The sequence below is a fragment of the Pseudocoprococcus catus genome (genome assembly GCF_019734885.1).
GTDB lineage: Bacteria > Bacillota > Clostridia > Lachnospirales > Lachnospiraceae > Coprococcus_A > Coprococcus_A catus.
On the sequence record NZ_JAAXCM010000061.1, the window covers coordinates 1 to 57,671 of the forward strand.

The window sequence follows — 57,671 nt, forward strand, 5'->3', positions numbered from 1 at the left end:
GTTTTCATTAAAACTTACTGTCTAATGGTAAGGGTTTTAAAAACTCAAACTGTCCAATCTATAGGGTACATTTTATAATAACTGTTATATTTTGTTATTAAATTCTCTGTAAACCCTTGAAAACACTGGATTTGTCGCAGGTGAGCTTTCCCTTATTGTTTCCCTTGTGTTATATCGTCCCACCAGTGTTTACGAACTCTGATAAGGGCAAATACAAGGGCAAGAAAATCCTATAAAACAGTATAACACAAAATAAAAGTGACATGGTGAACTGATTGAAATGCTTCTGATTTTTGCAACAAATGATTGATTTAACGATAAGGAGATTTGATACGATGAAAACAATATTTGCAGAATACAATCCACAATGCAACAGTATTGATGTTTATACCAGTGCCGGCTATATGCTTCGCATTGACTGCTGGGAAGCTGAAAAGAAATTAAAGACTACTATTATAAAAAAGCAAAAAGAGCTCCTTCGAGCTCTTTTGGGTCAGTTCTGCAAACTTGAATTTACTTTAATAAATATTTTTCAAACGCTTTATGATTATCAAAGTGGACTTCTCTAAAAAACAGAACTAACCAAATAATATAGGTTGGTATAGCTATATATGGGGTTAAAAAGCAGGATAATAATGCTCCTGCCAACATTATAATAGCCCACATAAAGCACTGATTTCTTATATCACGAGAGATATGAGCTTTATCATACAATGCCTGTTCTTCTTTAGAAAATGAATTAAATCCTGAAACAAATTTTGCTGCTTTTTCCTTAAAAATCGCAAATAACACACCTATAATCAAAAATGGTATTACCAAAATTATACACGACCAAAATCCTATATTCATAATACATACCTCCGCTTCAAACTCCGATTTTACTTTGTAACTATGACTTTTCCTTCTGAATCCAGAAGAGGTGTAATAGCCGCTCCATATCCAGATTTCCAACAAAGATAGTTAACCCCAGTCTCCTTATCTACAAGGATTTGGCGAACTCCTTCATCCTTAAGCTGACTTCCGTCTCTAAATGTAACTTCAAATCTTTCTTCTTTCTTTGCCATGTTTATTTCTCCTTTTTTCAAGCGTTAAATTCAGATTTTTCGTTCTCTGCGACTTCCCAATAAACGGGAAATTGGCTATTTCGTTGCAACAATACTTATCCAATGATTTTTTGTATTTGAATACGTTTTTATCTCTGTAAAACCTGCTTCTTTCAAAGCAGCAATGAGTTGATCAGATGTGTAAATCTTCATACCATTAATCAACTTTGTCCATTTTTCATCTGCGTCATTCGTTCCGTCAGATTCGTTACAAATCAGGAATGTCCCTCCGTTTTTCAGAACTCGATTTACCTCAAAAAAACATTTTTTCAATCCCGGCCAGAAGTAAACTGTCTCAAAAGCAGAAACATAATCAAAAACCGCATCAGGAAAAGGGATAGCAGATACATCACCTTGAACCACGCAACATTTCCCTTGTTTAATGGCGGCGGCGTTCAGTTTTTGAGATTCTGCCACACTGACCTTCGAATAATCCATTCCTGTCACATGTCCATTTCCGCATTTACCCAACCAGGCTACAATATTTGCACCGCCTCCGCAACCAACATCCAGTACCGCAGCGTCCGGATTCACTGAGATATTTGAAAATCCCCATTGTGATAACTTGGCGTGACCGATGTTCATCATCTTCGTCATCAATTTTCCGCCGAAGCCTTGTGGCTTACGAGTATTTTCAAAGAAGTTCATTGCATTATTCCTCCTCTTTAAATTCCGATTTGTATTTCTGTTTGTTTTAAAAATGGGCAACTCCGATTGGAATTGCCCACTCATTGCACTAATTATGCGATTTTTTCTTGCTTGCACCGATTTCTGCATCAAATGATGTAAGTTTGATGTAAATCGCTGTTTTTTTAGTTTTTTATCAAATGAAGTACGTCCCGTCTATTTACTATGAAAGTCCTGAACGGCAGCCATGAATAAGTCATGCCTGCATGAACGAATTCATGGATATCGGGTAGGCTAAACTGTATGAGTAAGCAGGGCAATCGCCCGGATTACGAATGCAGTTGGCAGTTACGGGAGTGCCATAGGCACGGAGTAACTGACTTTCATATATTTACATCTTAATAGAGCTTTGCACCTGCTGGAATATGGTTATCCACCATCAGCAGATGAAGTTCTTCATCCTCTGAATCTTTCAGATTGTTCACTGCTGAAAGAAGCATACCACAGGATTCAATTCCCATCATCTTACGTGGTGGAAGGTTTGTGATGGCAATAAGTGTCTTGCCAACCAGTTCTTCCGGTTCATAGTAAGCATGAATACCGCTTAAGATGATTCTGTCTGTGCCTGTACCGTCATCCAGAGTGAACTGTAATAACTTCTTAGACTTCTTAACCGCTTCGCATGCTTTAACCTTAACAGCTCTGAAATCAGATTTGCTGAATGTATCGAAATCTACCATTTCTTCAAATAATGGCTCAATCTTTACATTTGAGAAATCAATTTCTTCCGGTTCGGTCGCAATCTGGTCGCAATTTTCTTTTACAGCGCTCTCAGATGCCTTATTTGCTTTCTTGTCAGCGTCCAGTGACTTCATTGTCGGGAACAATAATACATCACGGATAGCCTGGCTGTCTGTCAGCAGCATTACCAGACGGTCAATACCGTAACCGATACCACCTGTTGGCGGCATACCGATTTCCAGAGCATTCAGGAAATCTTCATCTGTATGGTTAGCTTCATCATCACCGGCTGCAAATGCTTCTTCCTGTGCAGCAAAACGTTCTCTCTGATCGATCGGATCATTCAGCTCTGAGTAAGCGTTGCACATTTCACGGCCGTAAATATACAGCTCGAAACGTTCTACCAGTTCAGGATTGGATGGTTTCTTCTTAGTCAATGGTGAAATTTCAATCGGATGATCTGTGACAAATGTAGGCTGGATCATCTTGTCTTCACAGAATTCTTCGAAGAAGAGATTGATGATGTCACCCTTCTTGTGACGTGCTTCATAAGCAACATGATGCTCGTCAGCCAGTTTCTTGGCTTCTTCATCTGTCTTCACTTCTGTAAAGTCTACACCTGAGTATTTCTTAACTGCATCCATCATTGTGATACGTTCAAATGGCTTGGACATATCAATGATCGTGCCGTTATAGCTGAGTACTGCGCTGCCGCAGACTTTCTCTGCAAGGTAACGGAACATACTCTCTGTCAGTTCCATCATGCCTTCATAGTCTGTGTAAGCCTGGTATAATTCCATCAATGTAAATTCCGGATTGTGACGGGTATCAACACCTTCGTTACGGAATACACGGCCGATTTCGTAAACTCTTTCAAGACCGCCGACAATCAGACGTTTCAGATAAAGCTCCAAAGAAATACGAAGCTTCACATCTTCATCCAGCGCGTTGTAATGTGTCTCGAAAGGTCTTGCTGCTGCACCGCCTGCATTGGATACAAGCATCGGCGTCTCTACTTCCATGAAGCCGCGGCCGTCAAGGAAGTTACGGATTTCCTTAAGAATCTGGGAACGTTTGATAAATGTATCTCTGACTTCCGGATTCATGATCAGATCCACATAACGCTGGCGATAACGAATATCTGTGTTTGTCAGGCCATGGAACTTCTCAGGAAGTGTATGCAGACTCTTGGAAAGGAGTGTGATCTCTGTTGCATGAATAGAAATCTCACCTGTCTTTGTCTTGAAAACTTTGCCCTTGATGCCAATGATATCACCGATATCAAACTTCTTGAACGCCTGATAGGCCTCTGTACCCAGTTCATCTCTTGCTACATAAGACTGAATATCTCCCTGCAGATCACGGACATTGCAGAAAGAAGCCTTACCCATGACACGCTTCTGCATCATACGGCCGGCTACAGTCACTTCCTGACCTTCAAGTTCATCAAAATTGTTCTTAATCTCCATGCTGTGATGGGTTACGTTATACTTAGTGATCAGAAACGGGTCATTGCCTGCTGCCTGAAGGTCAGCCAGCTTGCCGCGTCTGATCTTATCCTGTTCACTGACATCTGGTGTCTGATTGTTCTTTGACTCTGCCACGTTGCTCTCTCCTGTTCTATTCGATAACTGATTTCTGTGTTTCCTATACTAAATTCAAGTGCTTATCCATAAAATTAAGCCCTTGTCTATATTAAACTTTTGCAAGTACAAAAAATTGATTAATTGCGATTGCTGAAAATTAAGCTCTTGCGATCTCAAGGATCTTGAATTCCAGGTCACCGGAAATAGTCTCAACAACGATTGTCTCGCCAACCTTGGAACCGATGAGTGCTGCACCTACCGGTGATTCATTGGAAATCTTGCCGTTTAATGCATCTGCTTCTGTAGAACCGACGATTGTGTATTCTACTTCTTCGTCCATCTCTACATCATATAACTTCACACGGCTGCCGATACCAACAGTATCTGCATCCACTTCATCCTGACCAACAACTTCTACATTCTTCAGAAGTTTCTCAAGTTCTTCGATACGTGCTTCGATATCTCTCTGCTCGTCCTTTGCTGCATCGTACTCAGCATTTTCAGAAAGGTCACCCTGTTCTCTTGCTTCCTTGATCTTCTGTGCAACTTCCTTACGTTTGTATACCTTCAGATCAAATAATTCATCTTCCAGCGCTCTTAACCCCGCAAATGTCATAATATTCTTCTTTGTTTCAGCCATAATAAAATATCCTTTCTATTCTGTTATTCTATCTTATCTCTGAATTACTCAGTCATTCTCGAAATGTCATTTGTCAAAACCGGATCTGATATGTTTTGACTCACGCAAAACTTATCTATTTTATCCAGCATACATCCCTGTATTATATCTTATTGACATTTCACTGTCAACTGATTCCTTTACTTAACCCCCTGATTGATGCCATATTTTTCATCATGATCGATTGGTTTTTCATAGGCTTTTATGCCGCCTTCACTGTACGCCAGCCAATCTGCCAGAAGCTGTTTCAACGCTTCATAAGATTCTACTTCATTCACAGCCTGACGCATTCTGGCGGAGCCATGATAACCTGCTGTATACCAGGCTACATGCTTGCGCATTTCCCGAATGCCCTGATATTCACCTTTGTAACGGATATGCATCTCGGCATGACGCAGCATCATATCTGTCATCTCTTTCAGCGACGGTTTCTCATGAAGGATTCCCTTCTCCAGATAATCAATGATATCTCTGAACAGCCATGGGTTGCCTCTGGCACCTCTGGCTGCCATAATGGCATCACATCCTGTTTCCTCAATCATCCTCCTGGCATCCTGAGGAGTAAAGATATCACCATTTCCGATCACAGGGATCTTCACTGCTTCTTTTACCCTGCGGATAATCTCCCAATCGGCCTTGCCGCTATAATACTGTTCCCTGGTTCTTCCGTGAACAGCAACTGCCGAAGCGCCATTGGCCTCCGCGATCTTCGCCATCTCTACCGCATTGATATGGTCATCATCAAAACCTTTTCTGATCTTGACTGTCACCGGCTTGTCAATGGCATCGACCAGACTTCTGACAATCCTGCCCGCCAGCTCCGGCTGCTTCATCAGCGCAGATCCCTCACCATTGTTGACAACTTTCGGCACCGGACATCCCATATTGACATCCAGCACATCAAAATCTCTGTCTGCGATCATTCTGGCCGCTTCTGCCATGATATCCGGATCTGAGCCAAATAGCTGCAGGGAAACCGGACGTTCCTGAGGTACTGTTTCCATCAGAAGAAACGTATTTTTGTTCTTATAAGTAATGGCTTTGGCACTGACCATCTCTGTACATACCATACCACACCCCTGTTCGCGGCAAAGCACACGAAATGGCAGGTCCGTAACGCCTGCCATGGGTGCCAGTATAACGGGACGTTCAATGCAAAGATCTCCAATCTGTAATGGTTTCATCATCATATGCACGACATTTCCTTTTTATTCCGATATTTGAAGCTTGCTGACAAGCAGCCCGCATCTAAGCTCTCCTGCCTTTTTTGCTGCTGACCGCATTCTTATAGTAAATGATACGCAATCCCTGGAGGGTCAGCATATTGTCATAAATATCTATGGCATCTGTCTCATCCGCGATCACCTTGCCGAAGCCGCCGGTTGCCACTACTTTGATATTCTCCAGTCCTGACTCTTCCTTCATCTTGCGGACGATATATTCTGTTTCTCCGATAGTACCATAGACAATGCCCGCCTGAATGCATTCTGTTGTATCCTTCGTCAGAATCGTCTTTGGCTTTCTGATCTCCACTTCAGGAATTCTGGCCGCATCACTGGTCAGGGCCTGAACACTTGTCTGAATGCCCGGTGCTATAACAACGGAATCCAACTTACCGTCCTCTAAAACAAGCTGATAGGATGTGGCTGTTCCGTAATCAATAACAATGGCCGGCACACCATATAATTCCTTGACAGCCGCTGCATTAACAATCAGATCAGAACCTGCTTCCTTCGGATTCTCCGCACCGACTTTGACACCGGTTTTCACACCGGGACCGACAATGATCGGATGAACATGGAAATATTTGATGCAGGCATTGGTCAGTGAATACATAACATTCGGCACAACGGACGCGATAATAATACCTTCTATGTCATGATGGCTGGCATTGGACAAACGAACCAAATCACGCAGAAGGACACCATACTCATCGGATGTTCTCGGAACTTTCGTCGTCACACGATAAACCTTCAAAAGCTTTGCTCCATTAAAGGTACCCAATGTGATATTTGTATTGCTGACATCAATCGCCATTATCATCTTCCAGATCCTCCCCTAAAAAGAAAACTTTGTAATAGGTTTCCAGTGACTCAAATAATTCCTGCTTCTCCTGCTGCATCTGTTTGATCTTCAACACACTGCCGATCTCATCATAAAGAAGATCCCCTTCATCGGCAGATGTATTGAGTTCAAGATTGCCGTTCTCATCAAACTCCAGAGACAGCGCACCGCCCACATCCTCTGTAAACAGCACACACATAATTTTCAGCTCATCTTTCACATGCTGCGGCAGTCCATCAAAATTCTCATTCAGATAAAATTTCTTCTCGTATGCACTGGACGCACATAAAACCATTTTATCCTGAAACATATTTATCCTCCTTCTATCGCCTGAAGTGCATTCATCCTACTTCAGCCATACAACTTAAATTCTTCTATTCCTGTCTTATCTCCTGCAGATCATCATTGTTCTCTGCAAATTATACATAACCCAAAACGCCTCTGACAGACACCTCTCCGGATATAACAGCAGTTCTTGTTCCGTCTGTCTTCTCCACAAGCAGTGCGCCCTCACTGTCAATACCGCATGCTGTGCCTTCATACTGACTGCCCCGCTCTTCGATATACACTTTGCGTCCCATATTAACAAGACGCTGATTGTAGCTTTCCACCATCAACGACAGATTTTCTGTCTGAAGGAACTGATCGTAGTATTTCTCAAAGGATTTCCAGACATCTGCAATGATTTCTGCGCGCTTATAATATTCGCCGGTGATCACATGCATAGATGCAGCCACCGCCGCAATATCCTCCGGAAAATCATCCGTATTCACATTAATGCCGATGCCAATCACCACATAATGGATATTGTCCAGTTCCGAACTCATCTCTGTCAGGATACCGCAGACCTTCCGGCCATTGATCACAATATCATTCGGCCACTTAATGGCACATCCCTCTACCCGGCTGCTGATGGCATCATAAACTGCCATGGCTGCCACCAGTGTCAGCATAGACGCTGACATCGGATGAATCTGAGGTCTTAAAAGAATACTCATCCAGATACCGCTGCCCTTCGGTGAATGCCACGGTCTTCCCCGTCTGCCTCTGCCGGACACCTGACGCTCGGCAACCACCAGCGTACCGTGGAAAGCTCCCTGTTCAGCCAGCATCTTGGCCGTCTGATTCGTTGATTCCTGTTCCTCTTCGTACACAACAGGATGTCCGGCCCACTCCGTCTCCAGAAGGCTGTCCACTTCTTCAGCTGTCACAATATCTGGTGTCTGAATTAATTTATAGCCTTTATTCTTCACAGCATCAATGACATAGCCTTCGTCTTTCAGCTGATTCATCACCTTCCAGATGGCTGTTCTCGATACATCAAGCATCCGGCACAGCTCCTGGCCAGACACATAGTCCTCTGTCTCCCTGAGACATTTTAAAATCTTCTCTTTCATGTCCTGACCTCCACTTTTATCCTTCATCCACTCAATACGAACCCATATGATACGATATTAACCTATTTTCACCAATTTATCAAGAGCTGTAAAACATGCGCTGCGTTTTTTTATGAAATCGCAAAAAAAGAATGTGCCTCACCTCCCATCATCGGGAAATGGACACATTCTATACGATCCGTTTATAAAGCTTTGACGTTGTATTCGCTTTCTCTGGAATCGTCAAATACCGACTTGTAGGACAGCGGATACAGAACCAGTCCCAGAACACATGCCCAGAACACATCAATAACGGAATGCTGTTTCAGGAAAACGGTTGACATGCAGATGGCAAGTGCCAGAACATAAGAGCCGAAACGTACCAGTTTCTTATGCTTAAAAGCGTTGGAATGCTGAATCACCGTATTGACAGCAATACTATTGAATACATGAATGGATGGACAGACATTCGTTGCTGTATCCACTGACCAGATCATCCCCACCAGTCTTGATAAAATATTGGTATTGGTAATCTCCGGTCTCAGGCTCAATCCATTCGGGATCAATGTATAGATGACCAGACAGATGATCATTCCGGTAAACATATATCGGCATGCATGATAAAAATCTTCTCTTGATTTTATGTAAAAGTAAACGAATGTACCGGCAATCCATACAAACCAAAGTAAATACGGTACAATAAAATATTCACAAAACGGAATCTTGTCATCCAGCTTCGAGTGGATCGTTAACACAGGCTTCGCATACTTCTCCAACAGAGAAAACCAGGTGAAATATACGAGCATAAATACAACTACAAACTGCAATGGGTGCTTAATCGTCCATTGTCTCAATTTCCTCATAAAAACTCCTCCACAACACATGATTTCATTATGGTTTCAATTTAAAACATTCTCTTCCTTGATACAAACAGAAGTATACACCCATTTTTTAAAGATTGTCTATCTAAATTCTGAAAAATTTCTTAAACATTCTCGTAATAAGTTTTGTAAAAAAAAACAAACAGCTGTACAATCTGCACAGCTGCCTGTTTCATCTCTAGTATGAATTTGCAAGTTTTGCAAAGTGCTATTTCGTATCAGCTTCTTTGACAACTTCCGCGATTGATGTTGCTAACCCTGCAATCCCCTGGATATCTGATGGAATGATGATCTTCGTGGACTTGCCGTCAGCAGCCTTCGCAAAGGCTTCCAGGCTCTTCAGCTGAAGTACCGCTGAGTCCGCACCGGCTTCCCGGATAAACTTGATACCATCGGCATTGGCCTGCTGGATCTTCAGGATTGCCTGTGCTTCACCTTCTGCCTCACGGATCTTGGCTTCCTTCACAGCTTCCGCATGAAGGATAGCAGACTGCTTGTCAGCTTCAGCCTGAAGGATCACAGATTCCTTGTGGCCTTCTGCCTTCAGGATAGCAGAACGTTTCTCACCTTCTGCGATCAGAATGGATTCTCGTCGTTCACGTTCGGCCTTCATCTGTTTCTCCATGGCATCCTGGATCGCTGACGGAGGAATGATATTCTTCAGCTCGACACGGTTAACCTTGATGCCCCATGGGTCTGTCGCCTCATCCAGTGTAGAACGCATCTTGGCATTGATGATCTCACGGGATGTCAGTGTCTCATCCAGTTCCAGATCACCGATGATATTACGAAGTGTTGTTGCTGTCAGATTCTCGATGGCCATGATCGGATTCTGAACACCGTAGCAATACAGCTTCGGATCTGTAATCTGATAAAATACAACGGTATCAATACGCATGGTAACATTATCCTTGGTGATCACCGGCTGCGGTGCAAAGTCTACAACCTGTTCCTTCAGGATAACTTTCTTGGCAACCTTGTCAATGATCGGCATCTTGATATGAAAGCCGACAGACCAGGTTCCCTGATAGGCACCTAATCGTTCAATAACATAAGCATGTGCCTGCGGAACGATTTTCAGGCAGGATGCCAGAATCAACAGCAGGATAATAATTAATACAATTCCCAAAATCATATTAGTCTCCTTTCTTTTGTCCTTCGACAATTAACTTAACACCTTCAATGCCGACAATTGTCACTGCATCGCCGATCTTGAAAACAACTGTATCATCGGAACTTCTCGCTGTCCATTCCAGACCATTGATCACGACCTGTCCCTGACTCTTCAGATTGTTGATGTCAACAATCACACGGGCCGTCTTGCCCACCAGTGCCTCTGTATTGGTCTTGATCGTCTTCGTGTTCAGATACTTCACAGCCAAAGGTCTTGTAAAGAACAGCAGCACAACAGATACTACTACAAATACACCGATCTGAATGCCCTGATTCATTCCAAGCAATGCCGCAAAAAATGCAAACAGAGCGCCTGCGGCAAACCAGATCGTTGTCAACCCCAGTGTTACAATCTCTATGATCAGCAGGACTGCCGTCAAAGCCAGCCAGATAATCTCCATTTGTTCCACGCAAATTCCCTCCTTGCCTTGCCATCCTCAAGATTTCCTCGTATCAGATGTCTGTAGTTGTCTTCATCATATCATTTTTTACAGTCTCTGTCTATAACATTCCCTGTAATACATGACAACTTATTCCCTTATTTTAAATATCTCTGAATTTTCCGAAAATTATATTACCAAATCATAACGATTTACTTAATACTCTTTGCGTCTTTGACGATTTGCCTCGTACATCAGAACTGCAGCTGCAACTGAGGCATTCAATGATTCCAGCTGTCCTCCCATAGGAATGCGAATATAATCCGTGGCAGAATCCGCTGCTTCCTTTGTCAGTCCATTCCCCTCATTGCCGATCAAAAATCCTGATGGCTGTCTGTAATCTTCTCCGTCATAATTGTTCCTGCCTTTCAGGTGTGCGGCATACAAACGAATCCCCTGAGCTTTTGCCTGGCCGATCGCTTCACAAAAATCATCCGCATACACAAATGGCATTCGGTACAAGGATCCCATGGTCGCTCGGATCGTCTTCGGATTATAAATATCCACTGTGTCTCTGCTCATTATAATCCCCGTCACTCCGGCACCTTCCGCTGTCCGCATCATCGTTCCGAGATTACCCGGATCCTGAATATTCTCAAGAAAAAGCAATAGTGCATCCGGCTGCTTCAGAATATCCTCCAGACAATTCTCCTGCTGACGGACCACCGCCATAATTCCCTGGGGCGTCTGTGTATCGGAAATCTGTCTGAACACCTGATCATCCACGATCAGTGCCTTCGAAAGCTCCAGTCCCCGCAGTTCGGGCGGATTTTTATAAAAGCTCTCGGACACATAAATCTTCACCAGTCTGTCCGCAGGGGTTTCTGCCACCATGCGGATGCCTTCCGCCACAAAACACTTTTCCCTTTTTCGCTGTTTGCTCTTGTTCAGCAGTTCTTTGACGTATTTCATCTGCTGATTGGAAACACTTGTAATCATGATCTTCTCCTTATACAAAAGGGACTGCCGCTTTCTCCCGATGGTCCGAAACCACTGCGGAATCATCTCACGACAGCCCCTGAATATCTCTTCTTCAGATTCAGTTGTAATCTGTTCTTTAATTGTTCAATCGCTCTAGCGCGCCAGAATCTTCGCAACGCTGTACTGGAACGGGTCGATTTCCTTCTGCATTGCTAAAGCTTCTTCAATGTCATAATCAACATACTTGCCATCCTTATAAGCAACAACGCGATTACTCTTGCCGCCCATCAAAGCATCGACAGCATATGCTCCCATGACAGAAGCCATCACTCTGTCCTTCGCTGTCGGACTGCCGCCTCGCTGCAGATGTCCCAGGATGGTTGCACGTGTCTCAATGCCTGTAGCCGCTTCAATCCGCTTCGCCATACTGGTTGAATGTCCGACACCTTCCGCATTGATAATAATATGATGTTTCTTACCCCTTCTTCTGTTGGCAATAATATGATCAATCAATGCTTCCTCATCATAATTATATAACTCAGGAAGCAGGATATCTTCCGCACCATTGGCAATACCGCACCAGAGGGCAATATAACCGGCATTCCTGCCCATTACCTCAATGATACTGCATCGCTCATGGGAAGTCGATGTATCCCGAACCTTATCAATGGCTTCCATAGCAGTATTCACTGCTGTATCAAAGCCAATGGTGTAATCTGTACATGCGATATCAAGATCAATGGTTCCCGGTACACCGATGGTATTGATACCATTGGCAGCCAGCTGTCTGGCTCCCTGGAATGAACCGTCTCCGCCGATGACAACAACGCTGTCTATACCGTGCTTCCGACAGATATCTGCGCCTTTCTTCTGCCCTTCCGGTGTACGGAATTCCTCACATCTGGCTGTATACAAAAATGTACCGCCGCGATTGATAATATCTGATACACTGCCTGCATACAGGTCAATGATCTCTTCCTCTAGAAGTCCTGAATATCCCTTCTGGATCCCCTTCACCTGACAGCCGTAAGCAATCGCCGTTCTGACGACCGCACGAACTGCAGCATTCATTCCCGGTGCATCTCCACCGCTTGTCAGTACACCTATTGTTTTTACGCCATCATTCATGCTCGATTCCTCCACTTACGCTGTCTTTATCTTTCATTCGGGCATCTCTCTTCAGTTCTGTCCATCTGCTGTCTGCCCACATAAACCCATTGAAAATATTTTAATACAGTTTTAAAAGCTTTTCAAGACAGTTTCCCTAACTTTTACGTTTTCTTTTCCCATCTGGCTTCCAAGCTGCTCCAAAATCATTTCATCTGCCTTGACATTCCATGAAACCGGCAGCTTCTTGATGGCTTTTTCTTCTTTGCAGAAGATGATTACCCGATCATTGCCCGAATGTCCTGCCAGTGTCCTGTAAAGCTGCTCCTGCTTTTCTATAAAACTGTTTTTATTCGGATACTGCAGCCAGACCTCCTTCGGAATATTATCAAAAGGCATGATCTTTTCGGCGATCAGCTTTGCCTGCTGATCTTCTGATGCGGACACACGCCCCCGGATATAGAGCTTTGCCTCCTCCGCCAGTTCTGATTGGTGCCGTTCATAATCGTTCGGAAATACAATGACTTCCACGGTACCCATGAGATCTTCCAGCTGAAGGAAAGCCATCATTTTGTTGTTTTTGGTGGACTTTACAGTTTTTGATGTCACCATGCCGCCCACAACTACAACGGACTGATCCACCACCTTCGGCATGCCGGTCTCCTCATCCACATAGAAATCTGATGTGACGGCTGTAACATTTTTGCGCCAACTCTCTGCCACATCATCTAAAGGATGACCGCTGATATATACGCCCAGAACTTCTTTTTCAAAGGACAAAAGCGTTCCTTTATCGTACTCACCCACATCCGGATAATGGATTTCAAAAGCCTGCTTTTCTTCCTCATCCATAAAATCAAATAATGTCATCTGACCGCTGAAATTCTTCTTGCGGTCCTGTGCCACCTGATCCATGATCTGTGCATAGACCATCATCTGCTGCCGTCTGGTGGCTCCGAAGCTATCAAAGGCCCCGGCCTTGATAAAGTTTTCAATAGTCCGCTTATTCACCTCTTTACCGCTCATACGCTCGATAAAATTCTTCAGACTTGTAAAAGGTCCCGCCAGTAAACGTTCCTGTTCGATTGCAGCCACAACCGGTCTTCCGATACTCTTGACCGCAGACAGACCATAAAGAATCTTTCCGTTGTCAACAGAAAAAGCACTGACGCCATGATTGATATCCGGCGGCAGGATCCGGATTCCCATCTGACGGCAGGTCATAATGTATTCTGCCACTTTCACGGAATTGTCAATAACCGAAGTCATCAGGGCTGCCATAAATTCTACCGGATAATAATATTTCAGCCAGGCTGTCTGATAGGACACGATGGTGTAGGCTGCCGCATGGGATTTATTGAAGGCATACTTGGCAAAATCCGTCATTTCATCAAAGATTCTGTTGGCTGTTGCTTCATCAATGCCATTGGCGATACAGCCCGGTACACCAAGTTCCTCATTGCCGTAGACAAAATACTGGCGCTCCTTGGCCATAACATCGGCTTTTTTCTTGGACATGGCTCGGCGCACCAGGTCACTTCGGCCAAGATCATAGCCGGCCAGCTTCATAACAATCTGCATAACCTGTTCCTGATACACAATACAGCCATAGGTTGGCTCAAGAATCTCTTCCAGCTGCGGGCATTCATAGCTGATGGATGCGATATCATTTTTGCCCTTGATGTAGCGGGGAATGAAATCCATCGGACCCGGACGATAAAGGGAAATGCCGGCAATGATGTCTTCCAGATTATGCGGTTTTAACTCCTTCATGAAGCTCTTCATTCCTGAACTTTCAAGCTGGAAGATGCCATCTGTTTTTCCTGTTCCGATCATATCAAAAACCGCTTTATCATCGTAATCGATTTCTTTCATGCTGACCTGCTGTCCACCGCCTGCATTAATGAGTCTCACGGCATTCTGGATCACCGTCAATGTACGGAGTCCAAGGAAATCCATCTTCAGAAGACCTAACTCTTCCAGGGTTGTCATGGTATACTGTGTCGTAATAACATCATCTGCCCCCCGGGACAGCGGTACAAATTCGTCCACCGCCTTCGGACTGATCACAACACCGGCTGCATGCATAGATGTATGTCTCGGAAGTCCCTCCAGTCTTCTGGCCATATCGATGAGATTATGAATGCTGTCATCACCCTCATAGAGTTTTCTGAGCTCAGGATTCATCTTCAATGCCTTATCAATAGTAATGCCCAGTTCATTCGGAATCATCTTTGCCACGCTGTCACATACAGCATAAGGCAAATCCAGCACACGTCCCACATCGCGGATAACACCTCTTGCTGCCATGGTACCGAAAGTAACAATCTGTACGACACGCTCCTTGCCGTATTTGCGGACGACATAATCAATGACTTCCTGACGTCTCTCGAAGCAGAAGTCCACGTCAATATCCGGCATGGTGACGCGGTTCGGGTTCAGAAAGCGCTCAAAGAGCAGATTATAACGAATCGGATCCAATGTGGTAATATCCAGGCAGTAAGACACGATACTTCCTGCTGCGGAGCCTCGCCCCGGTCCCACCATAATGTCATGCTTCTTGGCGTAATGAATGAAATCCCAGACAATCAGGAAATAATCCACAAATCCCATGGTCTTAATGGTATTCAACTCATAGCTGACACGCTCTTTAAGCTTCTCATCTGCCTCTGGATATCTTTCATAAAAACCGTCCCAGACAAGCTTCTGAAGATACCCCCACGAATCGTACCCTTCCGGTACCGGAAATTCCGGCAGTTTATAATGGCCAAACTCGATATTCACATTGCATCGCATGGCAATTTTGTGCGTGTTTTCAATAGCTTCTCTGGCATAAGGGAAAAGTGCTGCCATCTCTTCCGGGGATTTGACATAATATTGACCGCCTTCATAGCGCATACGGTCTGTGTCCGATACTTTCTTGCCTGTCTGGATACACAAAAGGACATCATGGGCCTGGGCATCCTCTGCTAATGTATAATGAATATCATTAGTAGCCACCAACTCAAGTCCCGTATCTTTCGCCAAACGCAGAAGCCCCTGATTCACGGTTTTTTGCTCCGGAATACCGTGATCCTGCAGCTCCAGATAAAAATGATCTTTTCCGAAAATACCGGACATTTCTTCTGCTGCATCCAGCGCGGTCTGATACAATCCCTTTCTTAAAGCATCAGGGATCTCACCGGCCAGGCAGGCGCTAAGGGCAATAATGCCTTCGTTGTATTGTTTCAAAAGTTCCTTGTCGATACGCGGTTTATAATAAAATCCCTCTGTAAAACCCCTGGACACAATTTTCATCAGGTTGTGATATCCGGTATCATTTTCCGCCAGCAATACAAGATGATGATACCGGTTGCTGCTCATATTCCCACTCTTTTCAAAGCGTGATCCCGGTGCCACATACACTTCACAGCCAATAACCGGATGAATGCCCTGTTTTTTTGCTTCTTTATAAAAATCAATGACGCCGAACATGACACCATGATCCGTGATCGCTACACTATCCATGCCGAGCTCTTTGACTCTTGCAACCAGCTCTTTAATTTTATTCGAGCCATCCAGCAAGCTATACTCTGTATGGACATGCAAATGTGTAAAATCCATCCTCCAGCTCCTTTCCTTTCGATTCAGGTCGAATGTATGCTGCTCACCACTTTTACAAAAAGCAGGCATCTTCTCCGACCGCGATAAAAAAGGCCGCTGTAAAACGGGTACCCGCACAATCCTTCCATGCATAAGAACCGGTTTTACAACAGCCTCTCTTCTCTATCCTGATAGATATTCTATTTCGATGTTGTCAGATATTCTTCAATCTTGTCCATTGCTTCTTCTTCATCCACACCTTTGGTGATGATCGTCACTTCTTCACCCGGTACAATAGAAAGTGTCATCATACCCATAATACTCTTCGCATTGACTTTTTTATCTTCAACTTCTACGTAAATATTGCTTTCAAACTGGCTTGCTACCTGTACAAGTAAAGCCACCGGACGTGCTTCCATATCTGTAGGAATATTGATTGTAATGTTCTTTGAAATCATAAAAATATACCTCGCCTTTCGATAATACCCCTATTGTTGATGTCGTTCCCGCAATTCATCAGCAAAAAGACTAATTTTCTTCAGTCTGTGATTCACACCCGACTTGCCAACCGGCGTATCCAAAAGCTGACCAAGCTCGGCCAGCGTCGCCTCAGGATAGCGGACCCTCAATTCTGCCATCTCCTGGAGAGATTCCGGTAATTCGTCAAAAGCTGACGACATCTGAATGAATCTGATATCTTCAATCTGTTTCACTGCCGCAGAAACAGTTTTGTTAATATTCGCTGTTTCGCAGTTCACTTTACGGTTCACATTGTTGCGCATATCTTTGACAATGCGGACATTCTCCATATCCATCAGTGCATTATACGCACCCATGATGTTCAGCAGATCCACAACCTGCGAACTATCCTTGACATAGACAACAAAATACTTTCTTCGTTTGATGACTCTTGCATTGATATTGAATGTCTCCATGATCATCTGCAGCTGCTTCGCCTTAGCTTCACTGAGACAGACAATTTCAAAATGATAGGTCTTCACCGGATCACTCACTGACCCGGATGCCAGAAACGCACCTCGGATAAAAGCCCGTTTGCAGCATTCCCTTTGAATGATCAAACTGTCCGATATGGAAAAATCTTCCTCAATCACACCGAATGGTTTCATCAGTCTGCATGTCATAAGGATCTTTCTCGCCGTTTCGTCGTCATTGACCGACAAAATATAAGATCTGCTCTTATTCAGACTGGAACTATGCCGTATTGAGATATCCGTATTTATATTATATGTTTTTTTCAATAATGTAAAGTACTTTCTTGCAACGGTTACATTTTCTGTATGAATTTCTATGCGGACACGATCTTTTTCATCAAAAATCACCTTGCCGCACATACTGATAATTGCCGCTGTCTCCGCGATACAGCAGTGACGCGGATTATTACAGTCTTTCGAAAGTTCTTCTTTGACTTTGCTGGAAAATGACATCACATCACCTCATCTGACTGCCCTTACGCTGACTGTCTCTGTCCACATCTCTATGTTCAGCTTTCACACTGTATTCAAGATCTTTGAGACATTCATACAGGGCATTGGTGATGGTCACTGAGCGATGTTTGCCGCCGGTACATCCAATAGCCACCACCAGCTGATTCTTGCCCTCCGCAATATAACGCGGGATCAGGAAAACAAGCATATCATACAACTGTTTTAAAAAAATCCCTGCATCTTCCGATTTCATGACATAATCGTATACAGGCTTGTCATTCCCGGTCTGATGCTTCAATTCCTCTACATAATAGGGATTTGGCAGAAAACGCACATCAAAAACAAGATCTGCATCCGCCGGAATCCCGTATTTGAATCCAAATGAAAGTAATGTAATATAAAAATTACTGTAATCTTTGTCATCCACAAAAATATGCTGTATCTCTTTCTTCAGATCACGGATCAGCAAATTACTTGTATCTATGATATAATCGGACTGCTTTTTCAGGAAGCTCAGTCTCTGACGTTCTTCCACAATAGCCGCCTCAATTCTTCCGCCTGCAGCCAGGGGATGACTTCTTCTCGTCTCTTTATAACGCTTGATCAGCTTGTCATCCCTGCAGTCCATAAAAAGGATCTCATAGTCATATCCTTCATCTCTGACGGATTTCAGAACATCCCCCAGCATATTCAAATGGTTTCTGCTGCGGATATCAATTCCCAGTGCCACTTTGGACATCATATTTTCTTCATGCCAGCTGATTTCTGCAAATTTCAGGATCAATGGTACCGGAAGATTATCAACACAAAAATAGCCTGCATCTTCAAGCATCTTCAGTACAGAACTCTTTCCTGCTCCTGACATGCCTGTCACAATTACAAAACGCATTTTATCCCCCCTGTTAAAACTCTCCGATCATTCTGACTTCCGGTTCAATCCGAACACAGAACTGTCGATCCACCTCCTGCTGCACATGACGAATTAAAGTCATAACATCTGCTGCAGTTGCATGGCCGACATTAATGACAAAACCGCTGTGCTTCTCAGAAACCATCGCATCCCCCACACGAAAGCCTTTTAAGCCGCAGTCCTGAATTAATTTGCCGGCAAAATAGCCCTCCGGACGTTTAAATGTACTGCCTGCACTTGGATATTCCAGCGGCTGCTTTTCTTTTCTTGATCTGGATAATTCAGCCACCTTTTCTGTAATCGCCATAGCATCCCCTTTTGTAAAGGAAAAGCCCGCTCTCAGAACAACCAGGGGCTGCTCCATCATCACACTGTGCCGATAGGAAAGCTTCAATCTGTCTCTTTCCAGACGCAGAACTGCCCCGGTCTCATCCATGAGCTCTGCCCATAAAAGATTGTCACTGATCTCGCCGCCGTAAGCACCTGCATTCATCGTCACGCCGCCGCCGAGGGTTCCCGGTATACCTGTCGCATATTCAAAACCTGTATAGCCTTTGGATGACACCTGACGCGCCAGGCTCGACAACATCACACCGGCACCTGCTTCCACCAGCAATTCTGTCCCTTTTTCCTCATAGGCAACATCATCCATTGTATGACAAATATGAAAAACAACACCGCGGTAACCGCCGTCTCCAACAAGGAGATTACTGCCATTACCTGTAATAAAATAATCCACACCTTCCGCTCTGCAAAGTGCAACCCCTCTTCCAAGAGACGCCGCATCTTCAGGCACAACAAAATAATCTGCCGGTCCGCCGATCCGGAAGGTTGTATGGGCAGACATCGGCTCATCTTTTAAGATGTGGTCCACTCCTGCCGCTTCTGATAATTTATGATAAAAATCCATATAAACCTCTTGTTCTTTAATTCTTGTCCCAGTTTAAATCAGATCATTGTCCAAATACAATCTACAACGTACAGACCATGCCGGCCGCACCGATCATACCGGCATCATTGCCAAGAGATGCCAGTGCAAACTTTGTATCGGCAGATGCATGAAAAGCATAATCCTTATAATAGCGGCTGATACCTTCAATGAGATATTCACCTGCTTTTGACACACCGCCGCCGATAACAAATATATCCGGGTTGACAACACATGCGATATAAGCCGCTGCCCTTCCCAATTGCTTCATCATATTCTCTGCCGCCTGCTCTGCAAGGGCATCTCCGGCTTTAGCTGCATCCAGCACATCCTTGGCTGTCAGCGGTGAAATTTCTCTTAATACGCTATCCTGACTGCATTCTGCCAGTTTCTTTTCTGTAAGATTCACAATACCTGTGGCAGACGCCACCTGTTCAAGACAGCCTCTATGGCCGCATCCGCATGTTCCCACAACTTCATCCGAATCAACGATCACCATATGCCCTATTTCACCGGCTGCACCATTGGCACCTGAAATAATGCGGCCATTCTGGATAATGCCGCCGCCAACGCCGGTTCCTAATGTGAACATCACCAGGTTCTGAAAACCTTTGCCTCCGCCCTGCCACTGTTCACCAAGGGCCGCCACATTTGCATCATTCGCCGCTTTGACTTTCATACCGGTTAATGCTGATAATTCATCTGCCACACGGACATTCCCCCATCCAAGATTCACACAACCCTGGACGATATTTTCATTCAAAACAGGCCCCGGCACACCAATACCGATGCCTGTCACCTGCTCTTTTGACAAATGGCCGGTATCCATTCTGCTTTGTATAGATGCCGCAATATCACTGAGGATTTCAGCTCCATGATTCTCTGTTCTTGTAGGAATTTCCCACTTATCCTGCAATTGTCCTTCTATTGAAAATAATCCGATCTTAACCGTTGTGCCGCCAAGATCTACACCAAAACAATATTTATCCATTAGTCTTCCTCACGTTTCTTCTGAAGGTTGCCTGTCACACGGCGATACAGTTCATGGGCAGCATTGTAGCCCATCTGTTTCTGTCTGTGATTGATCGCTGCTGTCTCAACAATAATTGCCAGATTACGTCCCGGACGGATCGGAATGGAATGACAAACAACTTTATTGCCCAGGATTTCCTCATACTGTTCTTCCAATCCCAGACGATCATACTCACGCTCACGATCCCACTCTTCCAGTTTGATGATCAGGCTGATGCTCTGACTTTCTTCAACACTCTGAACACCATACAATGTCTTAACATCAATGATACCGATACCTCGCAGCTCAATAAAATATCTTGTGATATCCGGCGCTGTACCAATCAGCTCATCATTGTTGGTTTTTTTGATCTCAACCACATCATCGGATACAAGGCGGTGTCCTCGCTTAACCAATTCCAGAGCCGCCTCACTCTTACCGATACCGCTTTCGCCGGTGATCAGGACGCCTTCACCGAATACATCCACAAGTACACCATGGATGGAGATTCTCGGTGCCAATTCTATCTTCAGGAAACGGTTCAGTTCTGAGAAAAAGGATGATGTGCCGTCATCCGTTGCCAATACCGGAACACCGTATTTGTTGCCCAGTTCCATAAATAACGGACGCGGTTCAAGACCACGACAGAAAATCATGCATGGAATACCGGCTTTAAAAATCTTCTCTGTCATCTCACGGATATAATCATCATCATGCATCTTCAGATAAGAATATTCCACCTTACCGATAAGCTGAATGCGGCTGTAATCAAAATACTCAAAGTAGCCTGCAAACTGCAGGGCCGGACGATTGACATCTGTCTGTCTGATGATAATCTTCTTCGTATCAACTTCCGGTGTCAAATTCTTTAAGTTAAACTTTTCAATAACTTTGTTCAGTTTTACACTGTAATTGCCTTTGCTGGTGTTGTACATTCTATCGCTCCATTCCCGTTCAAATAACCATTTCTTTTCAATCTTCGTCTCATTTTAACATATCTTTATATTTTCATCAATGAAAATACGCATAAACTGCTCTGGCACTTCCTGCATTCATACTTTCTGCCTTCATCAGTTCTTCCTCATCCGCCTCCCGGATTTTCTCAATACTGCCGAAATACTTCATCAATGCTTTTCTTCTGGCCGGTCCGATACCCGGGATCTCATCCAGCACCGACTTCACCTGCGTCTTACTTCTCAGCTGTCTATGATATTCTATGGCAAAACGATGGGCTTCATCCTGCATTCTCGTAATTAATTTGAACATTTCTGAATGCGTATCAATGGGCAGTTCTGCCTGTTGATAGTAAAGGCCTCTTGTCCGATGGTGATCATCCTTCACCATGCCGCATACCGGGATATTCAGATGCATCTGATCAAGCACCTTCAACGCCACACTGACCTGCCCTTTGCCGCCATCCATCATCAGGACATCTGGGAAATCTGAAAACTTTCCATTTATATTCTGTCCGATTTCCTCAAGACCATGCTGAAAACGTCTTGTCAGCACTTCCTCCATGCAGCGATAATCATCCTGTCCTTTCACTGTCCGGATCCTGAACTTACGATAGGCATTGCGCTTCGGCTTGCCATTTTCATAGACGATCATGGAACCAACGGTTTCCACACCGCTGATATTTGAAATATCAAAGGCTTCCATTCTGCGGATTCCTTCTGGAATGCCAAGCATATCTGCAAGTTCTCTGACTGCTCCGGTTGTTCTCGCTTCTTCCAGACGGATTTTCTCCCGGTCTTTTGTTAAAACATTCCGGGCATTCTCCGCGGCCAGTTCTACAAGACGTTCTTTCTGTCCCCGCTGAGGCACAACTTCACGAACTTTGTGTCCTTTGCGGTCTGACAGCCATTCGAGAATGATCTCTCTGTCATCCAGCGGATACTGCAGCATTAACGTGGACGGAACAAAAGGTGATGATGCATAATACTGTTTGACAAATGCTGTCAGGACCTGGCTTTCCGTATCATTGGCTACACCGGATACATAGAAATGCTCGCGTCCGATCAATCTGCCGTGACGGACAAAGAAAACCTGTACCACCGCTTCATCCTTATCTCTTGCAAATGCGATCACATCCTTGTCATCCATCTCCGCACTGGTAATCTTCTGCTTCTGATCAATCTGCTTTACACTGTTCAGCAAATCTCTGTAAGATGCCGCTTTTTCAAAATCCATTTTTTCAGAAGCCGCATACATCTTCTCCGTCAGCATCTGAATCACCGGCTGGAAATTGCCGCCAAGGAAATGCAGCATCTGCCGCACATTTTCACGGTATCCTTCCTGCGAGATGTAAGCCTGGCATGGTGCCTGGCACTGTCCCATATGATAATACAGACACGGCCTGTCATTGCCGGTCTCCTTCGGCAGACTCCTGCTGCAGTTCCGAATCTTGTAGATTTTCTGTGACAGATCAATAATATCTCTCACCGACTGGGAACTTGTATACGGGCCAAAATATTTGGCTTTGTCTTTCTTCATGGAACGCACCAGCATAATTCTCGGGAATGCCTCGCCTACAGTCACCTTGATATAAGGATAAGTCTTATCATCCTTCAGCATTGTATTGTATTTTGGCCGGTGCTCCTTGATCAGATTACACTCCAGAACAAGGGCCTCCAGCTCCGAATCTGTGATAATATATTCAAAACGCGCCACATGGCTGACCATCTGACGAATCTTCGGCGTATGATTTCTGCTGTTCTGAAAATACTGTCTGACTCGATTTTTCAGGATAATAGCCTTACCGACATAAATAATATCATCGTGGTCATCATGCATAATGTAAACCCCAGGCTTAGCAGGCAGCTTCTTCAGTTCTTCCTGAATATCAAACATTGTTTTCTTCCTCCACACCGGGTGCTAAATCTCTTTAATTTTGAACAGTATCCAAGAGTCATTAAGTTTTAGCACCTGTATTATTTTTAAATAAAATGATGGTTATCAGCTTTTAGAGTATCTACAGCACAATTTTGTAAATATCATAATAAAAGGGCTGCTGCTTAATACAGACATGTTTTTTCTGTCTGTACTTTGCAGCAGCCCTTTTATAACGACTATGACTGATATTGATTGCTTAATCTTCTGATTTATTATCTAAGGAGACGTTGATATCGGATTCCGACGGCACATCATTGTCTGTTTCTGCTTCGTTTGAAACCGATTCAGCCTGCACATCTGTCTCTAAATCATTCTCAGATGAGTTTGAAACATTTTCTTCTGACTTCTCGGCTTCCGGATCCTGGATGCCTTTGACTTCACGGAAGATTTTCATGAATTCCTTGCCGGTGATTGTCTCACGCTCGATCAGGAAAGCCGCGATCTTGTCCAGGCAATCTCTGTTGTCAGCTAAAAGTGCCAGTGCCTTATCATAGGCTTCTTTCAGGATCTTCATAACTTCCTGATCAATTTCTGCTGCTGTCGCTTCACCACAATTAAGGGTGGCACGACCTCCCAGATACTGGTCTTCGACGGTTGTCAGACCAATCAGTCCAAACTTCTCAGACATACCATATTGAGTGATCATGGCACGCGCCAGTTTGGTTGCCTGCTCAATATCATTGGAAGCGCCTGTTGTCACACTGTCAAATACAATACTCTCTGCCGCACGACCGGCCAGCATTGTCACCAGTTCCTCACGGATCTGCTTCTCAGACATCAGATATTTTTCTTCCTCCGGCACCTGCATAACGTATCCCAGTGCACCCATCGTACGAGGAATAATCGTAATCTTCTGCACCGGCTCCGTGTTCTTCTGAAGGGCAGCCACAAGTGCATGACCCACTTCATGATAAGAAACGATCCTTCTCTCCTCTGCACTGAGTACACGGTCTTTCTTCGCTTTACCGGCAATAACCACTTCCACAGATTCAAAAAGATCAGACTGTGAAACTGCATTCCGGCCGTTGCGAACTGCCATAAGGGCAGCTTCGTTGATAATATTGGCCAGATCAGAACCAACCGCACCGCTTGTTGCCAGAGCAATTTCCCTGAAATCAACTGTTTCGTCCATGCAGACATTCTTCGCATGAACTTTCAGAACATCGATACGTCCTCTCAGATCAGGACGCTCTACAATAATCCGGCGGTCAAAACGTCCCGGACGAAGAAGTGCCTTATCCAAAATCTCCGGACGGTTCGTCGCTGCAAGAATAATGATGCCCTTAGACGAATCAAAACCATCCATCTCAGCCAACAGCTGGTTCAATGTCTGCTCACGCTCGTCATTGCCACCGAATCTTGAATCACGGCTCTTGCCGATGGCATCCAGTTCATCGATAAAGATAATACACGGCGCATTCTGCTGTGCCTGCTTAAAAAGGTCTCGTACTCTGGAAGCACCGACACCCACGAACATCTCTACGAAATCGGAACCTGAAAGACTGAAGAAAGGCACATTGGCTTCACCGGCAACTGCCTTGGCAAGCAATGTCTTACCTGTTCCGGGAGGCCCCACAAGAAGGGCACCCTTAGGCAGTTTCGCACCAATCTTCGTATACTTCTCCGGATTATGAAGAAAATCTACTATCTCTTTCAGAGACTCCTTCGATTCCTCCTGACCTGCCACATCCTTGAATGTGACGCCTGTCTTGTTCTGTACATAGAGCTTGGCATTGCTCTTGCCGACGCCCATAACACCACCGCCGCCTTTGAAAGCGTATCGGTAAAAAATCATCATCACTGCTACCATCAGAACCATCGGCAGCACAAAGGACAAAATACTGCTCAATACATAAGTTGTTGTGTCAACAACCTTACGTGAATATGTCACACCGGCATTGTCCAATTCTTCATACATACGTTCATCCTGAACATTGCCTGTATAATACTTGACGTACTTATCATTCTTCAATTCGAAATAAATACGGTCGGAATCCAACTCAACCTTGGTGACCTTACCCTCCTGAACATCCTGCATAAACTCAGTATAAGTCACTTCCTTCTGAGAAGCGGATGTGATTTTGCCGGATAAAATCTGCGCAATGATCATCACAGCCACCGCAATGACCACCATAACGAGAAGGCTCTTCTTGTTCATATCATCCTTCTTGTTATTGCTGCCCCCAGAATCCTGATCCGGACGATTGTTGTTCATGTTCTTATCTTCCATATATCCTCCTGCCTATAGGCTTATTCATAATCCTATGTATTTCCCGCTGCTTTTGCAGGATGCACCTTTATATTATAAGTAAATATTCAAATCAAATCAATAGCAAACCAAACTTTTCACAAATTCTTTATTTTTCAGAATCACTTTTTTATAATAAAATTTTACAGTTTTTTCCAATTAAATTTTTTTCAAAAATTTGTAGATTCTTAAGAAAAGGTGCGCTATAATATCTTAGTTATTGATTGTCTTTTTTTCAAATGTAAACTTTATATTTTATTTTTCATATACTAAGGAGGCTCATTATGGCAGTAAAATATGTATTTGTCACAGGCGGCGTCGTATCCGGTTTAGGCAAGGGTATCACAGCGGCTTCTCTGGGAAGACTTCTGAAATCCCGCGGTTATTTCGTTACAATGCAGAAATTTGATCCATACCTGAATATTGACCCGGGTACAATGAACCCTTATCAGCACGGCGAAGTTTTCGTTACAGATGATGGTACAGAGACTGACCTGGATCTCGGACATTATGAACGTTTTATCGACTGTTCCCTCAACAGCCGCTCCAACGTAACCAGCGGTAAAGTTTACTGGGATGTTCTTTCCGGTGAACGTCGCGGCGATTACGGCGGCAGCACTGTTCAGGTTATCCCTCACATCACCAATGCCATCAAGAGCCGTTTCTACAGAAATCCATCCTCAAGAGAAACTGAAATTGCGATCATTGAAGTCGGCGGTACTGTAGGCGATATTGAAAGTCAGCCATTCCTGGAATCTATCCGTCAGTTCCAGCATGAGATTGGCCGTGAAAACTGTATGCTGATCCATGTAACATTGATTCCTTATATCAAATCTTCCGGCGAAATGAAAACAAAACCGACCCAGAATACTGTTAAGGATCTGCAGGCACTTGGTCTTCAGCCGGATGTCATTGTATGCCGTTCCGAACTTCCTCTGGATGACGGCATCAAGGACAAAATTTCTCTTTTCTGCAACGTAGATACGCATAATGTTATTGAAAATCTGGATGTTGATGTACTCTACGAAGCACCTCTTGCCCTTGAGAAAGAGAAACTGGCACAGGTTGTCTGCAAGCGTCTCGGCATTGATTGTCCTGAACCCGATCTGGACGACTGGAAAGCTATGATTCATGCATGGAAGAACCCAACAAAGAAAGTACGCATCGCCCTTGTTGGCAAATATGTCCAGCTTCATGATGCCTATATCAGCGTTGTTGAATCTCTGAAACATGCTGCATGCGCCAATGGTGCAGAAGTTGAGATCCAGTGGGTGGATTCTGAACTTGTAAGCTCCTTCAATGTTGACCAGATCCTGAAAGATGCCGATGGTATCCTTGTACCTGGCGGTTTCGGCGACAGAGGTATCGAAGGCAAGATTACAGCCATTGAATATGCCCGTACACACAATGTGCCGTTCCTTGGACTCTGCCTCGGTATGCAGATGGCCATCGTTGAATTTGCCCGCCATGTACTGGGTTATGCAGATGCACACAGTTCTGAACTGAATCCAAATACAACACATCCGGTTATCCACATCATGCCGGATCAGCACAATGTCACTGACCTTGGCGGTACACTCCGTCTCGGTGCTTACAAATGTGTCCTTGATGAGAATTCCAAAGCTTATGAGCTGTATGGCGAAAAAGTGATTGAGGAACGTCACAGACACCGTTATGAAGTCAACAACGAATACCGTGATGTACTGACTGAAAATGGTATGCAGCTGTGCGGTATTTCTCCTGACGGCCGTATTGTTGAAATGATCGAATTAAAGGATCACCCTTGGTTTGTGGCTACACAGGCTCATCCTGAATTCAAATCACGTCCTAATAAGCCGCATCCTCTGTTCAAAGGCTTTGTTGCAGCCGCTCTTGAATATGAAGATGCAGCCAAGTCTGAAGCCGAAGCACCTTCAGAAGCTGAATAATCCGGAGAAGATTATTCGTGCAGCGTAACTCAAAAAGCACTTCCGACAGTTTTACCCACTGTCAGAAGTGCTTTTTCCTTGTATTTTTTATAAAAACGAATTACAGCTTCCCTTGTTATCAGTAAACTGCCCATTGTCTAAAGCCAATAGGCTTCCTGCTTCAAAATGTCTCCCGGATCTCTCCCAGCACTGTCAGTATACCGCCAAGGAAAATGGCCATATCCCCCAGATTAAAGATCATCTTCTCCAGCCGCTCAGAACCTATCGAAATTCTGAAATAATCTGTCACTTCTTTTTTGATGATCCGATCATAAGCATTGCTGGCTGCGCCTCCCAACAAAAGCGCCAGTCCCATTTGAATCAACGGCGACCGCTTCTTGTACAGCGCCCCCATCAAACCGCCTGCCAGCACACCAATCCCCAGCAGCGTTATTCCCATCAGCATCTTCGGCTTCTTCTTCATCCAGCCAAGCATCGCTCCGGGATTGTGGAAGCGTGTAATAATTATACGTCCGCCCACTGCCGGTTCATAGCAGTTTTCCTCTTTGTGAGTGTCAATATAGTGCTTAATACCAAGGTCAACTGCACAAATGGCAACAGCCAGCAATATCCACAGCATTCTGCTTCACTCCTATCATTGATTAATATGAGATAACTTCATGACCATCTTCTGTGACAAGTACCTGAATCTCCCACTGCGCAGAAGGTTTCTTATCATTGGTATAAACGGTCCAGCCATTCTTCTTATCCACACTGATCTTATGTGTGCCCATGTTCACCATTGGTTCAATGGTAAACATCATACCCGGTGCCATCACCATCTGTGTGCCCTTCTTATAAATATAACCTACCCATGGATCTTCATGGAACTCAAGGCCAACACCATGGCCGCCGATATTTCTTACTACCTGATAGCCATTCTCAGTGGCATGATCATAAACAGCCTGGCTCATATCACCGAGAAATCCCCATGGCTTAACCTGTTCAAGGCCCAATTCAACACACTCTTTAACGACCCGCACCAGTTTTCTCTTTTCTTCTGAAACATTGCCGATACAGAACATTCTGGATGAATCAGAATAATAGCCCTTATAAATAGTAGAGACATCCACATTAATGATGTCGCCGTCCTTAAGTACAACTTTCGGAGACGGAATACCATGGCAGACTTCCTCATTCACAGAAGTACATACACTCTTCGGAAAACCTTCATAGTTTAAAGGTGCAGGAATGCCTCCCATCTTCGTTGTTGTATCATAAACAATCTTATCAATCTCTTCTGTCGTCATCCCCTCTTTAATCTTTGAAGCGACTTCATCTAAAACAGCAATGTTGATCTTCGCACTCTCCCTGATACCTGCAATCTGTTCAGGCGTCTTGATCAGTGAATGATCCGGAACGATATGGCCCTGAGATCTCAATTCTTCAATCTTCTCATCAAAACTCTGATGGCAATTCTTGTACTTCTTCATACTTCCGCACCAACACGGATCATTTCTTCCAATTTTCACATGCATAGTCGTATCTTCTTTCATTTTATAAAATTCTTGTCATACTTCTGACCGGCACATCTGCCAAATCCCCATGTACCAGCCTACAAAACATATCCTATTATAACACACTTTATACATAAACGTATACTGCTTTTCTTTTTATGAGAAATTAGCTATAATAAAAGAAAAACATCAGGAGGATTCACATGAACGAAATAGATTTTATCTTAGAGCAATTAAAAGATCTGACGGCCATTGACAGTCCCACAGGTTTTACTGAATATGCCGCTGAACATGTCATGAATGTTTACAAAAAAATGGGCTACGCTCCTGTCCGCACTGCTAAAGGCGGAATCTTTATTGATCTCGGCGGCAAGAATGAAGATGATGCCATTCTGCTGACAGCTCATATGGATACACTTGGCGCCATGGTCCACACTGTCAAAAATGACGGTCGTTTGAAACTAACTCCGCTGGGCGGTCTCAATCCCAATAATACTGAAGGCGAAAACTGCCGAATCTATACCCGGGGCGGAAGAATTTATGATGGTACTTTTCAGTTAATTGATGCTTCCATCCATGTCAACGGCGATTATAACGAGAAGAAAAGGACTTTCGATACCATGGAAGTCGTTCTGGATGAAGATGTCTACAACAAAGAAGGCGTTGCCGCCCTTGGCATCCGCACCGGCGATATTGTCTGCTTTGATCCGCGAACACGTATTACTGAATCCGGTTATATCAAGAGCCGTTTTCTTGATGATAAACTGAGTGTTGCCATCCTTATGGGCTATGCCAATTATCTTCAGGAACAGGATATCGTTCCTGAGCGCCGCATTTATCAGCACATTTCCGTCTTCGAAGAAGTCGGTCACGGCTGTTCTTATCTTCCTGCACCTGTCAGTGAAGTACTGGCTGTTGATATGGGATGTGTCGGTGAAGGCCTCAACTGTACAGAACGCCAGGTATCCATCTGTGCCAAGGACAGCCATGGGCCTTATCACTATGCCACTGTTTCATCACTGGTTGCTGCTGCAGAAGAACAGGGTATTGATTTTGCCATTGATATCTACCCTCATTATGGTTCAGATGCAGATGCCGCTCTTGATGCCGGTTATGATATCCGCCATGCTCTCATCGGTGCCGGTGTCTATGCTTCACACGGCTACGAACGTTCTCATATTGAAGGCGTGAAAAATACTTTGGAATTATTAAAAGCCTACTTGGATTAAGCTTTATTTTCCTTCTGGGCATAGGCAAATGCTTTCCTTTAGATAATACATAATGCGAAGTAAATACCGCAAAACCGGACAGATAGCTTTTGATCCATTCTGTCCGGTTTCTTTTTATAATTATACGATTAGCTGTTCGCCTCTATAAAATTAGCTTTTCTGCTTCTATAAAATTGGCTTTTCTGCTTCCATAATCTTAACTAAACGGCTTGTTCCGAGTCTTGAAGCCCCAAGCTCCAGAAATCTCTGAGCATCCTCAAAGCTTCCGATACCGCCTGCTGCCTTAATTTTGACATGATCACCGATATGTGCCGCAAAAAGTGCCACATCCTCAAATGTTGCACCGCCGGTGCCAAATCCTGTGGATGTCTTAATAAAGTCAGCACCGGCCTCTGTCACGACTTCACACATTTTTATTTTTTCTTCTTCTGTCAGATAGCAGGCTTCCACAATGACCTTCAGAATTTTATCATCACAGATATCCTTCATGGTATGGATTTCTGTCTGAATATCATGAAATCTCTTTTCCTTAACCCACCCAAGATTAATCACCATATCTACTTCATCTGCGCCGCGATCTAAAACTTCTTCCGTCTCCAACGCTTTCACTGCTGTCGTATGGTAACCGTTTGGAAAGCCTACAACTGTACATACCGGCATCCGTCCGCAAAGATAATCTTTGACCTGTTTGACTCTGTTTGGCGGTACACAGACTGAAGCCGTTTCGTATTGAAGGGCTTCATCACAAAGTACCTGTAGTTCCTCCCAGGTTGCTGTTGGTGCTAAAAGTGTATGATCTACCTGCCGTAAAATTTCTCTTCTGTCAATATTCTGCAAAACTTTGCCCCCTCTTTCTTGTATGCTGCTTGCATTTTCCTGCAATTGAAGGATTACTCCGTCTCCAGAATATACAATGCATCTTTGATATGTACAGCCGCACTGTTATCTCCAAGCTGATACAACGGCCATTCCGTGTGATACCCCAGACATGGGCAGATATGAGTGATGCCATCTCTTTGAACATGACTGCGATAGTGAACATGACCGCATACCGCATATCGTACAGGGTATTTTTTATAAAGTGCTTCTATGGCTGTACTGCCCAAAAATGCATTAAAAAATCCCCATTTCAAACCTCCCGGTGTCTCCGGCACGCAAAAATCCTCAACCGGCAGCATATGCGTCACAGCAAGAATCGGCAAATCACCGCATGCTTCCAGCTGTTCTTCTAACTGTCTCAGGCATCGCTTCGTCTGACTACGATTATCTGTTGTCCACTGATTAAATAATTTGTCCTGCCATGTTCTGCCATCCATTGTCATGGCGTCCAGCTGTTCCTCTGTATATTCCGGCGATGCCATCGTATAGTCATACCATCCCAGGTCGCCAATCAACGCCAATTTCCTGCCATCTTTTTCCAATATGATATGCCTGCCTGACAAACAATGCGGATCTTCTCTGTAAATTCGGTCAATTTCCTCTGTCCTGCGCTCCGGACAATTCTTATTCCACATATCATGATTTCCAGGTACATAATATACCGGAAACGGACACAGTGACTGCAGTCTTTCCACTGCTTTGATTGTCTGATCCTGTGTCTCACTGATATCACCGGCAATGACCAGAGCATCCACTGACTGCATTCCTGCCGTCTCTGCCGTCAGCTCCAGAATAGGGAATGCCTCATTGATGTCAACATGTAAATCTGAAATCAATCCGATTCTCATCTTTATCCATCCTCTCATCCTTGTTGATCTATACTGTTGATTCCACCGGAATCATTCTGCTGTTTTTAATCCGTCAATCCGCAAAATGCCCTGATCTCACCCATTCGCCGCATGGCTTGTTGATAACCCATATCATAGCCATCCTGCAATTTATCAATATCCTTTTCCATGCTGGCCAAAGGATATTCCGGCCGAAACAGCAATGCCTGTCCTTTTGCCTCCAGTTCATTGCAGTAAGCGACTTCTGCATTATAGTAATCATGTCGTTCAAGCAGGGGCTTCACCATATTCGGGAATCGTCTTTTCAATATCTTTGCTGCCAATTCATTGGATTTATCTTTTTCTTTGATGTAAGTTTTCTCTCTGGTTAAAATAATGATATGTTTGTGATATCCATCTGCTTCCGCCTTGTGAATCGTAATCGGCTCGCATACACCGCCATCATAATAATACTGTCCATCTATCTCTATTGCCGGAAAAAGCATCGGAATGGCACAAGTTGCCTGGAGCATCCTGCAGCTCTTGTCCATCTTCATACCATCCATATAATTGATCTGTCCTGCCCGGGCATTCGTCACACCGACAGCCATTGTCCCTTTATACGCTCTGAATGTCTCCCAATCCATAGGTTCCAGCTCATTCACCAGCGTGTCATAGGCAAATTTCAGCCCAAATATACTCCTGTCTGTTAAGAAATTTCTCATGCCCATATATCGTTTATCATGGCGGTACTTTTTCAAAATCTGAATATTTCTTCCTTTCTGCTGAGAAATGTACGAACCGGCATAGGTAATACCTGCAGACACCCCACTGATATGAGGCATCATAATTCCTGCATCCAGAAATGCATCTAAAATCCCCATTGTAAACACCGTTCTGAATGTTCCTCCTTCAAGGACCAGACTTACATCCTTCACATTAATGTCAAGCATTGCATCACTCTTTTCTATAATATTCATGTAACAGTATAATACAAACCTGACAAAATATCGACAAAAAATAGAATTTATTCTTTAATTCATTAGAACAATGGTGTAGAATAAGCTCATATAATATATATATAATGTAATATTTATGCAACGATATAAATAATTATTAAGATTCAAGGATAGATTACACTATGTCTCACCAACACACACCCGCTCATTTGATCAATTCCGCACAATTCCACCGATGGCTGCATCGCCTCCATCGTCAAAAAGCATTGCTGCGTGTACTGTTCTTCGTCATTACCTTTGCCTATTGGGAATTGATGCTTCATCTCATTCTCTTCAAAGACTGGCACGGTCTGCTGTACCCACTGCTGATGGCTGTCTTTATGGGGGCTGTTGCAGGACTCATCACAACAGGATGCCGCCCAAAAATGAATATGATTCTATCATGGGTTATCCTTAGTGTCCGTTTTCTGCTACTTATGGTTTATCTGATCTTCTGGCAGGTTTTTAAAACTGCTTTTTCATTTTCATTAATCATCGGCGGTTCTGAAGGGGCCAACGCCTTGACACAGTTCAATGATCTGGTCTTTAGTGCTATACATAAAAATATCTGGGCTATTATTTTATTTGCAATACCCCTGATCATTTTTCTGATATTCTGTATTCGCAATCCGAAGTTTCGTTATCTTCGTCCGGCAATGACTATGAAATGGGCAACAGCAATAATTCTCCTGATGCTTCTCTTTACAGTAAGTGTCAATAAAGCCAACGATGACAGCTATTCGCCTCAGAGTCTTTACAGCAATCAATGGGTAAAAGATTTGTCTTTAAGAAAACTTGGCTTTGATCTGACTGCTTTTTCAGATTTCAAATATGCCCTTTTTCCATCCCTTGTGCCGCAATCAGACTTTGTTGCGTATACAATGCCTGAAATCAGTACCCCATCAGATAAAATGGTGAATGTCGTGATACTGTCACCGGCGAGACAAAAGCACTGACCAATGCTTCTCTCCCGGCCAATTATTTGAGTACAATGCAGAATGTTGTTGATGCCAAATGGACTGCCGCCGGCAAAATCCTTACCTCCGACTATTATCGTTATCTCAAAGAGAAGCTTGGAACAGACGCCCTTGTGACCAAATAATATCACAGGCAATGTCAGCATAGAATGCACAGGCAAATTTGTAATTTGCTGCAACAGTTTCAAACTGCAGCCGTTCCAATATGAAAATTAAAAGACTATTCACAATATGCCCGGTATCCTCATATGTTTCGATACCGTCTGCGTCTCTTCTGTGAATAGTCTTTTGTATGTTAAATCTTAAATATCTGTGCCGGCTTATCCCAGCCATTAATCACTTCGTATTTGATGTACAGATTCACTGGTTCAATTGACAACGTCTTCCGGTACAGTTCATGCATTGCCTGATCAAACTTCTCAAATACTTCGTAACCGCCGCCTCCGAAAAACTTGCATTCCACAAAGGCCGTGGGTACATGATGAATCTCACCTGTTCCCCTGCTAAGATGAACACCGCCCTCATAAGCCGTCATCATTCTTATCGGGTCTTTGCCAAGAATATCTTTTATAAGTTCTGCAGTTCCTTCTCTGAGTCTTTTCTCCTGTGCTTCATCCAGGTTCACATTCGTCGTTGTCCGTATAAAAGGCATATGCATCCTTCCCTTCTACTGCCATGTTGCCTGCACAAAATCAATAAATTCATCCTTCTGCTCTTCTGTATCCAGTCTTGCTGTCCACATATGGTCTCCCATCGCACCTGAAATAATCTCCGGAATATCCTCATCCATCACAATCTGATCACGATATCGTTCACGAATTTCTTCCGGTGTATGGATATAATTCTTGCCATTTCTTCGGCCTGCATAAACTGCAAAATATTTTCTCTGATTCAGATCAACATAAGTCTTATCATAAACAACCATATCTGCCCAGATGCTGTACACATCCACGCTGTTGGCATAATTGTACATATCCGGTGTCCATCCGCCTGCCGGACGCATATTCACTTCAAGTGCAACAATATCTCCCTTTTTGCCCAGTCCTTCTTTATCATCAAGAAGTCTGAAAAATTCTAAATGGAAGAAACGGCTTCTAACATCAAAAGCCTTCACGGTCGCCCTTCCGGCTCTTCTCAGATCTTCAGGCAGTATATTGGCCGTGTAATAAGATAAATGATCCTTATTATTCACGATATCTGCCACACTTCTTGGCCAGGATACCGTTGTCTCAAATATAATATCACCATGACTGTCTGAGATGCCGTCATAAGACCAGATATCTCCTGTGATGAATTCTTCCATGATATAGTCAACATCCGATTTTGTCTCATAGAAATAACGCATTTCATCAGGATTTGACAGCTTATAACTCTCTTCTGCACCCATACCTCCATCCGGTTTCACAAATACCGGATATCCGACTTCTTCTGCAAATGCAAGTCCCTCTTCCAGAGAAGAAACCATGTGATATCTTGCTGTCGGTACACCTGCTTTCTTATAAAATGCCTTCATGGCAGATTTTCTCCTGACATTGGCAACCTGCTCACTCTTCATACCCGTTGTAATATTGAAATCTGTACGCAGTCTGGCATCTTGTGTCAACCAGTATTCATTGTTGCTTTCAAGCCAATCGATCTTGCCATACTTGTGGGTAAAATACCCCATTGCACGAACCATCTGATCATAATCTTCCATATTGTCCACACGATAATATTCTGTCAGGCTGTTCTTAACCTGCTCTGACAGTGAATCATAAGGTGCATCACTGAGTCCAAGAACTGTAACGCCTCTCTGTTTTAATCGATCGCAAAAATTCCAGTAAGATGCCGGAAACTGTGGTGATACAAATACAAAATTCATATTTTTCCCTCTTTCGTTTAAATTAATTATCTATATCATTTTATAAAATATTTTGATGTATCTGTTTACTTTTGGGATTTGTCGTTATCGGCATCCAGATTTAATTTTGCAAATGCTGCTGCAAATGCATTGTTGATAGGCTCATTCGCCTCTTTTTGCTGTCGTCTCATATACTGCTGAACATCCCGCTTGCTGACGCCGGCTCCCTCTTTCTTACGACGATTCTGAAATGCAGAAAGCTTCTCCTTATAGCCGCAGGAACACACAAAGGTTTGCGCATCCCCTTTGCCGTACATCTCCATTTTCTTATGGCACTTCGGGCATCTGGCATTGGTCTTTCTTGAAACACTTTCTCTGTATCCGCAGCTTCTGTCCTGGCAGACAAGCATTTTACTGTTTTTACCCTGTACAGACAACATCCGTTTCCCGCAATTCGGGCACAGATGATTCGTCAGATTCTCATGTCGGAACTGTCCCTCTCCACCGGCAATCTCCCTGACAATTTCTTCTGTGTAACCACGGATTTCAGAAATAAAGCTATCTTTCTTCAAGCGTCCCTCAGAAATAGCCAACAGCTTCTTCTCCCAGTCTGCTGTCAGTTCCGGTTTTTTTAAATCCTCCGGCACAAGTCCCAAAAGCTGACGTCCCTTGGATGTGACACGGATATCTTTGTCCTTCTTTTCCATCAGGAAACTATTAAACAGTTTGTCAATGATATCCGCCCTGGTTGCAACAGTTCCGAGATTTCCTTTCTCCATCGCTGTCAAAAGTGTTCCTTCGTTGTAGTAAGCAGGCGGTTTCGTCTGGCCCTCACTCACTTTCGGGCGCATCACTGCATCCTTCCGTCCTTTTTCAAGTTTAGGCATACTCGTCACAGTCATAAGAGGATTATCTTCCTCTTCTTCCCATTCTGATTCATAAACCTGCTGCCATCCGGCTTCTTTCATCATCCTGCTGCCGGCCGTCCACTTCTCTCCTGCACAGCTTCCTGTCAGCTTGATCTGCTCATATTCACAGGGCGGATAAAGCACAGCCAGGAAACGACGTACCACCAGATCATAAATCTTTCGCTCTTCTGAGGACATATGATCCAACTGTACAAACTGCTCTGTCGGGATAATCGCATGATGATCTGAAACCTTGCTGTCATCAACAAAACTCTTATTCGTTCTGATCGGCTGCAGAAGTAGTTTCCCGGCCAGTTTCCTATACGGACCGACTGCACATGCCTCCAGTCTCTCTTTCAGAGTTTCTGCCACATCCCTGCCAATATATCGGGAATCTGTTCTCGGATAAGTCAGAACCTTGTGATTCTCATACAAACGCTGCATAATGTTCAGTGTTTCTTTTGCCGAATATCCAAAACGCTTATTCGCATCTCTCTGCAGCTCTGTCAGATCATACAGCCCCGGCGAATAACTCTTTTTAACTGAACGCTGAACATCTGTGATCAGCATCTCATCCTTTTCTGCCTTCTCAGCAATAGACTGTATACGTTCTTTATCAAAAGAACGATTACTTCCGCTCTTCCCTTCCTGCCAGTTCCATGTCATGCCATGGCTCACTGTTGTCAATGTATAAAACCTCTTCGGCACAAAAGACTTGATTTCCTGTTCCCTGGCTGCAATCAACGCCAATGTCGGTGTCTGAACACGTCCGCAGGATAACTGTGCATTATAACGACATGTCAATGCCCTTGTTCCATTCATTCCTACCAGCCAGTCCGCTTCCGCTCTGGCCTCTGCCGCCGCATACAGATTGAGATAGGCTCTTCCATCCTTCAAATTCTTAAAGCCCTCTCTGATGGCCTTATCCGTCACAGATGAGATCCAGAGACGCCTGACCGGCTTCTTATTGCCGGCAATCTTCAAAATCCACCTGGCGACCAATTCTCCTTCTCTTCCGGCATCCGTTGCAATAACAACTGTTCCCACATCTTTGCGAAGCAGATGATTCTTCACAATCTGAAATTGTCTGTGTGTCTGCTTGATCACTACAAGCTTAAAATGCTGCGGCATCATCGGAAGATCTTCTGCATTCCATGCCTTGTACTTCGGATCATATCCTTCCGGGTCTGCTAAAGTTACAAGATGTCCCAGAGCCCAGGTCACAATATAATTCTCACCCTCAAGCGCTCCCTGATTGCTTCTTGTACATTGCAGGACTCCGGCAATATCCCGTCCCACGGAAGGCTTTTCAGCAATTACCAATGTTTTCATCTATAATAAACCACTGCCTTTCTGAATAAATAGGTTTCTTATAGTTTATCACATTATTTTTATCCGTTACAGGCTAAAAATGAAGGATATTTAAAAATCTGTATTTTGACACCAACGAAATGCGTAGCATTTGGAAGGCTAGCACTGAACAGTTACGATAAATTTTATGATAAAGCTTGACAGCACCATCTTTTAATGATATAACTTTACAAGTCTCGTATAAAAACGAACATCTAAAATCGAACACATTGTCATATAGGACTATAGATTTTCCAAGTTTCTGATTTACAAACTGGTGGTCTTTAGTCCTTTTTTTATTCCACTTATCAACCACAGCAGTTATTTTTAAAGCAGTTTTCCACTGTTTCATTCACTGCTGTACACCACACTCAGAAAGGAATTCAATATGTCTGCAGCGGATACTTCTTATATGAAAGAAAAACCTGTTCTGTCACTACTGCTGAGTATGGGGATTCCCATGATGCTTTCCATGCTCATCAATTCTCTCTATAATATTGTTGACGGCATCTTTGTTGCCAGAATGAGTGAAGATGCAATGATGGCTATCTCTCTTGTCTACCCTGTTCAGAACCTTCTGCATTCTATAGCCGTTGGTTTCGGTGTCGGTACCAATGCCGTCATTGCCATCTTTCTCGGAAGCCAAAAGGGTGAGTCTGCATCATCTGCCGCCTCCCAGGGCATCCTCCTGAATATCTTTCATGGACTGCTGTTCATGATCTTCGGTATTCTCTTTATGCGGCCATTCCTGAATATGTTTACTTCCAATGAAACCGTTATTGTTTATGGCATGCAGTACGGTATTATCGTTCTGTGCTTTTCTATGATCCACACAACAGAATTATCCTTTGAAAAGATCTTTCAGTCCGTGGGCCATATGAAAACATCCATGATCAGCCTTGGAAGCAGCTGTATGGTCAATATCATTCTCGATCCGCTGCTGATCTTCGGTATCGGTCCTTTTCCCGAAATGGGCATCCGCGGTGCCGCACTGGCCACCGGTATCGGGCAGACAACCGGTTTATGCATCTACTTGCTGACCAGCCGAATACGGCCATTAAATCTTCAGTTTAAACCACAGTACTTCAAGCCAACTCAAAATATATGCAGACGATTATACGGCATCGGTATTCCGGCGACTCTGAATATGGCACTGCCCTCCGTCTTAATCTCCGTGTTGAATATTCTTCTCGGAACTTTCTCCGAAACACAGGTGCTTGTTCTTGGTATCTATTATAAACTGCAGAGTTTTCTGTATCTTCCTGCCAATGGTATAATCCAGGGAATGCGCCCAATTATGAGCTATAACTACGGTGCAAGAGAATCATCCCGAGTTAAAAAAATCTATCAGACCTCTTTAAGTATTATTGTGCTTATTCTGCTTGCCGGCACTGTGTTGTGTCTGGTCGTTCCAGATCAGCTGATCCATCTATTCAGTAACAATGCCGCTACAATTACTGCCGGCCGACAGGCACTTCGCATCATCTGCATCGGTTTTGCCATCTCAGGTATCTCTGTTGTCACTGCCGGTGCTTTGGAAGCTATGGGAAAAGGTATGGAATCCCTGCTTATCTCCTGCCTGAGATATATTGTCCTGATTCTTCCGCTGGCTTTCATTCTCAGTCATTTCATCGGTGTTGGCGGTGTATGGCATGCATTCTGGATCACAGAGGTTATCACAGCCGCATTGTCCGCATTTATCTTTTATCGTCAGTACCAGGCAATCGCCTGATACTGACATTCTTTTTCTGATAATACCAATATCCTATACTGCTTCCCATAAATAAAATGCAGACAGCCCCGGCAATTAAAAGAGATACTTTCCTACTGTTTTGATTCTTCGACTCTATCGCTGTGCTACCCGGATGCAGAATCTCCTCATTATCAGAAGCACTGTTCTGTTTCTTCGTTCTATCAGACAAATTCACAAGTACATGCCGCTTGCCCGAATCTGCGACATTCCCTGCCCTGTCCTCTGCAATGATCCGGATTGCCTGATATTCATCCGATGCTTTCATCTGAAGTTCGATCAGCCCCTCCATTTCCTCTATTTCCTTCTCTGAGAACTCTTCCTCAAGCTTCCCATCAAGATAATACTGTACCTTCAACAGCTCCGTATTATCACTGACTGCTGCCTGAAAATTATGATTCTCTCCATGATAATACTGCTGGTCTTCAAGATTAATGATCCGGATCTTCGGTGCCGTACGATCTAAAATAAACCCGGCTTTTACACCCTTTTGCTCTATAGAAGAATGATTGCCTGCTTTATCTTTCGAATCCACATAAATGACATAAGTGCCTTCATTCTGAAAACAGCTCTTATCTATCGTATAAGTATATTCCTTCTTCTCTGTCTCACTTCCCTTTGCCTGAACAGTATAATCTTTTCCTTTCTCCAGTTCCCGCAAAGTGCCGCTGCAGCTGATAATCACACTGGACTCTGACAGCCAGTCCACATTCTTCTCGCAGATCACAACTTTATCGGAATCCCGAATAAATATTTTCTGAAGCATCGCCTCTGTCTCACGATCGAACGTGTAATCAGAACCACCCCGATTAACATTAAAATATATGCTTTTCTCTGACTGATTGCATGCTAAATCAACTGCAGACACAGATAATTGATAAATACCATCCATCTTCTCACTGAAATTATCCATCGCTATCTTTATCTCCTGATCAGATATCTTCTGCTCATGGACGTCCGGGAGCTTCACTTTCTTTCCTTCCAATTCCTTCAGAGAAACCTTGATCTCTCCCTCATTCATATTGGTATCAATGATTTGCAGAACAGGTTCCACCTTGCCATTGTTTGATGAATGATTCTCCAAATTTGTTATCTTCAGTTTCGGTGCCGTCCGGTCGATCACAAATGCGCCGGAATGGTAAGCTTTCGCTTCATTGCCCGCCTGATCTTTCCAGGCTACATTCAATGCGTTGATACCCTCCTTTTCAAAAAGAACTTCTGACTGGTAGCCCTCCTTTGTCTTCCTCCATTCCAAATCTACTTCCAATGATTCACCGCCGCCAAAAACTGCCGTCACTTTGCCGTCATCCGGCCGAAACCATTTCTCCCTGATTGTAATAACTGCTCGCCTTGGTTCACGATAGTACTTTTGATTCCGTACTTCCTGATTATCATACATAACCGCAATAACCGGTGCTGTCTTATCAATGATAAATGGCGGAACTACCAGCGTCTCTGCCTGATTGCCCGCAAGATCCGTACATGAAAAAGTGATCTGATACATTCCTTCACCAGAGCAGCTGATAACCCCCTCTGCTGTATTGCCATGTCTTCGCCATCCTGAAAATGAATACCCATCCGGATCCTCAGATTCAACCACCGGCCGCCAGGAATCATCTAAATTATCATCCTGCACATACAGATAAATCTGACAATCCCCGGAATAATAATCGTCGTTTCGTCGTCCGCTTGTTTCCAGCCTTCCCGTGATTATTGGGCGTGTTCCGTCCTTTCTCAATGAGGCGGTCTTGTGCAGACCGGTATGTCCTGCCTGATCCTGGGCCCAAAAAGAAAAGTGAATCTCTCCATCAGCAAATTCCGACAGATCAGGATGATATATCATTGTATGACCAGCTTCGGCAGGCCAGCTTTCCTTTCTCTGATGCCCCAGATAATCTTCCGCAATACATGAAATAGATACAATATCTGAATCACCTGATTTCTCAGCCCTCAGAACAAAAGAAACCTGTTCCTGCTCATTATATATTCCCTTTCCGCTCTCCGGTACAGATTCCTCACTCACGTATAAAACCGGTGCATCGTCTTTGGACATCCCCATCAATATCCCTGCCGCCATCACCAGCCCCAGTAACCCAATCAGTTTGCGTCTCATTTACCTCTCCCCCATTACATCCTCTGCTCAATCTGCTGCTTCCCCTATCATCAATCTTTTTTTAATAATATATACCTTATCCAGAATCTGCTGCTTCATTGCTTCTGCCTTCTCAATATTATTCGTCTTAGCTAAACCAAGATTTATTCTGTCTAAAATAGCATCAAAATCTGCCCCGGAGATAATCTGCAGCATCGTCCCAACGGATACTTCCTCCATCACCCGGCTCAGTATTCTGTCATATAGTTCCAACTCCCACCGCACCTCTCCCGGATAGAAATCATCTTCCAGCAAAAGGGCCGCCTGCTGCCAGAACCTTCTCTTTTCCTCTTCTGTCTCCTGCCGTCGAAAACTACTCTGATCTGATGTCCGACACCACTCACCCAGAATCTCAGCTCTCTTCTGCCAGACAAACTTCCGATGGTCAAATTCCCTCAGATCCAGGTTCTTCATATCCGAATCCGCCACTGCCTGAAACCAGTCTGCTGCCTGCTGCTGAGAAACCGCACCTTCAGACTGCAAATACAGTGCCATTGCTATCTTATAATCCAATACGATCCACTCCGCCGCATGACGCCCGGATTTACAATTCCTGTTCTCTAATAACAAATGCTGTACCTTCTGCCATTCCTCCGCAGATAAAATCCCATCCTGCATAAAGGAATCATACAATAACAGATAGGCTTTCGGATTCTCCGGTGCCTGTTCGATTGCCTCCAAAAGCACCCGATCCGCCTCCTCCTGCTCTCCGGTCTCTGCCATGCTCAAATGTCTTTCATAAGCGGCAGCATCCAACCTGCTGTAAAAGACTGTCATCACCCCATACACCAGAAAGAAAACGGTCATTCCTCCCAATGCCAATCTCCTGATCCTCCGGAAAGATGTGCTGATCTCTTCACTGCCTGAAAAGCAAAGTACCTTCCTGACCTCCTCCCAATCACTCCGTTTCTTCGGATCCGACTGTGTACACCTTTCGATCAATCGATTCAGCCGCCTGATCTGCATCTTCCGACAGCACATCCTTCTCCTCTGAGATTTCTCATCCCACCAGTCAGAGCTGCTTAATTTCCTAAAATGGAATAAATTCTCTGAAGGATCATCCCCTGTTAAAAGGAAATGAAGCAGTGCCCCAAAGCTGTAAATATCTGTCCAGGGACCCGGCCCGCAGCTGTGGCTATACTGTTCCGGCGGAGCGAATCCCGGTGTTCCCATTCCCTTTACAGTAATATCTTCCCCAAGATAACAGGCCGATCCGAAATCAACCAGATACACCTTCCCATTCTCATCAATCATCACATTCGACAGTTTCAGATCCCTGTAAACGATTCGCTGTGCAGCCAGATATTCAAGACACTCTGCCAATTGTATCATCCATGGCAATACATCATCAGCTTCAAATCCTCTCCCCGTGGGATGCAGCTGCTCTTCTATGATCTCAGCCAATGTCTGGCCTTCAATATAAGTCATCACCAGATAAACATGCTCATCCTCTTCCCATATCTCCCTGACATCAGGAAATGCAGGATGTTCCACCACCGACAGCAGCTGCGCTTCCCTATGCAGTATCGCAGCCGACAACTCATCTGCACCAGAAACTTTCAATGCATAGAATCGGTTGTCTTCAAGACATCTGACAAGATACACCTGACCTAATCCGCCTATGCCAAGAATATTCTTCACCTCATAGCCATTATGAATACCCACGAACTGTTCCGGCAATTGTCACCACCATCCTTGAACTTATCATGACCTGATTAAAACCAATATCTTCTCAATGCTCTCTCTATTCAATTTATCTTTCGTATAATGGATTTCTCTGTCTGGACAAGAATCGTCAGACAGCTTTATCAGAAGTGAAATATTGACGCTATTATACTCTACTTTCCCCGAATCGCCAAGTACTTTCGACACCCTTTTTTCTTAAGTTTTTATAAAACCAAATTTCCTATTCAATCGACATTTTCCGTCTCAAAAAACGTAAGAAACCAGAATAAACACATCCTTTTTTTCGCTTAAAGTCAAAAGATCCGCTCCATCAAAAAAACTCCTACAGAATGTCACACCGCTAAAGTGATCTCGTCCATAGAAGTTTTTAACTCTGAAATATGAATTTTTACAATTGCCAACCCGCCGCCTGCATCTACATGATTTTATTGACAGCCCTTTACAGCCATCCATACAACATCGAGATCCATTGCCATGCAAAACTTCCGATCAATCCCAGACCGACAATCATCAGCCGGCGCCTGTGCAGGAGTTTTCGATCACTCTTCTTTTCTGCACCAAATCGCCGGATATCCTCCAGCCACCTGACATGCAGAATTTTCCAGACACGTTCACTCATTTGCATCATAAAGATGGCACAGATAAGGATCATAGCACCTGTCTCCAGACGGGAAATATTTTTCTCGTTTGTCTGCCTGATAACATCTGTCACATCACTTTGGGCACTGATCTGAAATTGTTCCAGTTCCTTTATCACCGGGGATACATTAAAACCATTCTTCACAGCGATCATCAGCTTCACAGACACCTGCTGCCCCTCATCAACTGCAGTGCTGTCAGACCGATCTGTTCCTGTGCGCTCCGTTATTTTGCTGCTGTTTGAATTATTGGAAGTGCTTGCAGATTTTTTCGAATTCATACTGTCCTTTCCGGCACTTTCAGCAGACATATCTAAGTCTCTAGGATCAGCCGGCATATCACTCCCCTCCGGATCCGCTGACATTCCTCCGCCGCTCACGGTAAAGCCCATCTCATCCGAGGTATCTGCCCACTGATCTGACAGATAAATTCCCGGCAGCTGTTCGTTCTGATCAATGCCGTATAAGCGCACAGACTGACTGTCATCCAGGGTAAAGTCCTTCAGTAAATCTGCCTTTTCCAGTGCCAGCCCCTGCTTTTTCTTATCTTTCTGACTGCTTCTGTCTGTCACCCTGTTTTCATCTGCTGCCGACTCACTTTCCGACTGCATGGATGTGATACGGGATTGCCCTTCTGTTTTCTTTTTCAGGTTTTCAAGGGCTTTCTCGGATACAATACCATAGGGCATGCCCCCTGAAAAAGGTACTCCCGCTGTCACGGCCTGACCGGACAGCCATTTCATATAATCACTTTCCACATAATAAACGCTGACTTCACCGCTGTAATCTTCCCACTGCATCACTGCTGTCTGCTCTGAATAAGGTGTCAAAGCCTCCACCCCCTGCATGGACAGGATAGATGTCCGCATATCTGAAGATAGATTCTGAGACATTTCTGCCTGAATAACAACAGGTTTTTGAAGTTCTTTAAACAGATTCAGATACTGCCCTGCGGCATTCCAGATCCATACAAAGGAAATCGCAAAACCAATGACCGGCAGTAGAATTTCTCTCAGACTCAAAGTTTTGAAAGCAAGATACCACCATCGGCCTTTCTTATTCCTGCTCATGCTGTTTTGCCTTTCTTCTGTAAATAATCACTCCTGCCGTGCCGAGAATAACAACAGCGGCAATGACACCGATATACCACTGCAGACTAACGCCTTGCTTTTTCTCCTCTGTCTGGCTGCTGTCCGTACTGAGATCCAGCGGATTGATCACTGTGCTGATTTCTTTCTCCGCCGTGTAAGTCTGACCATCCTCATCTTCATAAGAAAGAATAAGTTTGCCGGAAGTCTCCCCGTACATCTCACCATCTGCTGATGACTCCTTCATGCCAGCAAATATTTTCAAAGTACCATTTGCTGCACTGCCGGCTTCCACACTGCCGATATAGGCACTGGTGCCCGTTGACAATCCCGGCGCATCCACCACGCAGCGGGCATTGTAAATGGCCCCTTTGCCCAGATTCAGTGCCTGCACATTGATGTTCATAGTATCACCGGCATTGATGCTATCCGGCAGCTCATCCGCTTCCAGTTCCACTCTAAGCGGCTGATGTATATCCACTGAAATCGTTCCCGATGAAGAAAGTGAAGATGCATCCGGATTGTCATAGGACATACTCAGCTGGATATCATAACGCCCTTCCTGTATCCCCGCTGACGCGGAAAATGTCAGAGGCAGTTTTAATGTCTCATTACTTCCGAGACGATCAAAGAAAAATGTATTGCTGTCTGCCTTTAATGTCAGATTCGTCTCTGCACAGGTCACATCAATGGTCATGTTCTGGACGTATTTAATCTTGCTTGTATTCTTGATTTCCACATTCAGTGTAAAATCTTTGCCCGCCTCCAGACGCTCAGGATCAGACTGGCATTTTGTAATAATCAGCTTCGGTTCGGATGTGGGCTTTTCTGACTCATCAGAACTGTTCTTCCCATCATTGCTCACAGATACATCCGATTTGCTGTCCTTTTTCACAGAATCCTTTTTCTTCTCATCCTTAATGGTCACATAAAGGGTAAAGCTTTGCTGGATTTCCTGACCATCGGCCTTCGCTGATACATCAAAAACAACCGGATAAGTCCCATTCTTCCGATCAGATTTCAACGGAAATGTATAACTGACAAGAAAAACCTGCTTCTTATCCTTTGTTCCATTCACCTTCTCCTCCGTTGCCTTAAATGTTTTCTGGTAATTTTTGTAGACAAAAGGCGCCGTACCGGTATCACCCAGATTCGGTGTCACTGTGACAGAAGAGACCGCTTTCATATCCTCCGCCACAAGAGGCAGCACCATCTGTACCTTGTCATCGGCCACTGTTGGTTCATATCCATCTTTATAGGCTTTTTCCATCCCCTCATAAATATGCGTATCATCAATCTGAAATTTGACAGCTGCCTGCTCGGATTCTGTCTGATCAGATTCACTCTGATTCTTTTCAGTCTCCGTCTGTTTTTCAGACTCCGGCACCGTTTCCGCCTCTGTTAATTTCTCTGCTTCTGTGCCCTGCGGCATTTTCTCTGTCACTTCTGCGGCCCACACCATCTGCGGCATCTGACACAGGCATAAGACCATCAAAAAAGCCAATAACCTTTTCCTCATCTTTTATCTAACGCTCCTTTTCATCCATTCAAGTCCAACTCATGTTGTCTGCCGGCTGTCTATCCATAGGTTTTCGAAGCTCCAGTATCCTGTTGCATGGAAAACCGCAGGGTATCTCATCCGCCATCAGCAGACAGGCCCTGTCCTTTGACGCTTCATCCAGTATTTTCAGAATACGTGCCTGTTCAGCCCGGTTCAGGTCCGTCATAAAAGTATCTGCCGCAATCAGATCCGGGTTCTGCAAAACAGCCTGTCCCACAGCGATCAATGCCCGGTCGTAGGCTGTGATCCGGTCTTCCTTATGATATTCCCGAATTTCCTCACCAATCTTTTTCAGCCACTCTGAAGCATGAGCCATGGCTTCCCGTCTGCTGTATCCCTGACACAAAAGGGGCAGTGCAATCTGCTCTCCCAGTGTCATGGATTCCAGAATTCCCGTTGTTTCATAGATGGCCGCTATACTGCCTCTGCATAATATAGTTCCCTCATTGGGCTTTATTTTCTGATCTAAAATCCTGATCAGGGTTGTCCGTCCGCTGCCGGCATTTCCTCTGATCATGACCCGTTCGCCCCGGCCAATTTCCAGTGAAAACTGATCCAGCACCAGGCGATCCGGCGGATACCATTTGACAATATCCTTTAACCTGCAGAGACAGTTATCGGCATCCTGCACTCCTGCCTTATCTTCACAATCATCCTGCATATGTATCCTCCCATCCTGTTTCCTGCATCCAGTTCTCCTGTCTGATCCTCACAATGATTCCCATATGTATCCTCTATACAATTTCTGATATCATTTATTACTCTTCTATCCTGTCCCTGATGCAATGCATCACACCGCCATCCATCTCGCAGACCACATCACAGAGCACATCGATATCCTTCTGGCTGTGACTGGAAAGTAAAATCGTCTTTCCCTTTTTCTTCTGGGCCAGTATCAGTTCATGCATCTGACTGACGCCATGCTTGTCCAGACCATTAAAAGGCTCATCCAGAATCAGCAGGGATGGATCCTCCATCAGTGCCTGTGCAATGCCAAGACGCTGCCTCATGCCAAGGGAATACTTGCTGACAGGCTTCTTCATCTCCGGATCCAATCCTACTGCCCGGATGGCCTCTGCCACTGCCTTTTTGTCAATTTTTTTGCGAAGAGATGCCAGCAGTTCAAGATTTCTCATGCCTGTAAGATTCGGCAGAAATCCCGGTGTCTCAATAATAATTCCCGTATCCTGGGGAAAATCCATATCTTTGCCGATTCGCTTATAATTCACGGTAATTTCACCGGAATCCGGAATCAGAAATCCACAGATACATTTCATCAGCACGGTCTTGCCGCTGCCGTTGTTGCCCACAATGCCGTAAATCCGGCCTTCCTTAAAATCATAACTGATATGATGCAGCACGGTCTCCTCGCCAAAACTTTTGCTCACATCCATGACCCTGATCACATCACGCATTATTTTCCCTCCGTTCCGCTGAATGAAAATGCATACCGACGAATAGCACATATGGTTAATATGAGCAATACTGCCAGTAAAGCAAGGCCGATTGCCACAGTCTGCCCCAATGTTGGCAGCTTATCATAGCCAAAATTATGCATATAAAATGTTGCCTGATTCAGGGGCGATATCCACCCCACCAGCACTCTGGCCTTGTAGCTTAACTGATCCGGCAGATGCAGCACCTTCTTAATATTGTCCGGATTCAGCAGCAGCCCGTAACAGCTGAAGGAAATGACCGCTGCAATCCCCGCTATCTGTCCTTTCCATATATTAAACAGCAGCATTACCAGAACCATTACCAGTGTATACAAAAGCATCAGCGCCAATACCCAGAGCATACTCTGCCATGGCCGGCTCATCTCGATAGCTTTCACCGCTGACGGCAGATTCAGTTCTTTGCCGCTGCCGGAATAAGCCAGCGCTGCCGCTGTCCGGCTCCACCGGTTGCCTGTGAAAGCATTCTGCATAGTCAGCACCACCGTGGAAAAAAGTGTAAATACCATGAAAAGCATAGTGGCCAGAGCCACATACACCATCTGCCCCACAACCCACACACGCCTTGTAGTCCGCATCAGATAAAATGGCGTTGCCGTGGTGATAAAGGGCATATCTGCAAATAAAATCAACAGTAGCAGCGACACAAGGAGAATCGCATTACTGTCTCCAAATGTCCATATGAAAGCTTCAAAAATCTGCATGGTTGTATCCCGCTCCACAGCAAACTGTACTGCTTTGTCTGTCAGAAGGTAACAGAGAATAAAATCCAGCAGAAAGGCGGTTACAACCCTTGCATTTTTGTGCCATCGGAGGAAATTATAGGAAGCCACCGACAGCACCATTTTTCCTTTATACCACACGTTCCAGACACCTCATCCCTGTTCTTCTCACTATAAGAGCAACCATTCCTGCCAGAAGCAGCAGCCACAGACAAATCCCCCAGTCCTTCAGGGGCCAGCTCCAGCTCATCACCAGCCATTCCTTTGGATACAATAATTTCAAAGCATCAAAATAGCGCTCATATACAATTTCCAACAGATAATCCACTATAAAAGGCCCAATCCAGGCCATCATCCGGTTAAATGTCCATAAGGACAGCAGCATGCCCACCAGTGACCACACCGCCCCAAAACAGCCATACCGGAAAACAAGGCCTATCAACTGCTGAATCTCATAGCTCTGGGCAATCTCCCCGGCAGCACCTGCAGTATCTGCAATATCTGCTGCCTGTGCCGCATTCGCAGTCCCTGAAGCTGTTTCCAATGGCATCAGCAAAACCGCACTTATAAGAATCACCAAAAGCGCAGCCCCCATCAGAGTCACTGCGCCGGACAGCATGCAGGCTGCTGCCTTCGAATGAATATAACTTGCTTTATCCGTCCTGTAAAGGACATTTTTGAACATACCGGATTTGACCTCATCAATACAGGCAGCGCCATATGGGAAAGCACAGATCACCGGTGCCACCAGCAGCGCATTGCCGGTTGTCAGGGATTCAAAGGCAAAGCTCAGGGCCTTTCCCGCTGCCAGGGGTTCTGACTGACCAAAGTCTGCCATGATGGTATCCATCCTTCCCAACAGCACAGCCGCCGTAAAAATCACAGCCGGAATCAGAATCCGGTGAATCCGGCCGATTTGTTTTTTATCATATGCTAACATTTTCTTCCTATCTGTTTCTTTTAATAACCTAACCAGGTATTGATAATTGTGCCATCTGTCGCATTTACCACACAAAAATGGTTGACCCACCCATCTTCTTTGTAATCTCCCTGGCTTGCGTAACCACTGAAAACATAAACTGGCACATATTCAAAGGCCTGATCCGAATTTTTAACCTTCACACGGCAATACATCTGACGAATATCATTCACATTCGCACAGACCTTTTCTGTCTCTGCTGTCGTTTCATCCTCCATTTCATCATCTGAAGCCATACCAAGTGATGTCATGGTACATTTCACCTGCATATAATTTTTAAAGGCCGTATAAATATCATCAAAAGGCAACATTTCTGCTGGCTGACTATCGGTTGAGGTTATTTCCATTGGAGAATCCCATCCCACAGATGTAATCTGATCATCTATTATCTCAAACTCCAACATTTCATAGGTCAGATTTGCCGCATAGGCATCCGTACTGTCATAGGACAGATCTGTTAAAAGACACGGAAGGTTATTGATAACAGGAACATATTTGATTCGCCACTGATTGCCATTATTGTCAGCTGAATCTACCTGCCATTCCTTATCCGTCAGATCTTTCAGCTTCTCACTGGTCATTTGAATGGCTTCCTCCCGGCTGATGACAGGATCAGCATTGTAATTGATATCCACTTCATCATTCAGTACAAAAGACATATCATGCACCTGATAGTCTGCATCCTGCCGATTATTGGCACTGATATGTGCACCCCTGCCTTCATAATCACCCATCACCTTTAACGATTGTGTCCTGTCCTCCTTACTGTAGTCTTCATCATCCCCATCCATCTCATCTTTCATCCAATAGGAGAACGGATGAAATGTCCAGTCTGTCTTTGTGCCTTCATCTTTTTCCGGTGCAGAATCATAATTTGATTTCAGGTTATCAATCTGCTCCTGATAAAATTCGACGGTACTATCTATCTCATCTTCTGTATACCCTTCTGCCAGTAAACCATCCCTGTCACTGATCTTCTGCTGACGCCAGAGAATGGCTTCCTCGATATCCGATTTCGTCATCTCATCCCGATATTCATAAACATCCTCTGTGCCAAAGAAAACATTACACCACCGCTTTACATCATCCGCAGATACAGACTGCGCCTCCGCCTGCAGAACCGGTACATTCTTTACTCTCACCTGATCTGCCTGAACCTTAATGGTTACATCACCTTCCGTGGAATCAAAGGAATCAGAAATTGCTTCAGATACAACCTTTCCATCTGCGTTTTCGTCAATGGCAATGGTATCATCAACGGACTGGCTCGTTTCATTCTGACTGGCCTGATTATCATTCTTGTTGGCCACAATATCCTGATCCGGCGTGGCCTGACAGCCTGTCATCAATAGTGCCGCTGAGATGGCTATACATGCATATTTTCTTATCTTCATCGTGCTTTCCTCCTGCCTTGCTTTAACATTTTCTGACTGTATTATAAAATTCACAGGCATAAAAAATGCATCATCCTATCTTTGTATTAGCAAAAAAGGAAGCAAATCTAACTATTCTGAAAAATATTCTAAAAAACGATGCCAATCAGGTATTTCCTGCTGACATCGTTTTTCAATTCACATTGTCAATACCCTAAACCAGCATTAATGATCGTGCCATCTATTGCATTAATTAAGCAGAAGATGCTGTCGTTCGTATCCTCGGTTCCGCTTACACTGATCTTCCCAAGGAATGCATACACAGGTACATACTGATACGTATTATCCGTATTTTTCTCCTTCACACGGCAATACATCTGCTGGATTTTTGTGATATTCACAGCTGCATCTTCGGAATCATCTTCCATCAACCCCAGTGAACTGACGCTGGTGCTCACCTTCATATAAGTTTTAAAAGCATCATACAGCTCATCAAAGGATTTCAGCTCTGACGTCTGACTGTCTGCAGATGTCACCTTCATCGGTGTATCCCACTCCGCAGATACAATTTGATCATCTGTCACTGAAAAATCAATCTGCTCATAATCCAGATTCGATGCATAAGTATCATCCGCAGTATAATCAATGGTACTGTAAACACAAGGTATCTGATCAATACTCGGAACATACTGGATGCGCCATTGATTGCCTATTGCCCAGACAGCATTCACCACCCATTCACCATCTGTCAATTCCTTCAGCTTCTGATCCGTCAACTTCACAGCCTCCTCCTGACTGATGGAGGACTTCCCATTGCTATTCAAACCAGCTTGTTCATCATCCCAGTAAAACATAATACTGTGCAGTTGATAATCAGGCGTTGATCTGTTGCTGGCACTCACATAAGCCATCTTGCCGTCGCAATCACCGATAACCTTTAACTTATCTGTTTTATCCAGATTGCTCCAATCTTCATCTCCGCCAGCTTCAGCCATTTCCCTATAATAGGAAGCAGGATGGAATGTCCAGTCTGTCTTTTGTCTCTCATCATCTTCAGGTGCACTTTCATAATTGGCTTTGAGATTATCTATTTCCTCCTGATAGGATTGGATCACCGCCTCTGCCGCTTCTTCTGTATATCCCTCTTCTGTGATCAATCGATCTTTGTCATTGATCCACTGCTGCCGCCAAAGAATGGCTTTCTGAATTTCTGACTTCGTCATCTGACTGGTTCCCTCATAGACATCTTCTGTCGTACCAAAGAAAGCCTTGGACCATCGCTTCACATCATCCACCGAAATATCCTGCGCTTCCGCCTGCATAACCGGTATAGGACGTGCCTTCACCTGGTCAACCTGAATATTGATTGTCACATCACCGCTGTCAGAAGCAAAGGATTCAGAATATCCTTCTGAAACAACCTTTTCCGCATCGGTATCTTCCGTTGATTCAGCAGCTGATTCTGCTTTCGATTGTTCCGTCTGCTGATCGTTTTTGTTGGCAACAATATCCTGATCCGGTGTAGCCTGACAACCGGATAATAACAACGATGTCACAATCATTAAGCCTATATAATTTCGTGCTTTCATCTTTATACTCCAATATGTCCAACGTAATTACAAATATCATGCCATCCAAGTTTGTTGTTCTTCTTCATGATAATCCTCCATTCTTTTGTGTAAATTTTTGTTACAGGCGGATTATATCACACCATTAATCAAAATTGTGGTCATTTCCCTTATCTCCATATTTTGTGCCTTTATCTCTTTCCCACTCTAAAATATAAAAGAAAATAACTCCAGCACAATTTCTTTATACTTTTCTTCTCCTGTATAGCTTCCCAACAAAGCCATCGCCACTGCCATACCGCTGTATCCATGTGCCATGCCTGCAAGACAATGCTTTGATTGAATACTTTTTACCAAATCTATGCCTACTTTCTGGGCAGTATGAAGCCCTCTGTTCATATGCCATAAGGATAACTGTCTTTTTGCCTGATTCCTCATCAACTCCGGAAAATTGAAACTGGTAATGTACATATAATATTCCTGTGTATTTCTAAATAAATTGGTTATCCCGAAAAAGCCTTGATTTACAAGCATTTTAAGAGGATTGCAAGTCGAATTTACTACCGATTTACTACTTTTAACGGAAAGGGCTTTGATATGCCACCGCAACCTCTTAAAGCTGACCCATGAATGAGCAACGGCACATCACACAATCGAATACAGACCGCACAAGCGGCGTTTCTTACTTCCCATAACCGGGAGAACAGGAACGCCGCTTTTTTTATACCCTCTGTTACGGAGTAGGAACGAAAAAGACCTTGCCACGCAAGGCTTTCCGGGCGTGTTCCCGAACGGGTAAGAGGTTTATACCTTATCCCTCAAAATCGCCGTTCTACTGCGTAACAAATCCGAAATAAAGGAGTGAACCACAATGGCAGTTTTCCGAGTGGAACGCAACACAGGCTACACCGTAATGAGCAACCACCACCTACGCAACAAGGAGCTGTCCCTAAAGGCAAAGGGGCTGTTATCGCAAATGCTGTCCTTGCCGGAGGATTGGGACTATACCCTTGCGGGACTATCCTACATCAACCGGGAGAAAATCGACGCTATCCGAGAAGCTGTCCGGGAACTGGAACGAGCCGGATATATCGTGCGTTCAAGGGAGCGTGACGAGAAAGGACGCTTGCGGGGTGCAGAGTATGTGATCTACGAACAGCCGCAAAAGCCTGTATCGGATTTACCTATATTGGAAAATCCAACATTGGATAATCCAACGTTGGAAAAACCTATGCAGGAAAAACCTACGTTGGAAAATCCAATGCAATTAAATAAAGATATACAAAGAACTGACTTACCAAAGAAAGAAAAATCAAATACGGATTTATCAAGTACCCATTCCATTCCTATCCATTCCCTAAATCCCCTGCCTTATGGGGACACGGCGGCTGTGCCGGAAAGGAAACGAACGGAAAAGAACGACGCATACCGTGTGTATGAGGAAATTATCAAGGACAATATCAGCTATGACATTCTCTTGCAGGATAACCACCTTGACGCTGACCGTATCAACGAAATCGTTGACCTTATCCTTGAAACCGTCTGCACGAAACGCAGTACGATCCGTGTTGCCGGGGACGACTACCCGGCAGAGCTTGTAAAGAGCAAATTTATGAAACTGGACAGCGAACATATCCGTTTTGTCCTTGACTGTATGCGGGAGAACACAACGAAAATCCGCAACATCAAACAGTACCTAAAGGCGACGTTGTTCAATGCACCGTCCACAATCGGCAATTATTATACGTCCCTTGTGTCGCACGACATGGCAAGCGACACATGGAATAAACCGAAATCCGGTTTTCCGGACTACTCATGCAAACCGGGCGAAAGCCTGTAATACAACCAAAGGAGGATTTTTCTATGGCACAGAAAACAGGAGCATTGATTTTTGACGAACAGACCGACCGCTACGACATTCGCTTTGACCTTGCCGACTACTACGGCGGCTTGCATTGCGGCGAGTGCTTGGAGGTATTCGCAGGCGGCAAATGGAAGCCGACCCGGATTGAGTACGGCGACAACTGGTACCTTGTTGGTATCCGAGCCGAGGACTTGAACGGCTTGCGGGTAAGAATTTAATGCATGGCACACGATGGGGCAACCGGGAAATCGGCTGTCCCTTTTTTCATGCCCGCGACGTACCGAAAAGCGGTGTGCCGCCCTAAACCACTACTACCCCATGAAAGGAGGAACAAATGCAGGAACAGGTAAATGAAAAAATCGTTGCCCTGTCTATCCGAGGGGCAAAGCTAACGGCTGTCATGCTGCAAAAGGCTATGAAAAAGCTGCTTGAAGAAATGAAACGGCAGCAAGGCAAGCCCCCAAAGGGCAAGCAGACCCTAAAGCAGCTTATGAAACAGAACGCAGGTGTTTCCAACATTGAGATCACCGGGGAGAATATCAAAGCCTTTGAGAGTACAGCAAAAAAGTATCATATCGACTTTGCGCTGAAAAAGGACATGACGGAAACACCGCCCCGGTATCTTGTGTTTTTCAAAGGCAGGGACGCGGACGTGCTGACCGCCGCTTTTAAGGAATTTTCCGCAAAGAAGCTGACGCAGGAACAAAAGCCCTCTATCCGAAAGGTGCTGTCCGACTTCAAGGAAAAGGCGGCAGCTCTGAACGCACAGCGGGTACAGGTAAAGAACAAAGACAGGGGGATTGAGCGATGAACAACGTAAACTTGAAAAAGCTGATACTTCCCAATCTCCCGTATCTTTTGTTTGTCTATCTCTTTGACAAAGCGGCACAAGCGGTAAGGCTTGCACCGGGAACAGACCTTTCCGCAAAGCTCTTAGGTATCGGGGACGGATTTACCGCCGCCTTTCATTCCCTTGTGCCGAGTTTTCACGGGACAGATCTTCTTATCGGCATTGCCGGGGCTGTCCTTATCCGGCTTATCGTTTACACCAAAGGAAAGAACGCAAAGAAATATCGGAAAGGCATAGAATACGGCTCTGCCCGTTGGAGTGCATAATTTTAAGTGTAAATGACACTTACATGGACGCACAGGAGGTTATGCACATGACTGATTATAGCAAAATTACAGCCCTTTACTCCCGCCTTTCCGTAGGCGACGAGGACAGGGACGGCGGCGAGAGCAACAGCATACAGAACCAAAAAATATTTTTGGAGAACTATGCCAGAGGGCAGCACCTAACCAATATCCGGCACTACATTGACGATGACGAAAGCGGCAGGTTTTTTGACCGTTCCGCCTACTCCCGCATGATGGACGATGTGGAAAACGGGAAAATCGGTGTCTGCATTATGAAAGACCTTACCCGCTGGGGGCGCGACTATCTCCAAGTCGGCAACGCGATGGAGATATTCAGACGGAACAATGTGCGCTTTATCGCGGTCAACAACGGCATAGACAGCGAGAAGCCCGACACATTGGAGTTTGCGCCCTTTATCAACATCATGTCGGAGTGGTACGCAAAGGACATCAGCAAGAAAGTGAAAACGGGCATTAAGACCAAAGGCATGAGCGGAAAGCCGATTGTCACCGAAGCCCCTTACGGCTATGTCAAAGACCCGGACAACAAGGATTTTTGGATAATCGACGAGGAAGCCGCCGCGGTTGTCCGTTTGATTTTCCGTCTGTTTATCGGCGGGAAGAACCGCAACCAAATCGCCGTATATCTGACACAGGAGCAAATCCCTACCCCCACTTTCTATATGAAAGACCGGGGGCGGGGAACCTGTAAAAATAAGACGCTCAACGAGGATAACCGCTGCAAGTGGAACAAAGCCACCTTGACCAATATCCTCACACGGCAAGAGTATTGCGGCGATGTGGTCAACTTCAAGACTACAAAGCATTTCCGGGATAAGCATAACCACTATGTAGACCGGAGCCAGTGGCACATCACAGAAAATGTGCATGAGCCGATTATCAGCCGCAGCGATTTTGAAACCGTACAGCGGATTTTGGAAAACGCACCCGTCAAACGCCCCAACGGGGACGGGGAAATCCACCCTCTGTCCGGCTTGCTTTTCTGTAAGGACTGCGGCGCAAAAATGCACATTCGCATAGATTACCGGAACGGCGGCAAGCGCCATGTTGCCTATTGCAGCGAGTACCACAAGGGAAAAGCCAAAAACCCCAAATGCAATTCCCCGCACATCATGGACGCGGACTTGCTCATGCAGACCATCGCGGAAGTGCTGAAGAAAATCGAGGACTATTCCATCAGCAACCGGGCGGAGTTTGAAGCATTAGTGAAAAAGAACCTTGCCATGCAGCAGACCGACCAGACCAAGAAACAGCAGAAGCGTATTCCGCAAATCACGACGCGCCTTGAACAGATTGACAAGGTGCTGAATAAGCTCTATGAGGACAACGCCCTCGGCACGATCCCGCAAGACCGTTATGAGCAGATGTCGCAGAAGTATTCGGAAGAATACTACGCGCTGAAAGCGGAGCTTGCCACGCTCCAAGAGCAGCTATCCGCTTACGAGAACGCGGGAGGACGGGCGCAGAAGTTTTTGAAGCTGACGGAACGTCATGCCGCCTTTACCGAGCTTACCCCCGCCATTCTCAACGA

At 44.6% G+C, this 57,671-nt stretch carries 50 protein-coding genes and 2 pseudogenes (1 of these 52 running past the window's edge); 10 read left to right on the top strand and 42 right to left on the bottom strand.

The window, feature by feature from the left end:
- Positions 1-335: 335 nt before the first annotated feature.
- Positions 336-452: pseudogene (locus HED67_RS14995) on the top strand (DUF6061 family protein); the annotation flags it as partial.
- A gap of 61 nt (positions 453-513) precedes the next feature.
- Here the strand turns inward: HED67_RS14995 and HED67_RS15000 are convergent.
- The 23 genes from HED67_RS15000 to ftsH form a co-directional block, all read right to left on the bottom strand.
- Positions 514-849, bottom strand: coding sequence for a DUF3784 domain-containing protein (locus HED67_RS15000; protein ID WP_021982867.1), 336 nt, complete (start codon positions 847-849; stop codon positions 514-516).
- 29 nt (positions 850-878) lie between these two features.
- A complete protein-coding gene (locus tag HED67_RS15005; protein ID WP_005342831.1) occupies positions 879-1,064 on the bottom strand; it encodes a DUF6440 family protein in 186 nt (61 codons plus the stop codon).
- A gap of 75 nt (positions 1,065-1,139) precedes the next feature.
- Entirely contained in the window at positions 1,140-1,751 is a 612-nt protein-coding gene (locus HED67_RS15010) for a class I SAM-dependent methyltransferase (RefSeq protein ID WP_221718786.1), read from the bottom strand.
- A gap of 377 nt (positions 1,752-2,128) precedes the next feature.
- Positions 2,129-4,075 (bottom strand): lysine--tRNA ligase, encoded by a 1,947-nt coding sequence (gene lysS / locus HED67_RS15015; RefSeq protein ID WP_221718787.1) that lies wholly within the window; start codon positions 4,073-4,075, stop codon positions 2,129-2,131.
- A gap of 139 nt (positions 4,076-4,214) precedes the next feature.
- Complete coding sequence (gene greA, locus HED67_RS15020) at positions 4,215-4,697, bottom strand: transcription elongation factor GreA (protein WP_015512764.1); 483 nt, start codon at positions 4,695-4,697, stop codon at positions 4,215-4,217.
- Between the two features lie 179 nt (positions 4,698-4,876).
- Positions 4,877-5,926, bottom strand: a complete 1,050-nt coding sequence (dusB, locus tag HED67_RS15025; RefSeq protein ID WP_178441471.1) for a tRNA dihydrouridine synthase DusB — start codon at positions 5,924-5,926, stop codon at positions 4,877-4,879.
- A gap of 58 nt (positions 5,927-5,984) precedes the next feature.
- Positions 5,985-6,779 carry a type III pantothenate kinase gene (locus tag HED67_RS15030; protein WP_178441470.1) on the bottom strand — a complete coding sequence of 265 codons (795 nt, stop codon included), beginning with the start codon at positions 6,777-6,779 and terminating at the stop codon, positions 5,985-5,987.
- Positions 6,763-7,110 (bottom strand): DUF6145 family protein, encoded by a 348-nt coding sequence (locus HED67_RS15035; protein ID WP_221718788.1) that lies wholly within the window; start codon positions 7,108-7,110, stop codon positions 6,763-6,765. The genes HED67_RS15030 and HED67_RS15035 overlap by 17 nt, the downstream gene beginning before the upstream one ends.
- A 109-nt stretch (positions 7,111-7,219) precedes the next feature.
- Positions 7,220-8,197 (bottom strand): biotin--[acetyl-CoA-carboxylase] ligase, encoded by a 978-nt coding sequence (locus HED67_RS15040; RefSeq protein ID WP_221718789.1) that lies wholly within the window; start codon positions 8,195-8,197, stop codon positions 7,220-7,222.
- Positions 8,198-8,379: 182 nt separating this feature from the next.
- A complete protein-coding gene (locus HED67_RS15045) occupies positions 8,380-9,039 on the bottom strand; it encodes a phosphatase PAP2 family protein (RefSeq protein ID WP_221718790.1) in 660 nt (219 codons plus the stop codon).
- A 226-nt stretch (positions 9,040-9,265) separates the two neighbouring features.
- Complete coding sequence (locus HED67_RS15050; protein ID WP_178441466.1) at positions 9,266-10,192, bottom strand: SPFH domain-containing protein; 927 nt, start codon at positions 10,190-10,192, stop codon at positions 9,266-9,268.
- Position 10,193: 1 nt separating this feature from the next.
- On the bottom strand, positions 10,194-10,631 hold the full coding sequence (locus HED67_RS15055) for an NfeD family protein (RefSeq protein ID WP_178441476.1): 438 nt from the start codon (positions 10,629-10,631) through the stop codon (positions 10,194-10,196).
- A gap of 195 nt (positions 10,632-10,826) precedes the next feature.
- Positions 10,827-11,609 (bottom strand): TrmH family RNA methyltransferase, encoded by a 783-nt coding sequence (locus HED67_RS15060; protein ID WP_178441465.1) that lies wholly within the window; start codon positions 11,607-11,609, stop codon positions 10,827-10,829.
- A 135-nt stretch (positions 11,610-11,744) separates the two neighbouring features.
- Positions 11,745-12,719: a 6-phosphofructokinase gene (gene pfkA, locus HED67_RS15065; RefSeq protein ID WP_178441464.1), complete on the bottom strand. Its 975-nt coding sequence runs from the start codon at positions 12,717-12,719 to the stop codon at positions 11,745-11,747.
- A gap of 111 nt (positions 12,720-12,830) precedes the next feature.
- Positions 12,831-16,301, bottom strand: coding sequence for a DNA polymerase III subunit alpha (locus tag HED67_RS15070; protein ID WP_221718791.1), 3,471 nt, complete (start codon positions 16,299-16,301; stop codon positions 12,831-12,833).
- Between the two features lie 179 nt (positions 16,302-16,480).
- A complete protein-coding gene (locus HED67_RS15075) occupies positions 16,481-16,738 on the bottom strand; it encodes an HPr family phosphocarrier protein (protein ID WP_178441462.1) in 258 nt (85 codons plus the stop codon).
- A 30-nt stretch (positions 16,739-16,768) separates the two neighbouring features.
- Complete coding sequence (whiA, locus tag HED67_RS15080; RefSeq protein WP_178441461.1) at positions 16,769-17,725, bottom strand: DNA-binding protein WhiA; 957 nt, start codon at positions 17,723-17,725, stop codon at positions 16,769-16,771.
- Between the two features lie 4 nt (positions 17,726-17,729).
- On the bottom strand, positions 17,730-18,614 hold the full coding sequence (gene rapZ / locus HED67_RS15085; RefSeq protein WP_178441460.1) for an RNase adapter RapZ: 885 nt from the start codon (positions 18,612-18,614) through the stop codon (positions 17,730-17,732).
- Positions 18,615-18,627: 13 nt separating this feature from the next.
- Positions 18,628-19,545, bottom strand: a complete 918-nt coding sequence (gene murB, locus HED67_RS15090; protein WP_221718792.1) for a UDP-N-acetylmuramate dehydrogenase — start codon at positions 19,543-19,545, stop codon at positions 18,628-18,630.
- Positions 19,546-19,606: 61 nt separating this feature from the next.
- A complete protein-coding gene (locus tag HED67_RS15095; RefSeq protein ID WP_221718793.1) occupies positions 19,607-20,554 on the bottom strand; it encodes an ROK family glucokinase in 948 nt (315 codons plus the stop codon).
- Positions 20,554-21,510, bottom strand: a complete 957-nt coding sequence (gene hprK, locus HED67_RS15100) for an HPr(Ser) kinase/phosphatase (RefSeq protein WP_178441457.1) — start codon at positions 21,508-21,510, stop codon at positions 20,554-20,556. Before hprK ends, HED67_RS15095 begins: the two co-directional genes overlap by 1 nt.
- A gap of 76 nt (positions 21,511-21,586) precedes the next feature.
- Positions 21,587-23,425, bottom strand: coding sequence for an excinuclease ABC subunit UvrC (uvrC, locus tag HED67_RS15105; protein WP_221718794.1), 1,839 nt, complete (start codon positions 23,423-23,425; stop codon positions 21,587-21,589).
- A gap of 238 nt (positions 23,426-23,663) precedes the next feature.
- Positions 23,664-25,697, bottom strand: a complete 2,034-nt coding sequence (gene ftsH / locus HED67_RS15110; RefSeq protein ID WP_330656596.1) for an ATP-dependent zinc metalloprotease FtsH — start codon at positions 25,695-25,697, stop codon at positions 23,664-23,666.
- 302 nt (positions 25,698-25,999) lie between these two features.
- Here ftsH and HED67_RS15115 point away from each other — a divergent pair, with 302 nt between their 5' ends.
- A complete protein-coding gene (locus HED67_RS15115; RefSeq protein ID WP_178441455.1) occupies positions 26,000-27,643 on the top strand; it encodes a CTP synthase in 1,644 nt (547 codons plus the stop codon).
- A gap of 160 nt (positions 27,644-27,803) precedes the next feature.
- Here HED67_RS15115 and HED67_RS15120 read toward each other — a convergent pair whose 3' ends face one another.
- Positions 27,804-28,262: a signal peptidase II gene (locus HED67_RS15120; RefSeq protein ID WP_221718795.1), complete on the bottom strand. Its 459-nt coding sequence runs from the start codon at positions 28,260-28,262 to the stop codon at positions 27,804-27,806.
- Positions 28,263-28,284: 22 nt separating this feature from the next.
- Entirely contained in the window at positions 28,285-29,160 is an 876-nt protein-coding gene (locus HED67_RS15125; protein WP_178441453.1) for a methionyl aminopeptidase, read from the bottom strand.
- 182 nt (positions 29,161-29,342) lie between these two features.
- On the opposite strand from HED67_RS15125, the gene HED67_RS15130 reads away from it, so the two are divergent.
- On the top strand, positions 29,343-30,368 hold the full coding sequence (locus HED67_RS15130) for a M42 family metallopeptidase (protein ID WP_178441452.1): 1,026 nt from the start codon (positions 29,343-29,345) through the stop codon (positions 30,366-30,368).
- 165 nt (positions 30,369-30,533) lie between these two features.
- On the opposite strand, the gene deoC is transcribed toward HED67_RS15130, so the two are convergent.
- The 3 genes from deoC to HED67_RS15145 all read right to left on the bottom strand — a co-directional run bounded on the left by deoC (position 30,534) and on the right by HED67_RS15145 (position 33,027).
- Complete coding sequence (gene deoC, locus HED67_RS15135) at positions 30,534-31,196, bottom strand: deoxyribose-phosphate aldolase (protein ID WP_221718822.1); 663 nt, start codon at positions 31,194-31,196, stop codon at positions 30,534-30,536.
- 62 nt (positions 31,197-31,258) lie between these two features.
- Positions 31,259-32,095, bottom strand: coding sequence for a metallophosphoesterase (locus tag HED67_RS15140; protein WP_221718796.1), 837 nt, complete (start codon positions 32,093-32,095; stop codon positions 31,259-31,261).
- Between the two features lie 65 nt (positions 32,096-32,160).
- Positions 32,161-33,027, bottom strand: a complete 867-nt coding sequence (locus HED67_RS15145; protein WP_178441450.1) for a patatin-like phospholipase family protein — start codon at positions 33,025-33,027, stop codon at positions 32,161-32,163.
- 188 nt (positions 33,028-33,215) lie between these two features.
- On the opposite strand from HED67_RS15145, the gene HED67_RS15150 reads away from it, so the two are divergent.
- The gene (locus HED67_RS15150; RefSeq protein WP_221718797.1) at positions 33,216-34,028 is read left to right on the top strand and encodes a hypothetical protein; all 813 of its coding nucleotides are present in this window, start codon (positions 33,216-33,218) and stop codon (positions 34,026-34,028) included.
- Positions 34,029-34,344: 316 nt separating this feature from the next.
- Here the strand turns inward: HED67_RS15150 and HED67_RS15155 are convergent, their stop codons facing one another.
- The 3 genes from HED67_RS15155 to HED67_RS15165 all read right to left on the bottom strand — a co-directional run bounded on the left by HED67_RS15155 (position 34,345) and on the right by HED67_RS15165 (position 38,129).
- Positions 34,345-34,701 carry a tautomerase family protein gene (locus HED67_RS15155; protein WP_221718798.1) on the bottom strand — a complete coding sequence of 119 codons (357 nt, stop codon included), beginning with the start codon at positions 34,699-34,701 and terminating at the stop codon, positions 34,345-34,347.
- Positions 34,702-34,716: 15 nt separating this feature from the next.
- On the bottom strand, positions 34,717-35,910 hold the full coding sequence (locus HED67_RS15160; RefSeq protein WP_221718799.1) for an ATP-grasp domain-containing protein: 1,194 nt from the start codon (positions 35,908-35,910) through the stop codon (positions 34,717-34,719).
- 65 nt (positions 35,911-35,975) lie between these two features.
- On the bottom strand, positions 35,976-38,129 hold the full coding sequence (locus HED67_RS15165; protein WP_221718800.1) for a DNA topoisomerase III: 2,154 nt from the start codon (positions 38,127-38,129) through the stop codon (positions 35,976-35,978).
- A gap of 430 nt (positions 38,130-38,559) precedes the next feature.
- On the opposite strand from HED67_RS15165, the gene HED67_RS15170 reads away from it, so the two are divergent.
- A complete protein-coding gene (locus HED67_RS15170; protein ID WP_246612264.1) occupies positions 38,560-39,879 on the top strand; it encodes an MATE family efflux transporter in 1,320 nt (439 codons plus the stop codon).
- Here HED67_RS15170 and HED67_RS15175 read toward each other — a convergent pair.
- From HED67_RS15175 to HED67_RS15225, 11 genes are all read right to left on the bottom strand, one after another.
- Complete coding sequence (locus HED67_RS15175; protein WP_221718802.1) at positions 39,845-42,010, bottom strand: Ig-like domain-containing protein; 2,166 nt, start codon at positions 42,008-42,010, stop codon at positions 39,845-39,847. The genes HED67_RS15170 and HED67_RS15175 overlap by 35 nt on opposite strands.
- Positions 42,011-42,037: 27 nt before the next feature.
- Positions 42,038-43,729, bottom strand: coding sequence for a serine/threonine protein kinase (locus HED67_RS15180; protein WP_221718803.1), 1,692 nt, complete (start codon positions 43,727-43,729; stop codon positions 42,038-42,040).
- A 445-nt stretch (positions 43,730-44,174) separates the two neighbouring features.
- A complete protein-coding gene (locus HED67_RS15185) occupies positions 44,175-45,443 on the bottom strand; it encodes a hypothetical protein (protein WP_221718804.1) in 1,269 nt (422 codons plus the stop codon).
- On the bottom strand, positions 45,430-46,980 hold the full coding sequence (locus HED67_RS15190) for a COG1361 S-layer family protein (RefSeq protein WP_221718805.1): 1,551 nt from the start codon (positions 46,978-46,980) through the stop codon (positions 45,430-45,432). Before HED67_RS15190 ends, HED67_RS15185 begins: the two co-directional genes overlap by 14 nt.
- Positions 46,981-47,008: 28 nt before the next feature.
- Positions 47,009-47,683: an ATP-binding cassette domain-containing protein gene (locus HED67_RS15195; protein ID WP_221718806.1), complete on the bottom strand. Its 675-nt coding sequence runs from the start codon at positions 47,681-47,683 to the stop codon at positions 47,009-47,011.
- Positions 47,684-47,780: 97 nt separating this feature from the next.
- Positions 47,781-48,437: an ATP-binding cassette domain-containing protein gene (locus HED67_RS15200; protein WP_221718807.1), complete on the bottom strand. Its 657-nt coding sequence runs from the start codon at positions 48,435-48,437 to the stop codon at positions 47,781-47,783.
- The gene (locus HED67_RS15205; RefSeq protein ID WP_260702748.1) at positions 48,437-49,339 is read right to left on the bottom strand and encodes a hypothetical protein; all 903 of its coding nucleotides are present in this window, start codon (positions 49,337-49,339) and stop codon (positions 48,437-48,439) included. The genes HED67_RS15200 and HED67_RS15205 overlap by 1 nt, the downstream gene beginning before the upstream one ends.
- On the bottom strand, positions 49,329-50,138 hold the full coding sequence (locus HED67_RS15210; protein WP_221718808.1) for a hypothetical protein: 810 nt from the start codon (positions 50,136-50,138) through the stop codon (positions 49,329-49,331). The genes HED67_RS15205 and HED67_RS15210 overlap by 11 nt, the downstream gene beginning before the upstream one ends.
- A 20-nt stretch (positions 50,139-50,158) precedes the next feature.
- Positions 50,159-51,571: a DUF6034 family protein gene (locus tag HED67_RS15215; RefSeq protein WP_221718809.1), complete on the bottom strand. Its 1,413-nt coding sequence runs from the start codon at positions 51,569-51,571 to the stop codon at positions 50,159-50,161.
- A gap of 185 nt (positions 51,572-51,756) precedes the next feature.
- Complete coding sequence (locus tag HED67_RS15220) at positions 51,757-53,139, bottom strand: DUF6034 family protein (protein WP_178441436.1); 1,383 nt, start codon at positions 53,137-53,139, stop codon at positions 51,757-51,759.
- Positions 53,140-53,325: 186 nt separating this feature from the next.
- Entirely contained in the window at positions 53,326-53,652 is a 327-nt protein-coding gene (locus HED67_RS15225) for a lanthionine synthetase LanC family protein (protein ID WP_221718810.1), read from the bottom strand.
- A 337-nt stretch (positions 53,653-53,989) separates the two neighbouring features.
- Here HED67_RS15225 and HED67_RS17740 point away from each other — a divergent pair, with 337 nt between their 5' ends.
- The 5 genes and pseudogenes from HED67_RS17740 to HED67_RS15250 form a co-directional block, all read left to right on the top strand.
- The gene (locus HED67_RS17740; RefSeq protein WP_221718811.1) at positions 53,990-54,958 is read left to right on the top strand and encodes a DUF6017 domain-containing protein; all 969 of its coding nucleotides are present in this window, start codon (positions 53,990-53,992) and stop codon (positions 54,956-54,958) included.
- A 23-nt stretch (positions 54,959-54,981) separates the two neighbouring features.
- The gene (locus tag HED67_RS15235; protein ID WP_221718812.1) at positions 54,982-55,200 is read left to right on the top strand and encodes a DUF5348 domain-containing protein; all 219 of its coding nucleotides are present in this window, start codon (positions 54,982-54,984) and stop codon (positions 55,198-55,200) included.
- Between the two features lie 116 nt (positions 55,201-55,316).
- Complete coding sequence (locus tag HED67_RS15240; protein ID WP_221718813.1) at positions 55,317-55,793, top strand: PcfB family protein; 477 nt, start codon at positions 55,317-55,319, stop codon at positions 55,791-55,793.
- A pseudogene (locus HED67_RS15245) lies at positions 55,790-56,089 on the top strand (hypothetical protein); the annotation flags it as partial. The gene HED67_RS15240 and the pseudogene HED67_RS15245, both read left to right, overlap by 4 nt.
- 56 nt (positions 56,090-56,145) lie before the next feature.
- Positions 56,146-57,671: the 5' portion of a recombinase family protein gene (locus HED67_RS15250; RefSeq protein ID WP_330656597.1), read on the top strand. 325 nt of this gene lie beyond the right edge of the window; the window shows 1,526 of its 1,851 coding nt (coding positions 1-1,526); its start codon is at positions 56,146-56,148; its stop codon lies off the right edge, out of view.

Coding starts and splice junctions, on each gene's coding strand:
- HED67_RS15000 (WP_021982867.1), bottom strand. CDS start 849: ATGAATATAGGATTTTGGTCGTGTATAATTTTGGTAATACCATTTTTG.
- HED67_RS15005 (WP_005342831.1), bottom strand. CDS start 1,064: ATGGCAAAGAAAGAAGAAAGATTTGAAGTTACATTTAGAGACGGAAGT.
- HED67_RS15010 (WP_221718786.1), bottom strand. CDS start 1,751: ATGAACTTCTTTGAAAATACTCGTAAGCCACAAGGCTTCGGCGGAAAA.
- greA (WP_015512764.1), bottom strand. CDS start 4,697: ATGGCTGAAACAAAGAAGAATATTATGACATTTGCGGGGTTAAGAGCG.
- dusB (WP_178441471.1), bottom strand. CDS start 5,926: ATGATGATGAAACCATTACAGATTGGAGATCTTTGCATTGAACGTCCC.
- HED67_RS15030 (WP_178441470.1), bottom strand. CDS start 6,779: ATGATAATGGCGATTGATGTCAGCAATACAAATATCACATTGGGTACC.
- HED67_RS15035 (WP_221718788.1), bottom strand. CDS start 7,110: ATGTTTCAGGATAAAATGGTTTTATGTGCGTCCAGTGCATACGAGAAG.
- HED67_RS15040 (WP_221718789.1), bottom strand. CDS start 8,197: ATGAAAGAGAAGATTTTAAAATGTCTCAGGGAGACAGAGGACTATGTG.
- HED67_RS15045 (WP_221718790.1), bottom strand. CDS start 9,039: ATGAGGAAATTGAGACAATGGACGATTAAGCACCCATTGCAGTTTGTA.
- HED67_RS15050 (WP_178441466.1), bottom strand. CDS start 10,192: ATGATTTTGGGAATTGTATTAATTATTATCCTGCTGTTGATTCTGGCA.
- HED67_RS15055 (WP_178441476.1), bottom strand. CDS start 10,631: ATGGAGATTATCTGGCTGGCTTTGACGGCAGTCCTGCTGATCATAGAG.
- HED67_RS15060 (WP_178441465.1), bottom strand. CDS start 11,609: ATGATTACAAGTGTTTCCAATCAGCAGATGAAATACGTCAAAGAACTG.
- pfkA (WP_178441464.1), bottom strand. CDS start 12,719: ATGAATGATGGCGTAAAAACAATAGGTGTACTGACAAGCGGTGGAGAT.
- HED67_RS15070 (WP_221718791.1), bottom strand. CDS start 16,301: ATGGATTTTACACATTTGCATGTCCATACAGAGTATAGCTTGCTGGAT.
- HED67_RS15075 (WP_178441462.1), bottom strand. CDS start 16,738: ATGATTTCAAAGAACATTACAATCAATATTCCTACAGATATGGAAGCA.
- whiA (WP_178441461.1), bottom strand. CDS start 17,725: ATGTCATTTTCCAGCAAAGTCAAAGAAGAACTTTCGAAAGACTGTAAT.
- rapZ (WP_178441460.1), bottom strand. CDS start 18,614: ATGCGTTTTGTAATTGTGACAGGCATGTCAGGAGCAGGAAAGAGTTCT.
- murB (WP_221718792.1), bottom strand. CDS start 19,545: ATGGATTTTTATCATAAATTATCAGAAGCGGCAGGAGTGGACCACATC.
- HED67_RS15095 (WP_221718793.1), bottom strand. CDS start 20,554: ATGGATAAATATTGTTTTGGTGTAGATCTTGGCGGCACAACGGTTAAG.
- hprK (WP_178441457.1), bottom strand. CDS start 21,510: ATGTACAACACCAGCAAAGGCAATTACAGTGTAAAACTGAACAAAGTT.
- uvrC (WP_221718794.1), bottom strand. CDS start 23,425: ATGTTTGATATTCAGGAAGAACTGAAGAAGCTGCCTGCTAAGCCTGGG.
- ftsH (WP_330656596.1), bottom strand. CDS start 25,697: ATGGAAGATAAGAACATGAACAACAATCGTCCGGATCAGGATTCTGGG.
- HED67_RS15115 (WP_178441455.1), top strand. CDS start 26,000: ATGGCAGTAAAATATGTATTTGTCACAGGCGGCGTCGTATCCGGTTTA.
- HED67_RS15120 (WP_221718795.1), bottom strand. CDS start 28,262: ATGCTGTGGATATTGCTGGCTGTTGCCATTTGTGCAGTTGACCTTGGT.
- HED67_RS15125 (WP_178441453.1), bottom strand. CDS start 29,160: ATGCATGTGAAAATTGGAAGAAATGATCCGTGTTGGTGCGGAAGTATG.
- HED67_RS15130 (WP_178441452.1), top strand. CDS start 29,343: ATGAACGAAATAGATTTTATCTTAGAGCAATTAAAAGATCTGACGGCC.
- HED67_RS15140 (WP_221718796.1), bottom strand. CDS start 32,095: ATGAGAATCGGATTGATTTCAGATTTACATGTTGACATCAATGAGGCA.
- HED67_RS15145 (WP_178441450.1), bottom strand. CDS start 33,027: ATGCTTGACATTAATGTGAAGGATGTAAGTCTGGTCCTTGAAGGAGGA.
- HED67_RS15150 (WP_221718797.1), top strand. CDS start 33,216: ATGTCTCACCAACACACACCCGCTCATTTGATCAATTCCGCACAATTC.
- HED67_RS15155 (WP_221718798.1), bottom strand. CDS start 34,701: ATGCCTTTTATACGGACAACGACGAATGTGAACCTGGATGAAGCACAG.
- HED67_RS15160 (WP_221718799.1), bottom strand. CDS start 35,910: ATGAATTTTGTATTTGTATCACCACAGTTTCCGGCATCTTACTGGAAT.
- HED67_RS15165 (WP_221718800.1), bottom strand. CDS start 38,129: ATGAAAACATTGGTAATTGCTGAAAAGCCTTCCGTGGGACGGGATATT.
- HED67_RS15170 (WP_246612264.1), top strand. CDS start 38,560: ATGAAAGAAAAACCTGTTCTGTCACTACTGCTGAGTATGGGGATTCCC.
- HED67_RS15175 (WP_221718802.1), bottom strand. CDS start 42,010: ATGAGACGCAAACTGATTGGGTTACTGGGGCTGGTGATGGCGGCAGGG.
- HED67_RS15185 (WP_221718804.1), bottom strand. CDS start 45,443: ATGAGCAGGAATAAGAAAGGCCGATGGTGGTATCTTGCTTTCAAAACT.
- HED67_RS15190 (WP_221718805.1), bottom strand. CDS start 46,980: ATGAGGAAAAGGTTATTGGCTTTTTTGATGGTCTTATGCCTGTGTCAG.
- HED67_RS15195 (WP_221718806.1), bottom strand. CDS start 47,683: ATGCAGGATGATTGTGAAGATAAGGCAGGAGTGCAGGATGCCGATAAC.
- HED67_RS15200 (WP_221718807.1), bottom strand. CDS start 48,437: ATGCGTGATGTGATCAGGGTCATGGATGTGAGCAAAAGTTTTGGCGAG.
- HED67_RS15210 (WP_221718808.1), bottom strand. CDS start 50,138: ATGTTAGCATATGATAAAAAACAAATCGGCCGGATTCACCGGATTCTG.
- HED67_RS15215 (WP_221718809.1), bottom strand. CDS start 51,571: ATGAAGATAAGAAAATATGCATGTATAGCCATCTCAGCGGCACTATTG.
- HED67_RS15220 (WP_178441436.1), bottom strand. CDS start 53,139: ATGAAAGCACGAAATTATATAGGCTTAATGATTGTGACATCGTTGTTA.
- HED67_RS15225 (WP_221718810.1), bottom strand. CDS start 53,652: ATGCTTGTAAATCAAGGCTTTTTCGGGATAACCAATTTATTTAGAAAT.
- HED67_RS17740 (WP_221718811.1), top strand. CDS start 53,990: ATGGCAGTTTTCCGAGTGGAACGCAACACAGGCTACACCGTAATGAGC.
- HED67_RS15235 (WP_221718812.1), top strand. CDS start 54,982: ATGGCACAGAAAACAGGAGCATTGATTTTTGACGAACAGACCGACCGC.
- HED67_RS15240 (WP_221718813.1), top strand. CDS start 55,317: ATGCAGGAACAGGTAAATGAAAAAATCGTTGCCCTGTCTATCCGAGGG.